Here is a 57,671-nt window from a genome sequence, read left to right as displayed (position 1 = left end):
AGCGACACCACGCTGATGATCAGCATTTTTTTGATCTCGATGTCGATCTTCTGATCGTTATAGGTCGCGCTGTATACGAGAAAGATGCTGGCCGTGAGCAATGCGAGCAGGATCAGGACAATAGAGATATCGACTTTTTTAAATTTTTGCAGCACGCTGATATCATCCTATCCCGAGAAACTTCTTCATTCGGCCAAGCAATCCCGCCTTTTCTTCCAGAGGCATGAGCGGCACCGAATCGCCCAGCATGCGCCTGGCGATATTGCGGTAGGCGACCGCCGCCCGCGAGTTCGGATTCATCACGGTCGGCTCGCCGGAGTTGGCCGCCTTGATCACATATTCGTCGTCCGGCACGACGCCGAGCAGATCGATGGCCAGCACGGAGCAAATTTCGTCGATGTCCAGCATCTCGCCTTTCTTCACCATGCCCGGGCGGATCCGATTGATGACGAGCTTGGCCGGCTCGATGTGCTGCTCCTTCTCGAGCAGGCCGATAATTCGGTCGGCGTCGCGCACCGCCGCATTCTCCGGCGTCGTGACGACGATGGCCTTGTCGGCGCCGGCCACGGCGTTCCTGAATCCTTGCTCAATGCCTGCGGGACAGTCGATAATGACGTATTCGAAATCCTGCTTGAGCTCCGTCACGATCTGCTTCACCGCATCCGGCGATATCGCGTGCTTGTCCTTCGTCTGCGCCGCCGGCAGCATATACAATTCCTCAAACCGCTTGTCCTTAACCAGTGCTTGCGGCAACCGGCAGCGGCCTTCCGCCACGTCGATCAAATCGTATATGATCCGGTTCTCCAGTCCCATCACTACGTCCAAGTTGCGAAGACCGATGTCGGTATCGACCATGACGACCTTCTTCCCCAGCAGCGCCAGCGCTGTGCCGATATTGGCCGATGTGGTCGTCTTGCCGACGCCGCCCTTGCCTGAGGTGATGACGATTGCTTCCCCCATGACGATCCCGCTCCCTTCTAGATTGCAGTGCACTGTCGGCCCTGACGGGCGCGCAACCGGCGGTCCCCCTCAACCGAGCTTGTGCAAATGATGAATTTTGTCTATTTCCATTCGTCCGTCCTTGATATAGGCGAATTCCATAAAGCTGTCCGCTGCCGCCCACTCGTCCGGCGGACGGCTGATCACGCCGGCGATGCGCAGCTGCGTCGGCCTGAGCTGAGAAGCCGCGATGATCGCTTTCTCGTCGCCGTCCACTCCGGCATGGGCCATCCCGCGCAGCGCTCCCATGACGTAGATGCTGCCCGTGCTCAGTATTGTCCCGCCCGGATTGACGTCGCCGACGAACAGCACGCTTCCCTCATGCATTAACGTCTGGCCGGAACGGAGCATGCCCTGCACGAGCTTCACATCCGAGCTGTCCGGAGTCGGCCGCTGGTGCAGCGGATCGTACGATTCGATCGATTGGATGAGCAGGTTGCCCTTCCGGCCGATAATCTCCCGGATGAGCCCCCGCTCCTCCTCCGATGCGATCCGCTTGCCCAGCTTGACGTGAACGTGAATAATCGGTCCGGTCAATATTTGCTGGTGCGTCTTCTCAAGCTTATATTTCAACTCTGCCAGCACTTCGTCAAAATCGCACGAATCGTCCAGCAGAAAGACGAGGCCGTCCTTCACCCCTTTAATCGTTACGCGATGCTGCTTTGCCACCGACATAAAAGCTCCTACCTCCTAAGCCTATACAATTCGGCTTGGACCGGGGTATTTCCTGCTGGCGGGAGGAGAAATTATTCTTCCGTCGCGGTCCGGCTGGCCTGCATCTCTTCCAGCCGCTTGCGCACGGGGACGTATACGGCGAGCGCGAACAGCAGATTGATCAGCATGCTGGGCAGCATCTGATGGACGAACAGCCAGCTTAGGTCCAGGTGCGAGACGCGAAACAGCCGGTAAAGCCCGTACATGATCGTCTCGAAAGCGAGGTTGCCGGCAGCGATGGCCAGCATGCTGACGACGATGCTCGAATAGACGCGGCCGTGCAGCAGGCCGGCCAAATAACCGGTCAGGCCCATGCTGAACGACACGGGACCGAGCATGGGCGAATAATAAATGAAATCGTGAAGCATGCCGAACGCCAGCCCGTAGACGAGCGCCGTATGGCGGTTGACGTACAAGCCGATATAAAGAACTACGACGAGGACGAAATGGGGAGCGATCATGACCCGGCTTTGCCACGATGCCGGGATGATCCATTGAAGCACGGTGCCCTCAAGCAAAAACAAGCCGAACAGCAGTGCCGTGAGCCATTTGTGATTCATGGGCTCACCTCAGCTCCGGCACTTCGACGACGAACACTTCGCGCAAATGGTTGAACGAAGCGAACGGCTCGACGGTTGCCTTGAACGTAATGCCAAATTCGCCGACTTCCTTCTCGACGACCTTGCCGATCTCGATGCCGCTCGGGAACAGCAAGCCCCTTCCCGAGGTGATGATCGTATCGCCTACAGCCATCTGATCGTTCGGGTCGATCTTCGTAACGATCAGCGCCGCTTGCTCCGGGTCGTACTTCTCGATCACTCCGAACGACTCCTCCTTGTCCTTCACCGTCACGGCAATCGCCTTGGAGCCGAGCGCGGCGGAATCGCTCATGAAGGAGGTGTCGTCGATGCCTGTGAGCAGCTGCACGGTCGAGTAGAAGGAGGACACCTGCACGACGCGCCCGACCAGCCCTTTCACGGACATGACCGCCATATTCGGCCGGATGCCGTCCTGCTCGCCCAAATTGATCTGAATCGTATGATTGAGCCGATCCGGATTGTAGGCAATCACTTCCGCGATGCGGAAGCGGTAATTGTTCATTTGCTTTTGCCGCTCCGTGAAGCCAAGCGCCTCCTGCAGCCGCTTGTTCTGCTTTTCCAGATCGTTCAGCTTCGTCGTATCCCGCGCATAGCGGGTCAGCGTCTGCTTCAGCACCTGATTTTCCTCGTACAGCGTGCGGATCGACCGCATGTCTTCAAAGAAACCCGCTATATACGCAGCGGGTTTGTACAGCAAGCCTTGCGTAAAGGCTATCGTATCCTTAACGAATTTTTCCGGCCAGGTCATATGCTGCCGGTTGCCGAACGTAAGCCCCATGACGACGATAAAGCAGATCAGGCCGGCCATCAAAATGAGCAGCCGTTTGTTCCCCAGAAATTTCACGCTTCACACCTTCCCAACCTGCACCGACGCTCAGCGTCTGGCTTTGCTGGCCGGTCCGGATTTCATTTTGAACAAATGGATGTTTTCAAGCGCCCTGCCCGTTCCGATCGCCACGCAGTCCAGCGGATTGTCAGCGACCAGCACCGGCATGCCGGTCTCGCGCGACAGGAGCTTATCTAGATTGCGCAGCAGCCCGCCTCCGCCGGTCAGCACGATGCCGCGATCCATAATATCGGCCGCGAGCTCCGGCGGACATTTCTCCAGGGTGACCTTGACGGCATCGACAATCGCGTTGACCGTATCGCCCAGCGCTTCCGTCACTTCGTCGGACGAAATTTTCATCGTTTTCGGCAGGCCAGTCACGAGATCCCGGCCGCGAATTTCGAAGGAAACGGAAGGGTCCATCGGCAGCGCGGAGCCGATCTCCATCTTGATCTGCTCGGCGGTGCGCTCTCCGATCATCAGGTTGTACGTCCGCTTGATGTACTGAATGATCGCCTCGTCCATCTCGTCGCCGGCGACCCGAATCGAGCGGCTTGTCACGATGCCGCCCAGCGAAATGACGGCGACCTCCGTCGTGCCTCCGCCGATATCCACCACCATGCTGCCCGTCGGCTCCCATACCGGAAGATCGGCGCCGATCGCCGCCGCGAACGGCTCCTCGATCGTGTAGGCGTCGCGCGCGCCGGCCTGCCGCGTCGCGTCCTCGACAGCGCGCTTCTCCACCGCCGTAATGCCGGACGGCACGCAGACCATCACGCTCGGATGGCGCTGAAACAGCCAGCGTTCCTTCTGGGCTTGCCGAATGAAATATTTGATCATCGTCGAGGTCGTATCGAAGTCGGCGATGACGCCGTCCTTCATCGGACGAATCGCCCGGATATTGCCGGGGGTCCGGCCGATCATCTTCTTGGCGGCGTCGCCTACGGCCTCGATCGTTTTCGTATCCGTACGAATTGCGACTACAGAGGGCTCGCGAACGATAATTCCTTTTCCTTTCACATAGACCAGCGTATTCGCCGTCCCCAAATCAATGCCCAGGTCTTTGGTAAACCCACCAAACATGCAAAAATTTCTCCCTTCTGTAGTTACAAAGAACTAAAAATAGTCGCATTCAAGAATAGCAAATGGTATTACATTAATCCGTGTTCCTTCAAGGAGACGAACCGCCGATCTCCGATAATGACATGATCGAGCACTTCGATCCCGACGATTTCTCCGGCCTGGACAAGCCTTTCGGTGATCTGCACGTCTTCCGGGCTCGGCGTCGGATCTCCGCTCGGATGATTATGTACGCAAATGATCGACGCGCTGCTGCGCTTGATGGCCGCCCGGAACACTTCCCGCGGATGGACGATCGAAGCGTTGAGGCTGCCCATCGACAGCGTTTCCTGCGCGATCACGTGATTCTTCGTATTCAGAAACAGACAAACGAAATGCTCTTTCTGCAAGTAGCGCAAATCCTCCGACAGCAGCGCCGCTACGTCGTGCGGCGAGCGGATGACGACGGCATCGCTCATCGCGGTGCGGGACAGCCTTCTCCCGAGCTCGATCCCCGCCTGGATTTGCAGCGCCTTGGCCTCGCCGATGCCCTTCAGCTCGGTGAGTTGGTGCAGACTCATATCGACCAGACCGCGCAGTCCGCCGCATTGCTTGAGAAGGCGGGCGGCCAAATGGACCGCCGATTCCTGGATCGTGCCGGTCCGAAGCAAAATAGCGAGCAGTTCCGCGTTGCTTAGTGCGTGAGGCCCATACTGCATCATGCGTTCTCTAGGACGTTCTTCGTGTGGGACATCGCGCAACGTTCCATTGAGCGATTCCATGCATTCCCCTCTTTCCTAGGCATACCTGAGCTTCCATTATAGCATGACGCACTCCCAGAATAAACGGCCCCGCCGTTCTGGCCGGCCCATAAAACGGAAGCGGCGCTGAACAAGATCAGCCGAGAACGCGCGAAGCCACGGCAGTATTCGACGCAATTCGGCTAAAAACGTCTACCTGCGTCGTTTCAAGGATGAGCGAGCGTTAAAAAACGTCCACGCCAAGCTCGGACAGCTGCTCCGCCAATAGCGACAGCGGGAGCCCGACGACCGTAAAATAGTCGCCTTCGATCCGTTCGACCATCGTCGCGCCGAAGCCTTGGATCGCGTAAGAGCCTGCTTTGTAGTGCTAAATGGTTCTTTTGAGGGGTGAAAACCACCATTTATTGACATTACCTAAGCAGAATGCCCCGCTTTATTCTCCATAGCTACAATTGATACGAATGATTTCGTCACAGCCCCTGCCTTGTAGGTAACGGTGGCTTTGTTGTCCCCGCCACCGGAACCATCTGGATCATCACCTCCATCGTAATTAAGTAATTGCTCAATATTGGCTTTCAAGTATATTGTAGGTTCCCCATCTTTACTGACGATTATTTTGTCAATAAGGATCTCAAGGTCTTTACGATTTAGTGTATCCTTTGCTATGATATCATCAAATACTTGAAGTGCCGTTCTTGCGCCTTCCTTGAACATACTCGACTTCTCTCTAACAGCGGTCAATTCCTCAATCTGCTTCGAAATGGTATTGATATGTTGGCGTTTTTCTGCTTCTAGCTCAGCGTAGGTTTCAGAAATAATATCCGCCATGTCTGGATTTTTGGCAATATCCTTAATTTTTTGCGACAAAGTAACTTTGAGTTCATCTGAAAGTTGCTGAAGTTCTTTATTTATCCTCTTTAAGGATACCTCAAATTTATCTTCTCGTTCAACGCGATCTTTCATTTTAGCATCAAACGCCGCGATTGCGCTTGATTGGATCGGCTACACTGAATTGGACAATTCTCTTAAGGTCTAGTAGATTGAAATCAAATCGACAAAGAACGGAGAGAATGTCATGCAGAAACGTGAGCGTCGGTCATTTACAGACGAGTTCAAGCAACAGATGGTTCAACTTTACGAGAATGGGAAACCGCGGGCAGATATTTTGAGAGAATATGATCTGAGTGCATCTGCGTTTGACCGTTGGGTCAAACAGAGTAGAACAACAGGTTCTTTCAAAGAAAAGGACAACCGGACAGAGGAACAGAATGAACTCCTTGCGCTGCGTAAGGAAATCCAACGGTTGAAGATGGAAAACGATATTTTAAAGCAAGCAGCGCTGATCTTCGGACGAAAATAACGGTAATCCAGCAAAACGCTCATAAGTATCCCATATCGGCCATGTGCAAGATTCTTCAGGTCAATAGGAGTACCTACTACTACGAGAGTAATGAGCAATCATCTGTCGATGATGAGGTGGAACAAGCAATTATCCGTATTTTTGGAGAGAATCAGCGCGTGTATGGAGCAAGGAAGATCAAAGCAAAACTTCAAGAAGAGGGAATGACGGTTTCCAGACGGCGCATTGGACGTCTGATGAAGAAAAACGGCCTGGTCTCGGTCTACACAGTGGCGCAGTATAAACCGCATATGTCGTCATGTAACGAATCGCCGATCCAGAACGAACTGAATCGCGAGTTTGCGAAAGAAGCACCATTGGAAGCCGTTGTGAGTGACTTGACATACGTTCGGGTCGCAAATAAATGGCACTATATTTGTTTGCTCGTGGACTTGTTTAATCGGGAGATCATCGGTTACAGCTGCGGAAAATTTAAAGATGCCGCACTAGTCTATCAAGCATTTGCAAGCGTAAAAGGAGATCTACGCCAAATCCAGCTTTTTCACACAGATCGTGGCAGTGAGTTTAGAAATCTCACGATTGATGAAGTGATCAGCACGTTCAAGATCAAGCGTTCATTGAGTATGAAAGGCTGTCCCTATGACAATGCAGTTACGGAGGCAACCTTTAAGCTGATCAAAGCCGAGTTCGTGAAAAATCGCAAATTTGAATCGCTATCTCAGTTAAAGCAAGAGCTAGGAACATACGTCAAATGGTTTAACGAAGCTAGGATTCATTCCACACTAGGATATCTAAGCCCATTAGCGTACAAAGAGAAGGCACTTAAGAAATCTGTCTAGTCAGGTGTTGACAATCCACTTCCTACCTTCGGAGCCATCGATGGCATTCGACTTTCCCTTCTCTTACAAGGTTACCCGACTCCGTCAGCCAATTCTTCCCACCAGTTAGTACGATGCGCTGCCAAACGCAAAAAAGTCCGGGAATGACTCCGGACTTTCCGCACTTCACTATCGTTTTTTCTCATCTCTTAATTAGATCACGTGTTTACCGTGGTCGTAGAAGTTGGAACATAATTTATTACTTCTAATACAATCGGCGAATCCGCCAAAATAGGTTCTCCTCCTGCGGGTACATTAATCACCAGTGAACCTACTGTAGTGGCTCCGGGAGTATAGGTTGAAATCCCCTGCATTTGCAACACACCGTTAATGTAAACATTATACATACTATTGTTTGTCGCCAATGCAGGAAGATCAGTTGCTGCTGCCCCGGTATCATCGAAAAAATCGGCAGTATCAATCGTCAATGTTGCACCCGCCGCGGTTTCACCAGTTGTTACATAGAAAAACTTTTGTGACGATGGAACCGTTTCAACTGTCGTTGTTGCCGTAACAAGTAACTTCATAAGTTGTAGTGCCATGATAACAAACCTCCTCATAAAATGTAATACAATAAAATCATATTCTGAATGAAGATGAACGTCAGGGCTAATCTTCAAGTGAATATACCTATTTTTTTCTCGCTATGATAAATCCGATTGATTCAAGTATAATGGGGGTTCCTTTATAAATCGTTTGACCTGTCGAAATAATAGTTAACTCATCGGAATTTACGTGATATAACTTACCCTCTTGCAATGCTCCGTTAACGTACAAATTGAAGTAACCTTCTTGACCAAAGTCAATAAACTTGGCAACGGTCTCGCCTTTATCATCAACAAACTGATTGGGAAACAAAACTATTTTTTCTCCTGATAAATTAATGTCATGGGGTGCAACAAAAAAATATCTTCTTACTTTTGGTTTAACACCAATAAAAGGTTGTTTTGGGCAAATAATATTTAAACGTTTTATTACACAATTAATTTTGTATATTACTTTTTTTCTGCCTCTTCTCTTTCTACGCTTTGTAGGTTTAAAAAATTTACACTTTAATCTATGCTTTTTCGTCAATAATCCCACCTCTACTATGCATAAGTCTTGGAATAATTTATGCTTCTTTTTAATTTATGTTTTGGACAAAAGACCTAATCAAGGAACATTGGGTTGAGCATATAAGGAAACAACAAATAAGGCGCCAATTATAGACGCCTTCGAAAGAAACGAAAAATATTCAACTCAACTATGATTGATTAAATAAGCTGATTCCAAGCATTAACAACATCTGATAAAGAAGGTTCAAGGGAAGCCCCATAATACTGTAAAAATCTCCTTCGATTTTTTCAATAAATACCGAGCCAATCCCCTGTACACCGTACGCGCCCGCCTTATCTAAAGGATCACCAGTTTTTACATACGCCCAAATCTCTTCATCGCTCATCGGTCTAAAAGTTACCTTACTGACGGTGTGACCAACAATTATTTCCGGTCGACCGTCTGGCGACTCAGATATGATACGATACTGACCAATGTCTCCAAGGTGCATTGTGGTGTCATAGCCCCCGGCCTTGTCCCGCGGCTCGCCGGTGGCGATGTAGCGCCGAATCCGCTCGTCAGGAAGCGGCTTCATGTACACCGCCGTGCGCCGGCTGCCGCGAATCGTCCGGCCGTTCTCCAGATCGATGCAGGCGACGCCGCTGTATACTTCATGAGCCCGCCCCTGCAGCGCCTTCAGCATCCGGAAGGAATCGTCCTCGTCGCGGGGCTTGCCGAGCACCAGCCCGTCCAGGACGACGATCGTATCGGAACCGATCACGATCCCCCGTCCGGGCGTCCCTTCGCTGCGCATCTTATATTGTTCGTAAACGGCCCGCGCTTTGCGGACGGATAAACTCTCCACAATATCAGACGGATGAAGCCCCGGTTCGGTTGCTTCGTCAGCGTCGCTGGGGCAAATTTCATAGGGAAGGCCAAGCGACCTGATCAATTCCTGTCTGCGCGGAGAGGAAGAAGCCAAAATAAGCCGTCGTTCCGTATTGTTCGTCATAAATCGAGCCCTCTTTCCGAATATTGTCGAGTGGAGTGTACGGCGCTGTGTCCTAGAGCTTGCGGTATACCAGGAAGGCGGCCACCAGTCCGAGCAGCGACAGCAAATTCAGGCGAATATGCAGATCGAGGCTGTAGCGGATCGCCAGCAAGTCGGCCTGCGGCCGCCAGCTGAGCTCGACGGAATTGGTCAGAAAAGACAGGGCGGGAATCGGCGCAAGCCATTGTCCGATCAGCGTCCCCGCCACCAGTCCGAGGATGAGCAGAACGATCAGCGTCAATGTATTCTTGATCACGGATATGTACCTCTTTCCATCAGTTTGCTCCAAGGAATGGTTGGATATCAATGGCAATTATCTCAATTTTTCGAATGAAGATTGGCGTTCCGCAAGTCATTATAACATACTTCTCCGCCGATGGGAGGAACGTTCGTTTCGGCCGCCGCATCCTGCGCGCGAGCCCTTCGGCTGCAAGATATTTCCCGAATACAGCGCGGAACTCAAGGCAAGTGCAACCCGATTACAATCAAGACCGGAAGGAGCGGAACGGATGCGCTACAAGCAATGGCTGGCTGCCTTCATCGCCATGGGGCTGCTGGCCTCGTCGTCGGCCGCGCAGGCGGCCAAAGTTGTCGTTGACGCCGGACACGGAGGCTACGATCCCGGGGCGATCGGCGTATACGGGCTTCGGGAGAAGGACGTCAATCTCGACATTGCCCTTAAGCTGCAGAAGATTTTGACGGAAAAAGGATACGATGTCGTCATGACGCGCGACAGCGACATCTATTTGTCGCTCAAAGAGCGCGTTGACATCGCTGGCGGGCAGCAGGCGGACCTGTTCGTATCGGTTCACGCCAACTCGTACGGCAATCCGAACACCCGCGGCGCGATGGTGCTGTATTACGATGATGCTTACCCGCAGGCGGATTATCCGGCAAGCGAGGCCATGAAGGCGCTCACGCCGGAAAGCCGCGAGCTGGCTCAAAAGGTGCTGGATAAATTCGTGCAAATCGTGGGCGTCGAGAATCGGGGATTGCTGCCAAGCTCGGTTTATGTCGTCCGAATGGGGTCGATCCCCAGCATTTTAGTCGAAACCGCCTTTCTGTCCAATCCGGAGGACTCGGCGCTGCTGGCCGACGAGGAGCAGCGAACGCTGATGGCCGAGGGGATCGCCGGCGGCATCGAGGCTTATCTGCCCCCCGGCCAAGCCGCCGCCTTGTTTCCCGACCTTCGCGGCCATTGGGCTCAAGAGGCCGTCGAGCGCCTGGGCGAGCTTGGCCTCGTCCAGGGCACCGGAGCCGGCTATGAGCCGGATCGGGCGATGACGCGGGCGGAGTGGATGGCGCTGCTGGAGAGGGCGTTCGGGTTCGCCCGGGATGAGGCGGGCTGTCCCGAACCGTCCGTCTCGCAGGCCGTGTACGAGGACGGCGTCTGCGAAGAGCCGCAAAATATCGCGGATCATGCGGAAGCCGCTCCATCCGCTGCTGACGCCATCCCCCCCGCAGGCGCGGCAGATTATACCGATGTCAGTCCGGATCATTGGGCCTTTGAGCTGCTGGATCAGGCGGCGCGCAGCGGGATGCTGGACGGCTACGAGGACGGGACGCTGAGACCCGACCAGCCTGTATCGCGGGCCGAAGCGGCGTCGCTGTTCCGGCGGCTTGCTCTGCCCGAGGCGGAGAAGCAGGAGACGGCGCCCGCGACGGACATGCGGCAGCCGTTCGCCGACGTGAGCGCGGATTATTGGGCCGCGGCGGATATCGCCCTGCTGGAGCGGGCCGGATGGATCGATGGCGTCGCCCCCTCCCGCTTCGCTCCGGACAAGCCGCTGACCCGGGCGGAAGCCGCTTCGCTGCTGGACAAATTCATAAGCCGCCGGGCCTCCGAAAGCTGAGGCGTCCGGTTTGGCGCGGCGGACGGGCAAACCGCCGATACACAGACAGCAGCCTGAGCGCCTGTGACTGCCGCTTGCCGCGGCAGCCACGTCGCCCAGGCTGCTTGACTTTGCCCAACGCAAGCTCCCTCGTCGCGCGTTCGCACGGATCACGCTAGCGCACGGCAATCGCTTGGATCAGCTCTTTCTCGGCCAGCACATACTGCATCAGCGCGCTTTGCGCCTGCCAAATGAATGAGGCCGACGGATTTTTCTTATACTCCTCAAGCGATACGACGGCGGTATTGAGGGCGCTGTTCATTCGCGGCAGCGCGCTTTTCCCGCTCTCGCCAAGCCCTTCTGCAACAGGCGAAGCGGATGACAGCCAGGACTGATGCGTCGACTTGATCGACTGCAAAGCCGAATCGTTCAGCGGTGTCGGCTTCTCCTCCGCCGCGTGCGCAATCGTCTCGGCTGCGATCAGCTGCACCATTTTCGCCCCCTCACTTAAATAGTTTTGCAGCGTGTCGGCCGCAGGGCCGCTCCACTTGACCTGCTCCGCCGACGGCACGACCAGTTCCTTGACGACGACGTCGATATTCCGCTGCTTGAACACTTGGGTCAGCCCGAGCGCCTCATCCCGGTTCAACGCCATTCCTACATAGACGGGATATTTGTCGCCGGAATCCGCGGCCGCGGCCAGCCCCTGCTTACGAAAATCGGCTTGCGCCGTCTCTGCCCCTTCCGCGGAGCTGAACACGCCGCCTTGCAGAAACACGTACGTCTTGGCCGGCAGCTTCACGCTCGCTCCGGCGGCGGGGTTCGCATCCGCGGCCGCCCCTCCGCTTCCGGCCGCCGTCTCCTGGCCGGTCGCCGCGGCTTGCCCTGCGGGCTCGGTTTGTCCCGGCTGCGGGGCGATCGCGCTGCCTGCAGGTTTGCCCGCTTCCGGTCCCGGATCGGTGAACATGCTGAGGACAAAAAAACCGAACGCAACGCCGGTGATGACCGCGCCCGCTACCGACGTCACGATTTTCAGCCACGATCCGCCCGTCGGCTTCACATAGTAACCTGTCGCCTCCGGCTCGTACCAGCGATGATCGCGCAAATGCTCCCCGCTCTCGGCATAGCCCGTCTCCGGACTGGACGTAATGCCGCCGCCGGAGCGGCGAACGAGACGCTCGATCCGTTCGGTCTCGGCGTCGAAAGGGCTTTTCCATTCGCCAAAGTCGGCGGTATATTCGTTCAAGGAAGGGCCCTCCGAATTGTGGGATTCGTGCTGACGATACGGAGATCCCGAATTGCGGGATTCGTGCTGACGATATGACGCTTCCAAATTGCGGGATTCGTGCTGACGATACGGCGCTTCCGGCTGCCGGCCCCCTGCCTGCCAGCCGTTATAGGTGCCGCTCTCACGCCACGATGGACCCGCTTCCGGCTTCTCCGGGAACGTCTCCCACCCTTCGTATCCCTCTGCATGCAGCGGGGTCACCTGCGCTTCTCTCTTCTCTTCCCGTGCGGCTTCTTTCCGTTCGCTGCGGAGGCGGTCGTCGAACCGGAATGTCATCTTAGCTTTGTTCATTGCCCCAACTCTCCTTGTCCCCTTATTGTGTTACTAGACTATGAGAGTCCACAGGAGAATAGAACAAATTTACGCGGAATCGGGATGATGCATTTTGCAAAAATGGCCGCCCCGCTTGGAAAGAACAAAAAAAACTCCGTGCGCACAAAGTCGCAGCGGAGCTAGCAATACATCGGCTCTTATCCGGCGTCGCGTTCCATCAACGCCTTGGCCAGACCATCGGCCGCCTTCCATATGTCGCCGGCGCCCATCGTCAGCACGAGATCGCCCGGCCTGACCTGCTTGTATAAATAGGACTGCACTTCTTCCTTGGTCGGAATATACTTTACGTTCCCATTGCAGTTTTGCCGGATCATATCGACCAGCTTGGCGGAGCTGACCCCTTCGATCTGCTTCTCTCCCGCCGGCGAATAGATGTCGGTGATAATGACCTCGTCCGCTTCCGGGAACGCTCTGCTGAACTGCTCGAACAGGAAAAACGTCCGCGTATAGCGCTGGGGCTGAAACACGGCGATGATTCGCTTGCCCGTCGCCTTGGCCGCCTGAATCGTCGCCTGAATCTCCGTCGGGTGGTGCGCGTAATCGTCGATGACGAGAATATCGTCGACCTCGCCAAGCACTTGAAAGCGCCGCTTGGCTCCGCGGAACTCCGTGATCGTCTCGGCGACCTGCTCGAACGCGAGGCCCGCCTCCAGACAAGTGATCAAGGTGGCCAGGGCGTTGTATACGTTATGACGGCCGGGAATGGACAAGCGGATCGTCCCCAGCGTCCGCCCTTCGTGCTCCACCTCGAACGAAACCTTGCGGTCGCCGAGCGAGATATTGCGCGCCGTATAATCTGCCTGGGCATCGATCCCGTAGGTGATCACATCGCTCTTGATGTGCGGAATCATGTGCCGCAAATGAGGGTCGTCCATGCAGACGATTGCTCTTCCGTTAGGCCTCACTTGACTTAAAAACTGCGAATATGCCTGCTTCAGTTTCTCGAAGCTGCCGTCGTAGTTTTCCAGATGATCGGCCTCGATATTGTTGACCAGCGCAATGAAAGGCTGGTACTGCAAGAAGGAGCCGTCGCTTTCGTCGGCCTCGGCGACAACCCATTCACCTTTGCCCGCCTTGGCGTTGCTTCCTACATTCATGATTTCGCCGCCGATAATAAAGGTCGGATCGTGGCCGCACCTCTCGAGCACGAGCGCGATCATCGACGACGTCGTCGTCTTGCCGTGCGCTCCCGCGACCGCGATTCCCTTTCTTTCATCCATCAATCGCGCCAGCATTTGCGAGCGGTGAAGGATCGGTATATTCAACCGTTCCGCCGCCAGCATCTCGACATTGTCTTTGGACAACGCCGTCGAATAGACGACGACATCGGCTCCCTGCACATTTTGCGCCCGATGTCCGATGTACACCTGAGCGCCTTTGGCGGCCAGCTTTTCGGTCAACTCCTGCTGCGCCAGATCCGAACCCGAAACTTGGTACCCCATCTCCAGCATCACCTTGGCGATCGCGCTCATGCCGTACCCGCCGATGCCGATAAAATGGATGTGTTCCGAAGTATTCACGCCGCTTCTCACCAGCCTTTTTCAGAATCGCGTTGATGACAGATCCAGGAACGGACATCCCCTATCAAATACAACGTGCCTGATACGACAATCAGGTCGTCCTGTGCCGTCCAACGGCTTTTGGCAAGCTCCAAAGCCCGTTTCCAGTCCGGTTCGACGACGACTTCGACGTGCGGTCGCCCCATCTCAGCCAGCAGCGTCCGGGCCAGTCCCGCCAACGCTTCGGCAGGCGCTTTCTTCAGCCAGTCCGGCTCGGTCACGATAAGCGTATCCACTAGTGGCAGTATATGCCGCAAATATCCTTCGTGATTCTTGTTGGCCAGCATCCCCATCAAAAAATGGACTTTACCCGCCTTGTACGTCTCCCGCAGAGCCCGGGCCAGCATTTCGGCTCCCTCCGGGTTGTGGGCGCCGTCGATCACCATGAACGGCTCCTTCGATATGGTCTCCAGACGGCCCGGCCAGCGCGCGCTCTTCATGGCGGCATACAGGTCGTCGTCCTCCACGATGAAGGCGTAATATTGGCGCAGCACCTCGATCGTCATCAGGGCGACGGCGGCGTTCTTCACCTGATGCGCGCCGTTCAGACCGATCGCGACATTGTCCAGCTTGCGGAAAGGCCCTTCGAAATCGAACGACTGCTCGTCGATTGCCGCCTCCTGAAGGCTGCAGCGATAATCCCGATTTAGCAAATACAGCGTGCTTTTGCGGACGCGGGCCGCCTCCGAGACGACCTGGACCACCTCCGGCTGCTCCACCGCGCTGACGACCGGCACGCCGGCCTTGATGATGGCCGCTTTCTCCGCGGCGATCTGCTCCAGCGTATCGCCCAATATATCCATATGGTCATGCCCGATATTCGTAATGACCGAGACGACCGGTGTCACGATGTTGGTGGAATCGAGACGGCCTCCGAGCCCCGTCTCCCAGACCACATAATCGGGGTAAGCCGTGCGGGCGAAATATTCGATTGCGATGACCGTCGATATTTCGAACATCGACGGCTGTCCAAGCTCTGTCGCAGCTACCTCGTCGACCAGCGGCTTGATCTTGTTCGCTACCTTGACCAGATCGTCGTCGGAAATATCATGGCCGTTCAGGCGAATCCGCTCGTTGTACCTCTCGATGTAAGGGGATGTGAACGTCCCTACATCGTAACCGCATTGCCGGATCACCTCGGACAAATAGGCGCAGACCGAGCCTTTGCCGTTCGTGCCGGCGACATGTATGAACTTCAGCCGTCGCTCGGGGTTGCCGAGAAGCTCCATGAGCTTCTCCATCCGCTCCAGCCCCGGCTTGATGCCGGCCAGCGGAATATAGCGGGTGATCCAGCCGATCGCTTCTTGAGCCGTGCGGAAGGGCGCGGCAGAAGCGGCAGCCGCCCCGCCCGCTCCGGCATCGGATGCGGCCTGCAGGGGAGCTCGGCACATCGCCCCTGCTCCGCCGACGCGTGCTTCAATTCCTCGGTTCATCGGCGCTCATCCTTTCAGTTCGGCCATCCGCGCCGTTACTTTGTCCCGCTTGTCGGCGTAGTCGGCAAGCTTCGCCTTTTCTTCCTCGACGACCTTGGCCGGCGCCTTGGCGACGAAGCCCGGGTTGGCCAGCTTCTTCTCGATCCGCTCCACTTCGGCGTGCAGCGTCTTCAGCTCCTTCTCGAGCCTGGAAATTTCCTGGGCAATATCGATCAGCCCGGCCAGCGGCAGGAACAGCTCGGCGCCCGTCACGATGCCGGTCATCGCCTTGTCCGGCGCTTCGATTGGCAGCCCGACCTCAAGCCGGGACGTGTTGCAGAAGCGCTCCAAATAATGCTCGTTGCGGCGAACAATCGCAAGCCACTCTTCGCTGGCCGGCTTCACAAGCAGTTCGATCTTTTTGCTCATCGGCACGTTCACTTCCGCCCGGATGTTGCGAACCGAGCGAATGATGTCCATCAGCAGCTCCATCTCGCGGACGGCGTCCGGCGCTTCGAACGCCGGATCGTATTCGGGCCATGCGGCAAGCGTAATCGTCTCGCCCTCATGCGGCAGATGCTGCCAAATCTCCTCGCTGATGAACGGCATGAACGGGTGAATCAGGCGCTGTGTACGGTCCAGCACGTAGGCCAGCACCGACTGCGTCGTCTTCTTCGCCTGAGCATCCGATCCGTACAAGCTCAGCTTGCTGAATTCGATATACCAGTCGCAAAGGTCGTCCCAAATGAAGTTGTACAGCAGCCTGCCGGTTTCCCCGAACTCGTAGCTGTCTGCCAGCCGGGTCACGTCGCGGACCGTCTCGTTCAGCCGGTGGAGAATCCAGCGGTCGGCCGTGCTCAGGCTGCCGCTCAGATCGATGTCGCCGGCCGTGAAGCCTTCCAGATTCATCAGGGCGAAGCGCGATGCGTTCCATATCTTGTTGGCAAAATTGCGCGCCTGCTCGACCTTCTCCCAGCGGAAGCGCAAATCCTGCCCCGGCGTCGAGCCCGTCGAGATCATGAAGCGCATGGCGTCCGCGCCGTACTTCTCGATAACCTCCAGCGGATCGACGCCGTTGCCAAGCGACTTGGACATTTTCTGGCCGTTGGCATCGCGCACCAGGCCGTGCATGAGCACGTCCTTAAACGGAATCTCCCCGGTAAATTCAAGCGCGCTGAAGATCATCCGGGCGACCCAGAAATAAATGATGTCGTAGCCGGTGACGAGCAGGTCGGTCGGATAATACCGTTTGAAGTCCTCCGTCTGCTCCGGCCAGCCAAGCGTCGAGAACGGCCACAGCGCCGAGCTGAACCATGTGTCGAGCACATCCTCGTCCTGCTTCAGGTTGCTCGAGCCGCACTTGCTGCAGGTATGCACATCGTCGCGCGAAACGTGCGTTTCGCCGCATTCGCCGCAGTGCCAAGCCGGAATGCGATGTCCCCACCAGAGCTGGCGCGAGATACACCAATCGCGCACGTTCTCGATCCATTGCAGATATGTCTTTTCGAACCGCTCCGGCACGAAGTTGACGCCTTGGCCCGACTTCTGCGCTTCGATCGCGCGTTCGGCGAGCGGCTTCATCTTGACGAACCACTGTGTCGACAAATAAGGCTCGACGACCGCCCCGCTGCGTTCGCTATGGCCGACCTGGTGGACATGCTCCTCGATTTTGACCAGCACGCCGAGTTCTTTCATATCAGCGACGATCTGCTTCCGGCACTCGAAGCGGTCGAGCCCCTGGTATTTGCCTGCGTTCTCGTTCATTTTGCCGGATTCGTCCATGACGAGCACTTGCGGCAAATGGTGGCGGCCGCCGACCTCGAAGTCGTTCGGGTCATGCGCCGGCGTAATTTTGACCGCGCCCGAGCCGAATTCCTTCTCGACATACTCATCGGCGATGATCGGGATTTCCCGGCCGATGATCGGCAGCACGAGCGTTTTGCCGATCAGGTGCCGGTAGCGCTCGTCCTCGGGGTGAACCGCGACCGCCGTATCGCCCAGCATCGTCTCCGGGCGCGTCGTCGCCACGACGATGAATTCGTCGCTGTCTTTTACCGGATACTTCAGATGATAGAGCGCGCCCTGCACTTCCTTGTATTCCACTTCGATGTCCGACAGCGCGGTGCGCGCCGCCGGGTCCCAGTTGATGATATATTTGCCGCGGTAGATCAAACCTTTTTCATAGAGTCTTACGAAAACTTCGCGCACGGCGCGGGACAATCCCTTATCGAGCGTAAAGCGCTCGCGCGAGTAGTCCAGCGAGAAGCCCATCTTGGCCCACTGCTCGCGGATCGTGCCGGCGTAGGTTTCCTTCCAGTCCCATACTTTCTCGAGAAACTTCTCCCGCCCCAGATCATGACGGGAAATGCCTTCCTCGCGCAGCCGCTGTTCGACCTTCGTCTGCGTGGCGATGCCCGCATGGTCGGTGCCCGGCAGCCACAGGGCGTCGTAGCCCTGCATCCGCTTCATCCGAATCATGATATCCTGAAGCGTAAAATCGAGCGCATGTCCGATATGCAGCATGCCGGTTACGTTCGGCGGCGGAATGACAACCGTGTACGGCTTGGCTTCAGGACGTCTGCCCGCCTTGAAATATTGGCCCTTGAGCCAGTAATCGTACCATTTTTTCTCCGCTTCCTTCGGATCGTACTGCGTCGGCATGGACGTTGCCGCCTGCGCCTTGTTCGCTTGTTCCATACACATTCAACCTCCACATTTCGACTGGCAATGACAATAAAAAAAACCTCGCGCCGCAAAGGACGAAAGGTTTAGCTTCCGTGGTACCACCTTCATTCCGCATGGAGAAGCTGCCTTCCGATCGGCAGTCTTCCAAACGGCACTCTTTGCAGATAACGGCTGCTTCCGTCCGCAGCTTAGCCGGCGGGCGATCCCGATCTATCAGGCGCCTGGCGCAAGCTTCGATGCGGCTGCTCCGGGGCGACTTCGACGGCTTGTGTCCTGCGGGACTTCTCAGCGCCTGCTTAAGGCAGTCCCGTTCTCTGAAGGGTATCCCGTCTACTACTCCCTTTCACGGCATTTGCAAAGCATTATGCATTTATGATAAACAACATCGCCTGGAGAGTCAACATGTTGGTTATTTTTCAGTATGCCCAAAAAAAGGCCGGACAAGCCTGCTTCGGCCGTCCGGTTAAGCATTCGTCGTATTTTTATGGGCATCGCCGCTTATTTCGGGATGTAGACGATCTGGCCTTCGCTCACTTCCCCGTCGCCCAATCGATTGAATAAAGCGATCTCCCGCGGATTCATTTCGTAGCGCTTGGCGATCGACTCCAGCGTTTCTTCCTTCTGTACAATGCACAGACGCAGCCGTCTGAACTCCTGCTGCTCGTTCTTCGGGTTAAGCAGCAGCTTCTTCCATTCTACGCGGCTGTCGGCGGACAGGCTTTTGTCCTCGTCAGGGGCGGAATCCTCCTCCGGTCTCGTCTCCTGCTTCGATGAGCTTTGCTGCAACAGCGACTTCAGCCCGAGCGGTTTCTCCTCCGAAGCCGCCGACTCCTGCTCCACCTCCGCTGCTTCCCAAGACTCGGTCTTCTTGCTCCCGAAAGCGATCTTCATCTCTTTCTTCTCTTCGGACGGTGCAGCCTCCTGCGGCTCCTCCGCCTCTATGAGCACCTCGGCGTTTTCCGCCTGGGGCGGCTCGGACGGTTCAACATCCGGCGCTTTGGCCGGCTCGGCCGCGACGCTCTCGACCCGCTCGGCAGGCGCCGCGCCGAACTCCGCAGCCGGCTGCGGAGATTCCGCACCGGACTGCGCTCCCCACGGAGCGGCCGGACCCGACGGCCAGCCCGCCTGAGCGGCAGGCTCCGATTGCGGTTCCCGCGGTGCGGCCGGACCCGGCGGCCAGCCCGCCTGAGCCGCTGGCTCCGATTGCGGTTCCCGCGGTGCGGCCGGCTCCGGTTGCCGTCCCGCCTGAGCCGCTGGCTCCGATTGCGGTTCCCGCGGTGCGGCCGGCTCCGGTTGCCGTCCCGCCTGAGCCGCTGGCTCTGACCTCCATCCCGCCTGTGCCGCTGGCTCCGATTGCGGTTCCCGCGGTGCGGCCGGCTCCGGTTGCCGTCCCGCCTGAGCCGCTGGCTCTGACCTCCATCCCGCCTGTGCCGCTGGCTCCGGCTCCGCGTGCCGCCGGGGCTCGGCCACGAATACCGCTTCCTCCTCCGCCTCGCTCCATACCTCTTCGCGCCCTGAAGGGGCGATCTCCAGGCCGTTCAGCGACAGTACGCCCGTCACATTCAGACTGCGGGAAGACAAGAGATCGACATCGAAATTTTCGATCTCCACCGAAATGTCCTCCATGCGATGAACCCGGTTCAGCGGCAGCGTAATTTCAACGGGGATCAGGTGCTCCAGCATCTGCGCCGGCCGCTCTTGCTCGTCCACATACGTCCCGCTTAGCAGCAGATTGCCGCGAAGAACAGCTTGGTCACCTTGTGTAAGCACTTGAATATGGGGACTGAGCTCGATCCCTTCCAGCTCCTTGATCCCCGTTACGCCCTCGGACAAATGAACCCGTTCATAAATATCGAATCGCAAACCGTTATGTTGCTTCGCCAATGCAAGTCCTCCCTCCATATTCCCTCGTAGACATGCGCACTCTAAAACGTGGGGTGCTTCTCTGTACATGTATATGGCTGCGGAGGAAGGCGCATGACTATGAATTTTTTAGCCGTTCATAGAGGGATCGGAAATCGTCCGGCCAGTCTGCCTCTGTCTCGACAATCTCCCCAGTCCAGGGATGCGGAAAAACAAGCCGCTCCCCATGCAGCGCCTGGCGGCCCATCCCGGCATCGCGCCCGCCATACAGCGCGTCCCCGAGAAGCGGATGGCCCGCATAGCTCATATGAACGCGAATTTGATGCGTCCGGCCCGTCTCCAGGCGCAGCCTCACCAACGAAGCGGAAGGCAGCAGCTCCGCCACGGCGAAGCGGGTAACGGCCGGAGAACCGCCGGGCGATACGCGGCGGCGCGACGGATGATGCCGGTCCCGGCCGATCGGAGCGTCGATCGTGCCCTCCCGCTTGGCCAGCCGTCCTTGAACGAGCGCCGCATACAGCCGTTCCACTCGCTTCTCACGCATCGCCGCGTCGAGCGCTTGCTGGGCCCAGTTGCATTTGGCGAACAGGACGGGCCCCGTCGTCTGCTCGTCCAGCCGGTGAATATGACGCGGGCGAGCCGCTTCCCCGGCTGCCTGCAGGTGGCCGGCGACGGCCTGCAGCAGCGTGCCTTTCTCCCCCTCGAACGTCGGATGCACCTTCATGCCGGCCGGCTTCGCCGCAACCAGGCAAAAGTCATCCTCGTACAGCACGTCAATCATCGTAAAATCGGGAGCAAACGGCAGCGTCTCTTCCGGGAAAAGCTTCAGCAGCAGCCGGTTCCCCTGAAGCCGAATGCCTCCGGAATGCCAGAGGCCGGACAACCATTTGCGGCTGACCGCCGCTTGCCGGGACAGCTGCTCCAGCAGTTGTCCCGGGTCCTGCTCCGCCTTCTTCTCTGCGCTGAGCAGAACTTCCCACCACTCGCCTTTGCGTCTTGCGCCCTTCATGACCGGACTCGCTTCCGCTCTTCGGTCTCATGGCCCGTCCGTTTCCACGTTCCCGCTTCCCGGTATGCATAGAGCATGACAGCCAGCCAGCCCGCCGCAAACAGCAGCATGAATAAGGCCAATTCCAGCGTCACGCCGTAAAAGTTGTATCTCTCCAGCATCGGTGTCCTCCAAGCATCCTTAGTCTTCGTACCGCCATTGTAGCAGACTGCGTGCTTGATGCCAAAAGCCATCCTGTCTTGATAATTCGACGAAGCTCATCGGCGAATTTTCAATACCGCAGGTGACGGATCCGTAGAAGCTACTAACGCCTCTCCCCTATATGGTAGAATAGTAGCGATTTGGGTTTTGGGTAAATTCTACGAATTGCAGGGGGAGTGATCGGCCTTGAACATAGCCTTTCGGCCGCAGCGCAGGCGGAGCCGCATCAAGCGAACGCTTCTCCTGATCGTTATTATCCTGTTCGTTACGTCGGGATTCCTGTATTTGACCGGACCCGGAACCGATATTCGCGTCTTTTTGGCGCAGACCGTCATTTCGACGCAGCATCGCAGCTGGGCTTGGATTTTGGTCGGAGCCGAGCGGCGCGACCGGATGGTCGAGGAGCTGCAGCAGGCGACGGAGCGGGCCGCCGCCGAAAAGCAGGATCTGCGTCTCGTACAGGTGAAGCGCCGGTCCATCGACGAGCTGATCAAGGTCGAAGACATTCAAGGCGACTATTGGGTCGGCAAAAAGATGTACGTATACGACCCGACTACGATTCGCGTAATGACACCGGCTCATGCGGGGGAGGGCGAGCGGATCACCTCCATGGTCAAGCGCACGGGGGCAATAGCGGGCGTCAACGGCGGAGGCTTTACCGATCCGGAAGGGCTCGGCAACGGCTTCGCGGCCATCGGTGCCATCCTGTCCGGCGGGGACATCGTTTTCACCGATCAGGACGGCAGCGTCAAGCAGCACATCGTTGGCTTCACCAAGGAAGGGCAGCTTGTCATCGGCAAATACGATATGTTCGAACTGAGGGAAATGGGGGTCACGGAAGCGGTCTCGTTCTATCCGCGCACGATTGCCAACGGCAAGCCGCTGATTACGAGCGGCGACGGCGGTTGGGGCCGGGCGCCGCGCACAGCCGTCGGACAGCGGGCGGACGGGACCGTCATCTTCGTCGTTATCGACGGCCGGCAGCCGCACAGCATCGGCGCTACGCTTCGGGAGGTGCAAGACCTGCTGCTGGCCGAGGGCGCAGTCAACGCAGGCTTCCTCGACGGAGGCGCATCGTCCGAAATGGTCGTTGGCGGCGAGCTGGTGACGAAGCCGTCCAGCCGGTATGGCGAACGGCGGCTTCCTTCCGCCTTCCTCGTCTATGACAACCCGGACAAGGTCAAGGCGCACCGCCCGTGGGACGGCGTCGACGAGATCGATCCGGGCGGTTCGTACGACCATCCCGAGTTTCTGCGCGAGCAGGCCGAGAAGCGGGTGCGTCGGTCAAGCAATGCGTCGTATTAGCCGGCCGCAGCCGCAGCCGCAGCCGGAAGCCGCGCCTTGCCGAACGGACCGTTCCCCCGACCGAACCGCCGCTGTAAAGGTGGGAAAACCGCGGCGTGTGAAGGCGCGGCGCCGCCTGACCTCGGTCAGGCAAGGTGGCGGCACCGGTCATGAATATTGAAGCCGTGCGATTCGCGCACAAGGAGGCCGTCCGTTCTTCGGACAGAGCCTCCTTTTTGCTGCAGGCGCATGCTCCGGCGGCGGGCCGCACAAGGGCGCGGAGCACCCAATTGCGGGGAGCTCATCGCCATATCGCATTTCCGCCAGCCCAAGCCTCATCTCTCACCAGCTATAACCAAAATTTCCCCTCCGCTCTTTTCGGAGGAACGGCATATGCTTGCGAAGGCGAATTGATGTACAATAATCATAAAGCCATCGAAAGATCGGAAATCCGTCATAGACTCGAGGTGACATCATGGACCAGATACCTCAAAGCGAAGCTTCCCCGGACGAACCGGCAGCCGGAGCGGCAGAAGCAGCGGAAACAGTGGAAGCACACAGCCGATATAAAACGTGCGCGCACTGCAAGCGCGTGCGGCCGCTGTCTGAATTTTTGCGCCGTACCGGCCGCAGATCGGGCAAAGGCTCGCGCCGCGGCGCCTGCCGCGCTTGCCGCCAGCAGAAGCGGAGCGGCCGCACCCAGCCGCCTGAAGCCGGACCTGCGGCCGCAGGACGGCAGTCAGGCCCGGGACCGGCCGACGGACAGATCGCTGCGGCTCCAAGGCCGCCGGTCCGTCCGCTCGCCCGACGCCCGCTTCCGGCTCCGCCGCCTGTGCCGAAGGGGCTCGACGTGTCAGTGCTGAGGCCTACCCGCAGCGGGCACATATGGATGCGCGGCAAAACGGACAAAGGCCGCAGATGGCAGCAGGAAACCGACCTGGAGCTGGCGATCACCCTTGTCAAGGAGCACGCGGCCATCGTCGTCAACCGGCACACGATCCGCCGATTGTACAGCAACAAGAAATTCCGCCGCTATATATTGACCCGCGATCGGTATACCTGTTTCTATTGCGGCGGATACGGCGATACGATCGATCACTTGCTGCCGCGGGCCAAGGGCGGCCATACGACCCCGGTCAATTGCGTCTGCGCCTGCAGCTTGTGCAATCAGAGCAAGGCGGACCGCAGCGTGGACGAGTTTATGTCAGATAACGCAACAAGGGGCTGAATCTCCGATCCGCCCGATCGTGCCGGAGACAGCCCCTTTTGCCGTTACAATTGTTTTAACGCCTCGTAATGCGCTTCGATCGTCTTCTCAATATCGTCATCCGTATGCGCGGTCGAGACGAACATCCCTTCAAATTGCGAAGGCGCAATCGAGATGCCAAAATTCAGCAGATTGGCGAAATAGCGGTTGAACCGCTGCAGATCCGATTGCTTGGCCGTCTCGTAATTAATGACCTTCGCCTCCGTGAAGAACGGACAGATCATCGAACCGACCCGGTTGATCGTCGAGGCAATGCCAAGCTCCTTGGCGTTGGCCGCGAAGCCTTCCTCCAGCCTCGCCGCTTTTCGCTCCAGCTCCTCGTATACGCCGGGCTCGCCGAGCAGCTTCAGCGTCGTGTAGCCTGCCGCCATCGCCAACGGATTGCCGGACAGCGTGCCGGCCTGATAGATCGGCCCGGCCGGCGCGATCTGCTCCATAATCTCCCGCTTGCCGCCGTAAGCGCCGACAGGCAGACCGCCGCCGATGACTTTGCCGAGCGTCGTCAAATCCGGAGTGACGCCGTACAGCCCCTGCGCGCAGTTCAGTCCGACGCGGAAGCCCGTCATCACCTCGTCGAATATTAACAGGCTTCCGTACTTGCTCGTCACGTCTCGCAAGCCCTGCAAATAGCCGGGAAGCGGCGGAACGACACCCATATTGCCGGCGACCGGCTCCACGATGACCGCGGCGATCTCCTCGCCGAACTTCTCGAACACGAGCTTGATCGAATCGAGATCGTTGTAAGGCACCGTAATCGTATTTGCGGCGACGCCATCCGGCACGCCGGGGCTGTCCGGCAGGCCGAGCGTCGCAACGCCAGAACCCGCCTTGATCAGCAGCGAATCGGCGTGCCCGTGATAACAGCCTTCGAACTTGACGATTTTGCTGCGCCCGGTATAGCCGCGGGCGAGCCGCAGCGCGCTCATCGTCGCCTCCGTCCCGGAGTTGACCATGCGGACGAGCTCAATCGACGGGACGCGCTCGGCCACCAGCTTGGCCATCTCCGTCTCCAGCTCCGTCGGCGCGCCAAAGCTGGTGCCTGCCTCCGCGGCCCGCTGCACCGCTTCGACTACCCGCGGATGAGCGTGGCCGACGATCAGCGGCCCCCAGGAGCCGACGTAGTCGATAAATTCGTTGCCGTCGATATCCCAGACGCGCGAGCCTTGCCCCCGGGATATGAACAAGGGAGTCAGGCCTACCGATTTGAATGCCCTGACAGGGCTGTTGACCCCTCCGGGAATGTACCGCTTCGCTTCCGCAAAGGCGGCCGCCGATTTGGCATCGGACCGGATGCGTTGTTCGTTCATCGTCTCCACCTACACCTTTTACGATATAATAACCGAAATGCAGAAAAAGCCGGCAGCAGCCAAGCCGCTGCCTCAGGCGCTGCCGACACTGGCGATATGGCGACGGCAGCACCCTTCGCCTGTTACTTCGCAGCCCACTGCTCGTATATGACTTCGCTCAATGCTTCCATATACAGCGGGTCGGTATTCAACGAACGCGTCCGTTCGAGATGAATCCCCAGCCCGCGTGCCGTCTGCTGCGCTTCGATATCGATATCGTACAGCACCTCCAGATGGTCCGAAACGAACCCGACCGGGCAGACGATCACATGCTCCACCGCTTCTTCTTTCTTGATATTGCGCAGGATGTCCAAAATATCCGGACCAAGCCAAGGTTCCTTCGTCCTGCCCGCGCTTTGCCAGCCGAATTGCCAGTTCGTGATTCCCGTTCGTTCGGCCACCGTTTTGGACGTCTCCATCAGTTGGTCCACATACGGGTCGCCCATCTCCAATATTTTCTCGGGCAGGCTGTGCGCGGTGAAAATGACCCGCACCTGCTCGCGGCCGACGTTCCCGAAGCGCGCCATGCATTCTTCCACGCGCAGGGAGAGCGCTTCGATCAGCTTCGGATGCAGGTGGTAGCTCTTCACGAAACGGATGCGCTCAAGGCCCAGCTCATCCGCCTTTTCCTTGGCCCGCTTCATATAGCCGCCTACGCTCATGACCGAATAGTGGGGAGCCAGCACAACGCCGACCGCCTCTTTGATGCCGTCGCGCACCATTTGCTCGACGCCGTCCTCGATGAACGGCGGCGCATGCTTCAGCCCCTGATAACAGGAAAAAGCGATCTGAGGATATTTCTCGTTCAGTCTGGCTTCAAGCGCTTGCACCTGCTTATTCGTATTCTCCCTGAGCGGAAAGACGCCTCCGACGATCGCCTCGTACCGTTCCGTCAGCTCGCGCAGCTGTTCCGGCGTCGGAGGATGTCCCCTGCGGATATGCGTATAATAAGCCTCTATTTGATCAAGACTTTCGGGAGTTCCGTACGACATCACAAGGATGCCGATTTTTTCTTTATTCGTCATGACGATGCACCGCTTTTCTGTACGGCGGCGGCCGGCTCTCCCGCCTGGCCGACCATTCCGCCGGAATATTCGTGAATGAACTCGGTCAGCCGCTGCAGCTTGTCGATCGAAGCTTCCGGGAACAGGCCGTGGCCGAGGTTGAAAATGTAGCCGGGCTCCTTGATGCCTTCGTCGATAATCGCCCGGGCTTGCGACTCGATCAGCTCCATCGGTGCCGTCAGCACGTAAGGATCGAGATTGCCCTGCACGGCAAAGCCGCCGCCTGTCCGGCGCCGCCCTTCCTCAATGCTCACGCGCCAGTCGAGTCCGATCACATCAGCCTTCACGTTGCGCAGAGCAGGCAGCAGCTCGCCCGAGCTGACGCCGGGGAAATAAATTTTGGGCTCCGTCAAATCGCTCAGCCCTGCGAAAATGCGTTCGATCGTCGGCAGCACGTACGTCTTGAAATCAGCCGGCGACAGCGCCCCGACCCAGCTGTCGAACAGCTGCACCGCCTTGGCCCCGGCAGCGATATGCGAGCGCAAATAAGCAATGACCATGTCTCCGAGCTTCTCCATCAGCTCGAACCAGACGGCCGGCTCGCCGTACATCAGCTCTTTGGTGCGAATGTAGCTCTTCGACGGCTTCCCTTCGATCAGATAGCTGGCCAGCGTAAACGGCGCTCCGGCGAATGAGATCAGCGGCACCTTGAGCTCGGCCGCCAAAATCTCGATCGTGCGCAAAATATGCGGCAAATCGCCTTCGACGTCGATCGGCTTCAGCCGGCGCACGTCCTCCGCGCTGCGGATCGGGTTATGAATGACCGGACCGATGTTCTTCACGATATCGAAATCGATGCCGATCGAGGCCACCGGATTCATGATATCGGAATACAGGATCGCCGCATCGACGCCGAGCTTGCGAACCGGCATCATGGTCACTTCGGCCGCAAGCTCCGGCTGCTTGCAAATGTCCAGCAAACTGTATTTCTCCTTGATCTTGCGATAGTCCGGATCGTACCGCCCCGCCTGCCGCATATACCATACCGGCACATGATCGACAGGCTGTTTTCTGCATGCGCGTATAAACGTATCGTTGTAGCTCATGACCGCTTCCTCTTTTCCGGCAACTTCCATTAGTATAACTAACATTATGCCCTATTTGTCAGGGAGTAACAACATATGCGCCGCCGGGTTTTCCGACAAATGTTTGACAACCAATTGCTGGCTCTCTCTCGCCATTTTTATCTTCTGGTGGTGCCGTGCCAGCGGCATGGGCGTCTCTCTTGAAAATTTGGCGGTAACACTGGGCCGAAAATCGCACTTCGCTTTAACGCTTCAGCGAAATTCAACTTCCTGCCACGTTACGAAAAACGCCCCGTATCCCTGGGGAATACGGGGGCGCTTGCACCTCGATACGGGCTGGAGTTACTTGATTTTCAGATCCTCAATGGAGTTCAGCGGAACGTAGCTCGGCACGACGAGGCCGATCTTCGTACCGTTCAGGTTCGGACCGAGATCCTCGACCTGATCCTTGAACTTCTCGTAGTAATCCTTGTGCGTCGTCGGCAGCCAAGCAGCCACGATCGCATCGGCGTCGCCGCCGGCGACACCGGCCCACATCGGGCCCGCTTCAACCTGCATCAGCTGCACCTTATATCCGATGCGAGACTCCAGCACTTCCTTGACCACGTTCGTGCTGGCAATCTCCGAATCCCAGGCGACATAAGCGAGCTTAAGCGACTTGCCCTCGGCCTTCGGAACGTCCTTCACCCATTCGTCCACCTTGGCCGCATTCTCCTCCACCCACTTTTTGGCTGCTGCTTCAGGCTTCTCGCCATCTTGAATGCTGACCATCACCTTCGCCATATCATCCGGCGTCCATTCGAAACGGTCAAGCACGTCGTAAGCGGACGGATGCTCGTCCTTCAGCCCTTTGCGCACGATCGTATGGATCTGCTCGTCGCCGCCGTACACATTTTTCGGGTCTTCCAAGTACTTCAGATCATATTTGGCGAATTTCCAGTGGGGCGTCCAGCCGGTCACGATAATCGGCTTTTTATCTTTATACGCTTTATCCAGAGCCGCAGCCATGGCCGTGCCGGAGCTTTCAACCAGCTTCCAATCCGACAGTCCGTATTCCTCAAGCGCCTTGGCCGTCGACTGCATGATGCCGGCGCCAGGGTCGATGCCGATGATTTCGTATTTCAACTCTTTGTTGACGGCAGCGATGGACGCGTTCTCCCCGCCGCCGGCTTGCGGCGTTTCTCCACCTGCTGGCTCCGACTGCTTAGTCCCGCAACCGGCAATGACCAGGCATCCTGTCAACATGAGCGAAAGTGCCGTTTTTCCAAATACGTTCAGTTTCATTTCGAAGATTTCCCCCTTGTTTTAATCGCTTTTTGCGTCAAACGGTCCAGCAAAATCGCAACGATAACGACAGCCAGTCCCGCTTCAAAGCCTTCACCTATTTTGAGCTGGGTAACGGCGCGGTATACTTCCGTTCCGAGCCCCTGGGCGCCGATCATCGCCGCGATAACGACCATCGACAGCGACAGCATGATCGTCTGGTTGATACCGGCCATAATCGTCGGCATAGCCAGCGGCAGCTGCACCTTGAACAGCTTCTGTCCGGCGGTAGAGCCGAAGCTGTCGGCCGCCTCGGTCAGCTCGGCCGGAACTTGGCGGATGCCGAGGTTCGTCAGCCGGATCGTCGGCGGTACCGAGAAAATGACCGATGCGATAACGCCCGGCACGACGCCGAGTCCGAAAAAGGCCACCGCCGGGATAAGATAGACGAACGCCGGCATCGTCTGCATGAAATCCAGCATCGGTGTCATCACGTTGCTGACGGAAGGCCGCTTGGCGCACAATATCCCGACAGGCAATCCGAACACGATGGAAAGGACGGCGGAAGTCATGACGAGCGCCAGCGTATCGATCATGCCGTCCCACAGCTCGAGGTTCTGAATCAGCAGCAGTCCGGCCAAAGCGAACACGCCGAGCGGCCAGCGCCCGAGCCGGTAAGCCAGCGCCGCCAGCAGGACAGCGAGCAGCAGCGGCGGGATGAAATGAAACACCGCCGAGAACACGTCGACCGTCCCTTCAATAATAAGAGCAAGAAAATCGAACAGGAACGCGCAGTACTCCTCCAGCCAATCGACAACACTCTCGACAATCGAAGCGATAGGAAGCTTGCTCATCGTATGTCAGCCCCCCCTTCGTCGTTCGAGCGGAGACTGCCGGCCAAGGCGCCGAGCACCGCGCCGCGGACGATGACCCCCTTGAGCCGCCGCTCCTCGTTCACCACTGCAACGGGCACGCGGGTCGTGCCGACCAGCTCGAACAGATCGTTCAGCAACGTATCCGGCGTGACGCACGGAACGTCGCGGATCATGATTTCCTCCAGTCTTTTGCCTTCCTTGACTGCCTGCGACGCGTCGTCGGCCGTGAGTACGCCGAGCAGCGTCCGCGCCTTGTCCACGACGAACAGGTTGGAGATCCCGTTGTCCCTCATCAGCTGCAAAGCTACGCGCGGGCCGCCGCGATCAAGCGTGATCGCCTCCGGCCGGCGCATAATATGCGCTGCCGTCAGCACCCGGGAAAGATCGACGTCTTCGACGAACTTCTCGACGTACTCGTCGGCGGGACGGATCATGATCTCCTCAGGCGTCCCGATCTGAACGATCGAGCCGTCCTTCATCAGCGCGATCCTGTCCCCGATGCGCAGCGCCTCGTTCAAATCGTGGGTAATGAAAATAATCGTCTTCTTGAGCTTTTCCTGCAGCTCCCTCAGCTCTTCCTGCAAATCTTTGCGAATGAGCGGGTCCAGCGCGCTGAACGCTTCGTCCATCAGCAGCACGTCCGGATCGTTGGCCAGCGCCCTGGCCAGTCCGACCCGCTGCTGCATGCCGCCGCTGAGCTGATCGGGATAACTGTCTTCCCAATCGGCAAGACCTACGAGCTGCAGCGACTCCCGCGCTTTATTGCGCCGGACCGATTTGGGCACGCCCTGAATTTCCAGGCCAAATTCCACATTCTCTGCCACCGTCTTGTGAGGAAGCAAAGCGAACTTCTGGAAAACCATGCTCATCTGCTTGCGGCGCAGCTGCCTGAGACGTTCGTCGTTCATGGCGACGATATCTTCACCCCGGATCAAAATATGTCCCGACGTCGGCTCGATCAGCCGGTTGAGCATGCGGATCAGCGTCGACTTGCCGCTCCCCGACAGCCCCATGATGACGAAGATTTCCCCTTCGTTCACCGTAAAGCTTGCCCGATTGACGCCGACTGTCAGCTTCGTTTCTTTAAAAATTTGCTGCTTGGACATTCCTTTGCGAAGCAGCGGTACCCCCCTTTCGGGATTCGTTCCGAATATTTTCGTCAGTTCCTTGACTTCGATCATGTAACCCCCTGCACCTCTTTTCCTTCAAAACGAAAATAGCGATTCGCCGCAAAGCCGTGAGGCTCGCAGCCACCGAATTCCGTCCTTATGGACGCCAAGCGGATGGAGAGGAATTTCCGCGGAGCGCCATTTTAGCAATCATAGTACAAAGTTTACTTGCATGTTTATTCCAAGTCAAAAGTTATATTCGTTCATATCGTTTATTCAGTAAAAACTTTACGTACTTTACGTACAATATACTCCGATATACTCCCTTTTCCTAACCGATCACCATCTTTACTTTCCGCAACTTGTTTCATAAAATAAAGTGTACGACTTGCCGACTATTGTCGGTCGAGCACAGCTCCAGGAGGCAGAGAACAATGACGGAGTGGACGGGCTTGTCCCGCGAGCAATCCGACGCCATTCAGAAAGCCCGCAAGCGGGTCATCGAATCGATCGGTAAAAACATGGACTTATACGGCGTTACGTTATCTACGGGCCATCTGTACGGCATGATGTTCTTTCAAGATAAACCGATGACGCTCGACGATATGGGCGAGGGCATGGGCATGAGCAAGACGAGCATGAGCACGGGCGTCCGTACGCTGCTCGACCTGAAGATGGTTCACAAGGTGTGGGAGAAAGGAAGCCGCAAAGACCTGTATGAAGTTGAGTCGGACTGGCATCAGACGTTCGCGGACTATTTCGTCATCAAGTGGCGCAAATCGGTGGAAATGAATCTTCAGGCGGTTCGCAAATCGCTCGCGGAGCTGGAACGGCTGGCCGCAAGCGATCCGGACAATGCGGAACTGCAAGAGGTAATCGCCAAAGATCAGGCCAAAATGAAGGAGGCCGTCAAGTATTATCTTTGGCTTGAGCGGCTGATCGATACGTTCGAGAACGGGGACATCTATCAGCTCGTTCCCAAGGAAGAATAGGCGACAAGCGAAGCCGCGCCGCAGCGCAAAAAACGCGCCCGAAGGGAAAGTTCCTTCGGGCGCGTTTTTTTTGGAACGCTGCAGAACGTTTAACTTTGCTGAAGCGATAAAGCGAAGTGCGACTTTCTGTACCAAGAAAAACAACCGCGAAAGCCGCGGTCGCTCCTCCTTGAATGGGGCTTCGGTATATGTTTTCTTAGCGCTTAGGATCGAAGCCAGCGGGCGATATCTTTGGCAAAATACGTAATGATGAGATCGGCTCCGGCCCGTTTGAAGCCGGTCATCGTCTCCAGCACGATCGCCTTCTCGTCGATCCAGCCGCTTGCCGCCGCAGCCTTGATCATCGAAAACTCGCCGCTGACGTTGTAGGCGACGATCGGGTGAAGATAGCGGTCGCGCAGCGCGCGGATCATGTCCATGTACGCCAGCGCCGGCTTCACCATCAGCATGTCGGCCCCTTCGGCCGCGTCGGAATCCGCCTCGCGCAGCGCCTCGCGCGCGTTGGCCGGGTCCATCTGATATGTCTTGCGGTCGCCGAACTGCGGCGCCGAATTGGCCGCGTCACGGAACGGGCCGTAGAAGGAAGAGGCGTATTTGACGGCGTAGGACATGATCGGCACGTTCTCGTAGCCTGCTTCGTCCAGCCCCCGGCGAATCGCCTGCACGAAGCCGTCCATCATGTTCGACGGCGCGATGATATCCGCTCCCGCCTCGGCCTGGGAGACGGCCGCCTTGACCAGCAGCTCGAGCGACGGATCATTCAGGACGTCCGCTTGCCCCTTGCGCTCGTCGTAATGAACGACGCCGCAGTGGCCGTGATCGGTAAATTCGCAGAGACACGTATCCGCAACGACGAGCAGCTCCGGATTCAGCTCCTTGATGCGGCGCGTCGCCTGCTGCACGATGCCGTTCGCATCGTATGCGCCGCTGCCGTGCGCGTCCTTGGCGCCGTGATCCTCGACGCCGAACAGCAGCACGGCCTGGATGCCGAGTTCGGATACTTCCCGAATCTCTTCTTCCAGGCGGTCGAGCGACCATTGATAGACGCCGGGCATGGAAGGAATTTCGTTCTTGATCCCTTCGCCCCGCACGATAAAAATCGGATATATGAGATCGTTCACCGTCACCGCATGCTCGCGCACCAAATTGCGCATGGCCGCCGAGCTGCGAAGACGGCGGTGTCTTACGATCGGATAGGACATTGCCGCATCCTCCTTTATCTTGGGAGTAACGTCGTTTTCAAATACCTACTGCCCGCCGCCGGGGTACGGCCTGCACAGACTGGCGACGAGCGAATCGATCGTCGCCTCCTCCGCCACGTCGGAGGCAGGCAGCCCCGCCTGAGCCAGCGTCTCGGCCGTCTTGTGGCCGATGCTGGCGATTCTACAGCTGCGCAGCAGCTCCCGGGGATTGCCTGCCCCGGCCAGCTCCAGCGCCTTCAGCAGATTCGTCACCGTGGAGGAGCTGGTAAACGTCACCGTGTCGATCTTCCCTTCGCGCAGCAGCTCCAGCACTTCTTCGCCGCCCTCGCCGTCCAGCACCGTCTCGTACATATCGATCTTCGTCACATCGAGCCCGAGGGCATTTAAGCCCTGCTGCAGCGTATCTCTGGCGATATTGGCCGTCGGCAGCAGCACTTTCTGTCCGGGAACGAGCAGCCCCTGCACCGCTTCAAGCAGCGCTTCCGCCTGGAACACGGCCGGCAGCAGCTCGCAGAGCAGTCCCCGCTTAAGCAGCGCTTCTTCGGTTTTCGGGCCGACTGCGGCGATCCGGGCGCCAGCGAGCGCCCGAATATCGATGCGAAGCTCGCGTAGCCGGGCGAAAAAATGCTCCACGCCGTTCACGCTCGTGAACATGACCCAGTCGTACTCGGCCAAACGGCGCAACGCCTCGTCCCTGCGGTCGGCAGCTTGCGGGTCGGAAGCAGGCTGCGTGCGGATAACCGGAAATTCGACGGGCTCGCCGCCGAGCTCTTCGATCTGCGCAGAGAGGTCGCTCGCCTGAGAACGGGCGCGGGTGACGAGAATCCGCCTCCCGAACAGCGGCTTTTTCTCGAACCAGGCCAGCTTCTCCCTCAGCTTGACCACTTCGCCTACGATCGTCACGGCCGGCGATTGGAAGTTCGCCGACCGCACCTTCTCCACGATGTCCGCCAGCGTGCCGGTCAGCGTCTGCTGCTCCATCCACGTCCCCCAACGGATCAGGGCGACCGGCGTGTCCGGCGACTTGCCGCACTGCATCAGCTGAGAGCAAATATGCTCCAGATTCGCCACACCCATCAGGAAAATGAGCGTGCCTGAAGCCTGGGCCAAATTTTCCCAATTAACGTTAGTATACGTTTTGTTCTTGTATTCATGTCCTGTTACGATCGAGAAGGAGGACGTGAAATCGCGGTGCGTCACCGGAATGCCCGCGTATGCCGGAACGGCGATCGCCGATGTGATGCCAGGCACGATCTCGAACGGAATGCCGCGCTCCCACAGCGCTTCCGCTTCTTCCCCAACGCGCCCGAACACGCTGGGATCGCCGCCCTTCAGCCTGGTGACGACCCGGCCCTGAAGCGCCAATTCGACCAGCAGCCGGTTGATATCCTCCTGCTTCATCGAATGCTTGTCGGGCAGCTTGCCGACAAATATTTTTTCCGCTCCAGGCTTCATATGCTTCAGGAGACGCGGGCTGGCCAGACGATCGTAGACTACGACATCAGCCCGCCGGATCGCCTCCAGCCCGCGAATAGTAATCAGCTTCGGATCCCCGGGGCCGGCTCCGACCAAATAAACGATCCCTTTACTCATAGGCCGTTCTCCTCCACTCGTCTTTCGCTAGTTGGCGAGAAGGCGCGCAGCCCCCCGCTCGATCAGCGCCTCTGCTACCGCCAGTCCCAATTGATCCGGATCGGTTCCGGTCAGCGTCTCCTTAAGCATCTGCGTCCCGTCCGGCGAGCCAACCATGCCGCACAGCTCGATCGTCCGGGCTCCGTTCTCTTCCTTCCACTGGGCGTAGGCTCCAATCGGCACTTGGCATCCGCCGTTGAGCCTGCCAAGGAAGCGCCGCTCGGCGGCGACCGCCGTTTCGGTCGGCTCATGCCGCAGCGCGCTCAGCACCTGCCGCACGAATTCGTCGTCCTCCCGGCATTCGATGCACAGCGCCCCCTGCCCGACAGCGGGAAGGCAAAGCGCCGGGTCGATATATTCGGTGATGCGCTCCTGCCAGCCGACGCGGTGAAGCCCGGCCGCCGCCAGCACGATGGCGTCGAAACCTTCCGTCTCCAGCTTGCGCAGCCGCGAATCGATGTTGCCCCGGATCGGCTCCAGCTGCAGGTCCGGCCGCGCATGCAGCAGCTGGCTGGAGCGACGCAGGCTGCTCGTGCCGATCTTGGCTCCTGCCCGCAAGTCCAGAAACGTCGTCGCTTCTCTTGCGATCAGACAATCGCGCGGATCCTCCCGCTGCGGAACCGCTCCGACGATCAAGCCGTCCGGCAGCTCGAACGGCATATCTTTCATGCTGTGAACGGCGATATCGATCTCCCCGTCCAGCATCGCCTGCTCGATTTCCTTGACGAACAGCCCTTTGCCGCCGACCTTGGACAGCGTTACGTCAAGAATCCGGTCCCCCTTCGTCACGATCTTCTTCAGCTCGAATTCGGCTTCGATGCCCCGCTCCCGGCACAGCTTGTTCAGCTGCTCCACGGTTTGGCCTGTTTGCGTAAGGGCGAGCGCGCTTTGGCGCGTGCCCACGATAATTTTGCGCATGAACTCCCTCCAGAGTGGCTATTGATTGTCCGGCAGCAGGCTGTTCAGCCAGCGGGCGATGCGCCCCATGCCTTCCGCGGTCGGCTCCGCTGCCGCCATGTCCACGAGCTGCGCGCGCCGCTCCGGCGTCAGCCGGCCGGCGCGCAGCAGCTCCGGCAGCGGCCAGTCGAGCATCGCGCGGAAAATGTCCGCCCGCGCTGCGCCGCGCGCGCCGTGTGAGGCGTCTGCGGCAGGCGCAGGGACCGCGCCGTGTGCGCCATCTGCGGCAGGCGCAGGGACCGCGCCGTGCGCGCCATCCGCACTGCGCGCGGCGCCTGCGGCACGCTGCTGCACGACGCCGCGCAGCTCGTGCAGCAGCTCCAGGTACGGCGCGTATTCCTCGCCGTACGCCGCCTCCAGTTGCCGCTTCAGCTTCGCGGCAACCGCCGGGCTCGCTCCCGCCGTCGCGACCGCAAGCGTCAGCCGGCCCCGCCGCACGACGGCCGGCACATGAAACCCGCTCGCCTCCGGCGCGTCGGCGGCGTTCGCCAGCTTGCCGAGCTTCCGCGCCTCGGCAAGCACAGCCTTGTTCACCGCCGCGTCGTCGGTCGCGGCGAAGACGAGCCGCGCCTCAGCGAGCGCGGCCAACCCGGGCGCATACGGGCGCAGCAGAGCCCGTATGCGCCCCTCCGCGGCCAAGGCGCTGAGCCGCGGCGTCAGGCGGGGGCTGACAACCGTGACGTCCGCCCCCGCGGCCAGCAGCCCCGCCGCCTTGCGCTCGCCGACGCGGCCGCCGCCGATGACGACGCATGGCTCGCCGGTCAAATCCAGCATCACCGGATACAGCGGCCGAACTTCGGCCCGATGGCTTCGCTCGCTCATGCCGATCTCCTCCCTATGGCCTCAAGACCATTGATGAAACGAAGAATATACATTCGAGAAGGCGATATTCAGCACCATAATGACGAACGCAGCCAAATTCCACAAAGCCAGCCGGTTGCCGGGCATTTTCAGCAGCCCGCGCTGAAATATGTAGAACAGGTAGGCCAGCAGCACGAACCAGGAGTTGATCACCTTCGGATCGAAGAACATGGACGGCTCGCCCTGCAGCGAAATCCAGACGAAGCCGAGCGTCATGGCGGTCAGCAGCAGCGGCGTTCCCGCCGCGACCGCTACCATGGCATAGCGCGACATTTTCTCCAGGCTGGGCAGCCGCTTCATCTGAGCGGACCACTGCTTGTCTTTCAGCTTGCGGTGCAAAAACAGGTACATGCCCGAGAAGACGGCCGAGACGACGAAAGCGGCATAGCTGGCCACCGACAGCGACACGTGAACGAACAGCAGCTCGTCGTTAATATTCCAATGTGCCAATGTCGGAGAGACGTTCGGATTGCTGAAAAAATTCAAAGCAAGAATCGCAAAGCCGAACAGGTTCACCAGAAAGACGAACAGCTCGATCCGAAAGAAACGGTTTACGACAAGCGATATGGCAACGAGCAGCCACGAAAGCAAAAACAGCGTTTCGAATCGCGATAGCGTCGCCAGCCCGCCGCGGACGAACAGGCTGTATATCAAATAGACCGTCTGCAGCACCCATACAAACGAAAGCAACCCTGTCCCCATCCGTTTCGCGCTTCGGTTCGGACCGACGAAGTCCGAGAAGTAAAACAGGAGGCTCAGGGCGTAGATATAAATAATGGAATCATAGAACCAGCCTTGCGTGACCATCGGCGAATCACTCCCGCTCAGGCTTTGACCAATGAGTCGGCCACGGCAGCCTTGATCACTTTGGACAGCAGTTCCTCCGCGGGCTCCTGCCGCGCTCCCGCTGCCGTGCGGCGGTCCGTCTGTTCCGCCCGTTCAAGCTCGGCCAGCTGCTCTTCCAGAGCAAATATTTTCGTGAAAATTTCCAGCGCTTCGTCGCCGTGGCGACCTGCGGCCATCTCTTTAATGCGGATAATCGGGTCGCGAAGCATCTGGTTGACGATGCTCTTCGTCAGCTTGCGGATGACCTTCAGCTCCCGCTCGTCCAGATCGGGCAGCTTCTTGATCAGACTGTCCATCGTCTCCTCATGAATGGCGGATGCCTTGGTCTGCAGCGCTTGAATGACGGGGCTGACGCCCAGCGTCTTCTTCCACAGCTCGAAGGCGGCGATCTCTTCATCGATCATCCGCTCGATCTCGACCGCGGCGCGACGCCTTTCCTCAAGGTGAGCGTTCACGATCGTCTGCAGATTGTCGATATCGTAGAGATAAACATTCGGCAGCTCGCTTAATGCCGGATCGAGATCCCGCGGCACGGCGATGTCGATCATGAACAGCGGGCGCGAACGGCGCTTGCTCATCATCCGGGCAACGTCGTCCTTGGTCAGCACCAAGCCGGAGGCGCCGGTCGAGCTGATGACGATATCCGCTTCCTCAAGATGCCGGAGCAGCCGATCCATCGTATCCGCCACGCCGCCGAATTTGTCCGCCAGCTCGCGGGCTCTTGGCAAGGTGCGGTTAACGACGACGACGCGGTCCGCTCCGTTCGCGTACAGATGCTTCACGGTCAGCTCGCTCATCTTGCCCGCGCCGATGATCAGCACCTTCTTGCGATCGTAGCTGCCGAAGATGCGCTTGCCCAGTTCCACGGCGGCATAGCTGACCGACACCGCATTTTCACCGATCCCGGTCTCGCTGTGCGCCCGCTTGGCCATCGTAATCGCCTGCTTGAACAGCGTATTGAACATAATGCCGGTCGTTTTATCGCTTTGCGCCAGCATGAACGCATCGCGCACTTGCCCCAAAATTTGCGTTTCCCCGATCACCATCGAATCCAGTCCGCTCGCAACGCGGAACAGGTGGCGGATCGCCTGCTCGTTCTCGTAGACGTACAAATGCTTGTTGAATTCTTGTCTCGGTATCCCGAACCAGCTTTCCAGGAAAGTGCGCAGATGATGCGCGCACAGCTGCTGGCGGTCGTCGACAACGTACAGCTCCGTCCGGTTGCAGGTTCCCACAATGACGCATTCCATGATGCTCTTCGTCTCTTGGAGCTTCTTCAGCGCCCTTGGCAAATCCTCTTGCGCGAACGTGAATTTCTCGCGGATGGACACGGGTGCCGTTCTGTAATTCAGTCCCGCTACGACGATATGCATGGGGTTCACCTGCCTCCTCCTTGTGATGATTGTCAATTTATTATAGCACAGCTTTGCGAGCTTTTCCGACACGAATTTATGAAAACTTTGAAACAAGAAGCCGCTATCCTGACCATTCGGCTGTTCGTTCAGCGAAGTTTGTCGGCGGAGCTTCAGTACCGCAGGTGACGACCGATGATGAAGGATTGGCTTGTCCCATGCGTTCAATTCCTATTTTCATCCAAAAAAACGTCCGCTATACGCACGGAATGCTGCGCCAAGCAATCACCAGGCCAAAAAGAAATAACCACGGAATGCTCCGTGGTTACGGTAACCGCCGTGACAGGCGTCGTTATTTCGCTGTTTGCAATTGCTTCATAGCGGGCGTCTCTACCTTCAGTTCGCCCAGACCGCGAATCAGCTTCTTCGCATGCGCCGTCTCGGGCCTCAGCGCAGCCAGCATGTAGTCGATAGCCAATTGCGGATCCACCGTTTCGCCACAGGTATAACAGTCGAGCGCCGCGAAACCTTTCTCAGGATACGTATGGATGGAGAGATGGCTTTCCGAAAGCATTACCAGCACAGTTGCGCCTTGGGGTTCAAATTGTTTGGCTTGCACCGACAATACAGTCGCTCCACAAACCTCAGCAGCTTCTACCATTTGAGCTTGCAGCCATTCCGCATTGTTGAGAAGTTCAAAATCGACTCCCCATGCATCTACGGCAACGTGTCGTCCGAAAGTTGAGTATTCCATCTTCCGGTTCCCCCTTCCTAGGAATAAAATGTTTTGAAAATTTCATCCGCTAGGACCTACGTCATTCACTTCTCGAGGGAATAATCTCTCGCAACATTACATGTCCTGAGTGAATCCTGGTTCCTATTTTGTTTTCAACGAGAATAAAAATAACATCTATCAGGCAAAAATGCAATACCTTTTTTAGGCCGAAAAAAATAATTCCTTGTGCGCTCGCCCTTTGCCGTCCATCCATTGAATACAATATGTGCCACGCTTGGACGATGTGTGCCTTTCTACCGAAATACCGCAGCCCGACATGAACGAACCCCGGCATCCGTCGAGCGGACGTCCGGGGTTTTGCCGGTGCAATGAAAATAGCAGGAATTGTTCGTCATAGGCATCTATTTGTAATAGCCCAGGGTGCGCAGCCCGTGTTTCATCATCCGATGGTACCGCGCAAGCAGCAGGCGTCTATCTCCACAGGCTGGATGTTCAACAATGAAGGTGACGGGCGATGATGCAGGGATCGCACGTCGCAAACGTCTATATATTACGCTTCGAGTACGAACAACCGATGCGTCAGCCTGGCCAGCCGTTCATCGATATGCTCGCGGATCGCGGCTTCTCCCATGTCGTTGCGCAGATCGAGCAAAGCGTTGACTTGCGTGCGGATGGAGGCAATTTCCTGCTCCACTTCATTTTTGCGGAACAAGCGTTCCAGTTGACCGACGGTGTCCTTGTATTCGAAAACGACATTCTCCACCCCGTTCTTGCTCTCGACAATCTTGATGACATTGCCGTGCTTGTAGGTGTAGATCATCGTGTATGTTGGATAAATTCGGTGCACGACGGCGTCGCCCTTAAATGCAGCAACCGCCTTGCGCATGGCGTTGACCAAATTCCTGTTCTTGATCCGACAGCTTCCTTGGCAAATATATACGTTCGCATTCCGTTCGAACGACAGGGTAACTTCCGCTCCCGCATCGTCCTGCAATACCACCTCTTGGTTACCGTTTTCCAGCACCTTCACTTGGAGGGATGCCTGATGGTCAGCGAAAATCTGGATGAACGCGGCCATCTCGGCTTCCGTCAGTTGCATGTAGGCTTTGACATATTCAGTCGCTAACCTCATTGCCATAAAAATCCCTCGATTCATAGTTTTCAAACCTTTGAAGCCTGCACGTGCTCTATTGTCTATATACATTATACTACATAATTATTTAATATTCCTGCTTTCCCGGTTTTGAATTTGGCCCTAAAATCAGAAAATTTCGCTTTCTCACCGAAGATTGCCGGGGGAATTCGCTGTATCCTCCCGCTCGCTTGCTAAGTTCCGTTGTTTCCTTGGGGCATCGGCAAAAAAACAACCAGTGCCCCGACCAGCTTAGCCCGCTGCAGGCCGCTGCCGGCTCATTCGGCATATGCTCCCGAGCCGCCGCCGTTTCACGCCCTGGAGCTTCCTTGAGCCGCGGCGATCTTCGTCGAAGCGGCGCTCGTTCCGCATCGTCCCTGACAAGATTGCCGGCTTGATGCCTTTTGTCGCCCTGGGTCCGCAACCAAATGTCTGCAAATCTCGTCCACTTGTATATAATTGTATATTATAGACGACGATGACAAGCGAATCGTTCGTCATCGTTCGTCACCTGAGATAGCAGGAGGGGGTTCCATGAAAATGAGGAGCCGAAGGCGGCTTGCCGCTTTCCTCGGATTGCTGCTGACCGTTGGGGCGGCATGTGCCGGATGGCCGGAACGGCAGGCGCTGGCGGCAGGCGAAGCGATCGAGGCGCAAGCGCCGGGCTTTCCTGTGACGGTCAACGGCGTCAGCGTTCGTCCGGGGAGCGGCGTCTCCCCGCTTTTGTATAGAGAGATGACCTATCTTCCGCTAACGCCGGAGTACAGCCAGGCGCTGGGCATTACAGTGACCCGCGGCGCCGACGGAAGCTTGTCTGTCGAACAAGGGAGCCCGCAAGGCCGCAGACTGGAGCTGAATGAGGAAGTGGCGAAGCGGGCTGAAGCCGGCGCGCAGGAGCCGCAAAAAGGGATCAGGCCGACTTACCCGATCCGGTTGAACGGGCAATCGATTCATAACGATACCGAGCCTTACCCGCTGCTGGAATTCGGGGGCGTGCCCTATATGCCGATGACTTGGCGGTTTGCCCGAACGGAGCTTGGCCTCCTGATCGACTGGAGCCCGGAGGCCGGATTCAGCATCGTATCCCCGCAGAAAAAGGTGCTGCACAAGATCGTGTACGACGACGAGCAGTACTATTATGCGGAGACAGTCCCCAGCGGCCTGGTCCAAATCGACAAGAAGCTGACGGGGAATCCGGACCGTACGGACGGGCAGAAGGAGGCTGCTGTCCGGCAGCAGGCTCAGGCGCTGGCCTGGGGACAGCCTTTCGCAGCCGATCCGCAGGCCGCCGTGACGGTTGACGGCGATTCGGTTCGCTACGCAGGGAACGAGCTGCTCAGCTTGAAGCCGTACAAGGAGAAGGCCGCTGATTTCTTTGCCCAACGGCCAGAGTACGAATATCAGGGGATCGACGTGCAGGGCCGGGTGATGAAGCTGGACGAGCATCTGCAGCTTGCCGCCGTATCGGTCTCCTATTTGAAGCATATACCGGCTCCATATACGCCGTACGAGCACCGCCTGTTCGTCCTGCGAGATCAGGCGGCGACGGAAGTGCCGGGTATGCAGCAGCTGCCGACGAGGGTGCTGGGCAATCCGGATGGCTCGTGGTGGATCGTCAGCGAAGCCGCGGAGCCCTTGACGTCCCGCACGCCGAACGTGAACGGCGAAGCGCTGCTACTGAAGGCGGATGGCACAATGATCGACTGGAACGGCGAATGGGGCGTCAAGGATATCGATGTAATCCGGGCGGAGTCCGGGGGCTCGCTTATTGTCAAAGCGTACAACGACCGTTACAAAACATATTACGACAGCCACGTGCCCCTGTTATCGGAGCAGAAGGAATGGTACGGCCGGATTCATCCTGACGGCACATCGGAGCCGCTGGCGGTATATGATGGAACGGGCAAAGGCTATGTCGATCAAGAAGGCCGGCTGATTGTGGTCGATCGCAAAATGAACCGCATCGTCGATCTGACGAAGGGCCGTTCCCGGCTGTGGTGGGATTACGAGCTAGAGGAGCTGCTGCCGTAAACAACGTCTATCGACGCGGCATCAAGGATGGCGTGGCGGCCGCGCTTTTAGCGGCCGTTTTTCTTGGTACAGACCATGCGCGAAAAAAAACGCTCCATGACTTGGTTCAAGTTGCGAGCGGTTTTCGCGTTTGCAAGCCGTGATCAGAACTCAAGCCCGCAGGGCAGCGCTTAGGCGGCGTAAACCGGGGCAGCGCACTACGGAGAAGCTGACCACCGGGGCAACGCGCTACGGAGAAGCTGACCAAGAGCGAAAAGCGGACCTTCTGAAAGCTTCCGGCCCGCAATCATATCTCTAGCGCTGGTGAAAAACGCTATTTCGCCGAATCATGCCCTGTTAAAAATGTAACGAAACCGTGCAGCGCTAGTTTGTCAAAAACGCTGATTCTGGTAGCCAACCATGCGAAATAAGGCCGCTCACCAACGTTAGAATCTCAAATCGAGCGTTGCGAGTAAAATAAGCTCTGTGGCTAGCGTTGGCGCTGCCCCTCCCCGAGCGCGCCCAGGCGCATGAGGGGACAAACGCGCTTGCTGCAGATGTCGGGTCAGCGCAATTGGCACACCTGAGCACATAAGGCAACAAATCCTGCAAATAATGCAACATTTTCCGGCCTCTTCGCATCAGAGGAAGGATAATGTTGCACTTTGTACAACAATTTAGGTGCGAATGGCTTCAAACCCGGGAACATCGCCCAAAATATTGCACAAAGTGCAACATTGAGCCGCAAATAGGGCCTAACCCCCCGTTTTTGTTGTACAAAATACAACATTATACAACATTTGCTGGCCCTATTGAAAATTTGGGGTTGATCCACGGGCCAAAATTTCAGGTACCGCAGGCGACGTCCGATTAAACTGCTTAAACTGCCTGAACGCCGCCAGAGCTCCGTGCAAGCACGGAGCTCTGGCGGTAAAACTATGATTGCTGCGGAGCGCGGCCATCGGCGGAAGCCGTTTCCTCTGTGCCGGCGGATGCGCCGCGCGCGCCCCCCGGCGCGCGGTTGGCCGCATGGTGGCGGTCGGCGGGCGCATCGGCTCCTCCATCGTCTGCCGCAGTCTCTTCTCCCGTGTCTCCCGCGGCGGCGGAGCCAGAAGCATCCGCAGCCTCTTTCTGGCCACCGTCCGCCGCGGCAGCGAGGCCGGCATACCGCTCGATAACGCTCCACAGCTCGTCTTTGCCGTGGCCCGTCTCGGAGGAGAAGAGAATGACCGGCACCGCCGGGTCAGCCTGCAGCTCCTCTTTGATGATTTTCGTATGCTTTGCCCATTTGCCTCTAGGTACCTTGTCCGCTTTCGTCAGGACGAGGCAGACCGGCACTTTATGGTACATGAGCCACTCATGCATCGCGATGTCATCCTTGGAAGGAGGATGGCGCAAATCGATGACATGCAGCACAAGGCGTAAAAATTCCCGCTTCAGCAAATATTGCTCGATGAATTTGCCCCATTTGGCCCGCTCCGTTTTGGAGACTTTCGCATAGCCGTAGCCCGGCAAATCGACGAAATACAGATCCTGATTGATGCGGTAATAATTCAACTGCTGCGTCTTGCCCGGCTTGGAGCTTGTCCGGGCCAAATTGCGGCGGTTAATCAGGCGATTGATGAGCGACGACTTGCCGACATTGGAGCGCCCTGCCAGAGCGATCTCCGGCAGGGCGCCTCCCGGGTATTGGCTGGGGCCAACCGCGCTGATCACGAATTCAGCCTGATTGACTTTCATACCCTCTCCCTCTTTCAACCAAAAATGTTACACTTCGACCGGTTTGACGAGCGCATGCTCCAGCACTTCGTCCATATGGGATACCGGAATAAAGCTCAAATCCTGCCTTACGCTCTCCGGGATTTCCTCCAAATCTTTAACGTTGTCCTTCGGAATAATGACGGTGCGGATGCCTGCCCGATGGGCGGCCAAGCTTTTCTCCTTCAAGCCGCCGATCGGCAGCACGCGGCCGCGCAGCGTAATCTCGCCCGTCATCGCCACATGCCGCGATACCGGAATGTTGGTCAGCGCGGAAATGAGCGCCGTGCCCATCGTAATGCCCGCAGAAGGTCCGTCCTTCGGAATCGCCCCTTCGGGGATATGGATATGAATGTCGAATTTCTCGTGGAAATCCGGCTGCATCCGGAACTGCTCCACCTTGGAACGCGTATAGCTGAACGCCGCCTGGGCGGATTCCTTCATCACGTCGCCCAATTTGCCGGTCAAGGTCAGCTTGCCGTTGCCCGGCATAACCGTCACCTCGATCACGAGCGTGTCGCCGCCGACCTCGGTCCAGGCAAGCCCCGTCACCGCCCCGATTTGATCCTGCTCCTCGGCCATACCGTAGCGGAATTTGGGCGGGCCGAGATATTCCTTCAGATTATCCGCTGTCACTTCCACCGCGGACGAGCCGGCGACAATCTGCTTCGCCGCCTTGCGGCAGATGGAGGAAACTTGCTGCTCCAGGTTGCGGACGCCCGCTTCGCGCGTATATTCGCGCACCACCTTCATCAGCGCCGCTTCCTCCAGCTTCAGCTGGCCTTCCTCGAGCCCGTGATCCCGCTGCTGCTTCGGCAGCAAATAGCGGCTGGCGATATGCAGCTTCTCAAGCTCGGTATAGCCCGGAATATAGAGCACCTCCATTCGATCGAGCAGCGGCCGCGGAATCGAATGAATCGCATTGGCCGTCGTGATGAACATGACGTTGGAGAGGTCGAACGGGATCTCGACATAATGGTCGCTGAACGTATTGTTCTGCTCCGGATCGAGCACCTCAAGCAGCGCCGAAGCCGGGTCGCCGCGAAAATCCATCGCCATCTTGTCGATCTCGTCGAGCAGAAATACGGGATTGGCGGTGCCTGCCGTTTTCAGCCCCTGGATAATGCGCCCCGGCATCGCGCCGACGTACGTTCTTCGGTGTCCGCGGATTTCCGCCTCGTCGCGCACGCCGCCCAGCGAAATGCGGACGAATTCCCGTCCGAGCGAGCGGGCGATCGAGCGGGCGATCGACGTTTTGCCGACACCGGGCGGCCCGACCAGGCACAGAATCGGCCCTTTCAGCTTCTTCACCAGCTTCTGCACAGCCAAATATTCGAGCACCCGTTCCTTCGGCTTCTCCAGGCCGTAATGATCCTCGTTCAAGATTTGCTCGGCTTTTTGAATGTCGAGATCGTCTTCCGTCATCTCGCTCCACGGCAATGCCAGCAGCCAATCGATGTAATTGCGCACGACCGAGCCTTCCGCGGAGGTAGCGGGCATTTTCTCCAGCCGTTCGATTTCCTTCTCGATCTTCTCCCGAACTTTGTCCGGCACATGCTTCTCCGCCAGCTGGGAGCGCAGCTCCTCGGCCTCGCCCGCCCGGCCTTCTTTCTCGCCGAGCTCCTTCTGAATCGCCTTCATCTGCTCGCGCAAATAATATTCCTTCTGCGTCTTCTCCATCTGCTTCTTGACGCGCTGGCTTATTTTGCGTTCGAGCTCCAGCACCTCGCGCTCGTTGTTCAGGATGCCGAGCATTTTCTCCAGCCGCTCCCGCACATCGATCGTCTCCAAAATTTCCTGCTTATCTTTGATCTTTAAGGATAAATGACTGCAGATGACGTCCGCCAGCCGGCCGGGTTCGTCGATATCCGATACTGCGGCAAGCGTCTCCGGCGTCACTTTCTTGGACAAGTTGATATAATGCTCGAATTGGCTGAGTACCGTGCGCATCAGCGCGTCAATCTCCGGGTCGGAATGCTCCTGCTCCGGAAGCTCGCGAACCTGCACCTCGTAGAACTCGTCGTTCGTCAAATATTCCGTAATCTCGGCGCGTACGACGCCTTCCACGAGCACGCGGATCGTCCCGTTCGGAAGCTTGAGCATTTGCCGCACCCGGGAGATCGTGCCAACCCGGTAGATGTCTTCTTTCTTCGGCTCTTCGATATTGACTTCGGATTGCGAACAAAGGAGTATCATGCTGTCCTCAACCATTGCTTTCTCGAGGGCCCGCACCGACTTTTCCCTGCCCACGTCCAGATGCAGCACCATGCTCGGGTATACGAGCAGCCCCCGCAGCGGCAGAAGCGGAAGACGGCGCACCTTATGTTTGTTAGGTCCCATCCTCGAGCACCTCCAGACCATTATCAAGCTGTGATTTACATTGTAACAAAATTGTTATGAAAACACCAATGGAGCCCGTCCTGCAGACGATCTTGGCAAAAAGAGACGCCAATGGGCTCTATTCGAGCGCATCGGCGTGCAGTACCGTCACCGAAGGGGCAGGCATCGTCTCTTGCGCCGGCGTCATATTGTTCGTCTGATCCGACAGCTGAAGTCCCAGCGCGTGGCTCAGCACTTCCTCCACCGTATCGACCGGTATGACCTGAAGCCCGTTTAAACCTGCGAATATTTCCTGCCAGTTCTCCTTCGGAATAATCACTTTTTCCGCTCCGGCCTGGAAAGCGGCCTCTACCTTGGCGATGACGCCGCCGACCGGCTTGACCTTGCCGTGAATGCTGACTTCGCCGGTCATCGCGATCCGGTTGTCGACCGGAATGCGCTTGATGGCCGAGGCGATCGCCGTCGCCATGGCGACGCCGGCCGAAGGACCGTCGATCGGTATCCCTCCGGGGAAGTTGATATGCAAATCGTAATTGTAAGGGTCGAGACCAAGCCGCCGCAATATCGTCAGCACATTCTCCACCGAGCCGCGGGCCATGCTCTTGCGGCGCAGCGTCCGCGAGCCGCCTCCCATCTCTTCCTCATCGACGACGCCGGTAATCGTAAAGCGGCCGCTTCCCGGCGGAACGACGGGGATGGCGCTGACTTCAATATCGAGCAAGGTGCCAAGGTTCGGCCCGTACACGGCCAGCCCGTTGACGAAACCGACCTCCGGCTTGGCGGGAATTTTCCGCTCCGGCCGGGGCGCCATTTGCGAGCTGTTGACGACCCACTCCACATCCGCCGCCGTCACTTCCTTGCGCTGGTCGGTCAGCGCGAGTCCCGCGGCCAGCTGAACGATATTGACCGCTTCCCGGCCGTTCGTCGCGTATTTTTTGATGACCTCGACGGCCTGGTCGTTCGCGGGAAAGCCGATCTTCTTGATCGCCCGCGCGGCGATTTGCCCGATTTCGTCCGGGAGCAGCGGCCGGAAATAAATCTCCATGCAGCGGGAACGGATCGCCGGAGGCAACTCCTGCGGGTTGCGCGTCGTAGCGCCCACCAGCCGAAAATCGGCGGGCAGACCGTTCTGGAACACCTCGTGAATATATCCGGGAATATTGGTATCCTCCGAATTGTAATAGGCGCTTTCCAGAAACACCTTTCGATCTTCAAGCACCTTTAATAATTTATTCATTTGGTGCGGATGCAATTCGCCGATCTCATCGATGAACAGGATGCCGCCATGCGCCTTCGTCACCGCGCCCGGCTTCGGCTGCGGAATGCCGGCGACGCCCATCGCCCCGGCCCCTTGGTAAATCGGGTCGTGCACCGAGCCGATGAGCGGATCTGCAATGCCGCGCTCGTCGAAGCGGGCCGTCGTCGCGTCGATCTCCGTAAAGACGGCGTCCGAGCGGAACGGCGATTCCGGGTTTTTCTTCGCTTCCTCCAGCACGACCCGGGCCGCCGCCGTTTTGCCGACGCCGGGCGGGCCGTAGATGATGACATGCTGCGGATTGGCGCCGCACAGCGCGGCCTTGAGCGCCCGCAAGCCTTCCTTCTGGCCGACGATATCGTCCATGTCGGAAGGACGCGTCTTCTCCGCGAGCGGCTTATTGAGCGAGATGGAGCGCAGCTTGCGGAGCTTTTCCAGCTCTTTCTTGGATTCTTTATCTACCGCTGCCCGATTGGTTTGCTGATTGCGCAGCAAATTCCAGAAGTACATGCCTATAACAACGGCAAAAAACAGCTGAATGATCATCAAGATCAAGCTTAGGTTCATTCCGAAAAACCTCCCGCGAATTCGTATAATGGTCAGTATTTCCTCCCTTTGCCGGCAATAACCCCTTTTTCTCCAGAAACTTTTCTTCCAACACAGTGCATGAGACGGCGCGAAGCATCGAACGATAACGAATATCGACTTGCAAAAAGGAGGCTCCACTTTTGCTGCGGCTCATCATCATCGTCACCGCTGCTTTCCTTGCTGCTGCCAGCTTCGCGCCGAAGCCGGCCCTAACCGCCGTGCCGGCGAATGCGTTCGGTGAGCAGGCGGCAATCCGCTGCGCCCAAACTATCCATGCGGCGGCTCCGGCCATCGCCAATGTCGATGTGCTCATCGATGCGGGACACGGCGGCATCGACGGCGGAACGTCATACGGAAGCATTTTGGAAAAAGATATCAATCTGGCGGTCGCCAAGAAAACATACGTTCAGCTGCACGCAATGGGCCTGACGACAGTCTTGGACCGCACGGGCGATTACGCCCTAAGCAGCGACAACACGTGGCTGAAAAGCTCTTCGCGGCATCGAAAGGATCTCGCCCAGCGCTGCCATCTGGCCAACGAGCTCAAGCCGAAGGCGCTGATCAGCCTGCATGTAAATGCCGCCAAGCGAGCGGCCAAAAGCGGCCCGCTCGTTCTGCATCAAAAGACGCCGGAGAGCAAAGAGCTGGCCAAGCAGCTGCAGCAGTCGCTCAACCGGCTCTACGGCGCCGAGGGGACGCCGCGGTACGGCAAGAGCTATTATTTGCTCAAGCATGCGAAGGTTCCGGCGGTTATCGTGGAAATGGGATTTTTGACCAATGAATCCGACCGCAGGCGGCTTACGGACCCGGCCGGGCAGGAGGAAATCGCCCGCTGCATCGCGGCGGGGCTTAAGGCGTATCTGGAGCAGTGCGCCGCGGAATAGCGGTAATCTCGCTGGGCCCTAAAGCTCTCCGGCATCTGCCAAACAGCGGCTCGCCTGATTGCCGCAGCGCCAAAAAAAAGCAACCGCCGGCCACTGCCGGCGATTGCTTGCATGATCATTATTGCACTAATTGCATTGCACTAACTGCGAAACCGGAACGAAATGCCCGCCCTGCGGCATCCAAAGAGGAGCGGGTCCGCTTCAGTACCTCGGCCGTATGCTTTTCGGGCGTGCCGACATCCCCGAATCACTACAGTCTGCCTCTACCGCTTCGGGGGAGTCGTCGTTTCTCTGACGGTCACCGTATAATCGAGCCAGGTGAGCTTGTCCCGCTTGTCCTCTTCGCCGCTGCGGATTCGGGAGATCAGAAGGCGCGCCGCAAGCGAGCCGGATTCGAACACCGGCATGCGCATGGAAGTCATGCGCGGCACCGCCATCTCTCCATACAGGTCGTCAAATCCGGCCAGCGAAACGTCATCCGGTACCGAAATTCCCCTATTTTTAAAATAATGGAGCGCCCCCAGCGCAAAAGCGTCATTGGCCCCGATCACGGCCGTCGGCGACGGCAGCGACTCCCAGGCGTTCGCCAGCAGCCGGTAAGCCAGCTGCACCTCTTCGCCGCATGTCGAGGCATAATGCTGATTCTCAAAAACGGTAATCGGCGCAAGCCCCGCCTCCTTCATCGCCTCCAGGTAGCCTTCGAATCGTCCTTTGGGGGTCATATGTCTATGCATGCGAGGACTGTAAGTGACGAAAGCGATTCGGCGGTGGCCAAGGCCGAGCAAATAGCGCGTCAGCTCAAGCCCCGCTCCCTTATGGTCGAAGCGAATATGCCCCGGGCCTTCGATCAAGCTGCGGCTCTCCACGATATTGAAGGGAATGCCTTCCGCCAGGAGCTCGTCGTAATAATGCTCCGGAATGCGGGCCGTCCCGTTCGACACGAACGTGATGCCGGATACTCGCTGCTGCCGCAGCAGCTCCAGCTGCATGATCGCGCCGGCCTGGCCGTCCGCCGACTTCTCCAGATTGCATAACAGCACGCCATAGTCCTCCTGACGGGCTGTCTCCTGATAGCTGTTTACGAACGGGGCGAACAGCCCGCGGGTCAGATCGGTCAGCACCAGACCGAGAATATTGTTTTTGCCGGTCATGAGCGAGCTGGCGAAAGCATCCTTCTTGTAGCCCATCTGGCGGGCGGTTTCCAGGATGAGCCGCCGCGTTTTGGCGGCCAAGCCCGGCTTGCCCGCCAACGCTTTGGATACGGTCGTCCGATCGAGCTGCAGCGCTTCGGCGATATCCTTCATCGTTGTGCGTCTCGTCTGTTTTTTGTTGGAATCGGTCATCATCTGCTCCTTATCGATTCAAGACCGGACAGCGCCAGTCCGCCTTCCGTCGCGGTGTTAGCTTAAGCCCATTATAAATGCAGCAAGCTCGCTTTGTCTTGCCCCATGCCAAAAAAAGCACCATAACCCAGGCCGATGGCAGCCGGGAACGATGCTCTTGTTAGTCCGATATGCTAGCTGGCGGATCATGAGGCGTTATTTGACGCCCGCATGATGCTTCCTTCCGGGAATTTCGCCCGTCTTCTCGTAATGGGCAACAATGTTGTCGATTTCTTTCTTCAGCTCGCTGACCAGATCGGCTTCCGGCACCTTGCGCACCATTTCGCCATAGCGGAACAGCAGCCCTTCGCCGCGCGCTCCGGCGATGCCGATATCGGCCTCCCGCGCCTCTCCGGGCCCGTTGACGGCGCAGCCGAGCACCGATACCTTGATCGGCACCTTCAAACGGGAAATATACTCCTCCACTTCATTGGCGATGGAGAACAGATCGATGTCGAGCCGGCCGCAGGTTGGGCATGACACGAGTGTGGCCGCGTTCGAAATCAAGCCGAACGACTTCAGCAGCTCGCGGCATACCTTCACTTCCTCGACCGGATCGGCGCTCAGGCTGATCCGGATCGTCGAGCCAAGCCCCATGCTGAGCAGAGCGCCAAGTCCCGCCGCGCTTTTGACCGTTCCCGAGAACAGCGTGCCGGCTTCCGTAATTCCGAGATGAAGCGGATAGCGAAACGACTCGGCCGCTTTCGTATAGGCAGCGATCGCCATTGGCACATCGGACGCCTTGAGCGAGACGATAATATCGCGAAAATCAAGCTCCTCCAGAATGCCGATATGATACAGCGCGCTTTCCACCATCGCCTCCGGCGTCGGATAGCCGTATTTTTCGAGCAAATGGTTTTCCAGCGAGCCGGCATTGACGCCGATGCGAATCGGAATGCCCTTCTCCTTGCACGCTTTGACGACCGCCTCCACCTTCTCGCGGCGGCCGATATTGCCCGGATTGATCCGCACCTTGTCGATGCCGTTCTCGATGGCCAGCAGCGCCAGGCGATAGTCGAAGTGAATGTCGGCAACGAGCGGAACCGAGATTTGCCGCTTGATCTCCTTGATCGCTTCCGCCGCTTCCTTGTTATTGACCGTTACCCGCACCAGCTGGCAGCCGGCTTCCTCCAAACGGTGAATTTCCGCTACCGTGGCCTTGACGTCCGCCGTCTTCGTCGTGCACATGCTCTGGATGATCACGTCATTGCTTCCGCCTATCGTCAGGCCGCCTACTTTGACAGCTATCGTATCCTTGCGGTGGTACATAAGTTAATTCACTCTCTCCCATGATACCAAACATCCTCCGCTCCGCTCACGGCGTAGCTCCGGCCCCTGAGAGGGTCGGACGCCGAAAGCGAATTGGAGGTGTCCGGTTTAGTTATGGCTGGCTTAGGCGCTTTCTTCCTTCTTCTCGCTCGACTGCCCGTCATGAGCCGTAATGGGAGGCACGATCTTGGCCGTGACGGCTTCCTTGTTCACGACGCAGCGGGACGATTCCGTGCGGGAAGGCGCTTCGTACATCACATCAAGCATGATGCCCTCAATGATGGCCCGCAGCCCCCGCGCGCCGGTGTTCCGCTTGATCGCTTCCTTGGCGATCTCCTCGAGCGCTTCCTGTTCAAACTCGAGAACGACGTTATCCATTTCCAGCATTTTCTGATACTGCTTGACGAGCGCGTTCTTCGGCTCGGTCAAGATCCGGATGAGCGCCGTTTCGTCCAGCGGCTCCAGCGTGGAAATGACCGGCAAACGGCCGACGAATTCAGGTATGAGCCCGAACTTCAGCAAATCCTCCGGCAGCACAAGCGACAAATACTCGCCGGGCTTCAGATCCGCTTTCGCGCCGTCTGCGCCGAAGCCGATCACCTTTTTGCCGATGCGGCGCTTGATGATTTGCTCCAAACCGTCGAAGGCCCCGCCGCAAATAAACAAAATGTTCGTCGTATCGATCTGGATAAATTCCTGGTGCGGATGCTTTCTTCCGCCCTGCGGCGGGACGGATGCAACCGTGCCTTCCAAAATTTTCAGCAGCGCTTGCTGAACGCCTTCCCCCGACACGTCGCGGGTAATGGAAGGATTCTCCGATTTGCGCGCCACTTTGTCGATTTCATCGATGTATATGATGCCGCGCTCCGCTTTCTCCACGTCGTAGTCCGCGGCTTGAATCAGCTTCAGCAAAATATTCTCGACGTCTTCGCCGACATAGCCCGCTTCGGTCAGCGAAGTGGCATCGGCAATGGCAAACGGCACGTTCAATATTTTGGCCAGCGTCTGAGCGAGCAGCGTCTTCCCGCTGCCGGTCGGCCCGACGAGCATAATGTTCGATTTTTGCAGCTCGACGTCCTCCGACTTGCCCTGCTGCGAGTTGATGCGCTTGTAATGATTGTATACGGCCACGGAAAGCGACTTTTTCGCCTGATCTTGACCGATGACATACTGGTCCAGAATCGCCCGGATTTCCTTCGGCTTCGGAATATCCTTCAGATCGAGCTCTTCCTCGTGTCCGAGCTCCTCTTCCACGATTTCCGTGCACAGCTCAATGCATTCATCGCATATATATACGCCGGGACCGGCAACCAGCTTGCGCACCTGCTCCTGCGATTTGCCGCAGAAGGAGCACTTCAGCTGGCCTTTTTCATCGTTGAATTTAAACATGGGATCACTCCTTTATCCATAAAATCACGCACGAGTGATGACCGCATCGATGAGCCCGTATTCCTTGGCTTCTTCCGCGCTCATGAAATTGTCGCGATCCGTGTCGCGTTCGATCTTCTCGAGCGGCTGTCCTGTACGTTCCACATAAATTTGATTCAGCTTCTGCTTCGTCTTGAGAATCCAGTCGGCGTGAATCTTGATGTCGGACGCTTGCCCGCGCACCCCGCCGAGCGGCTGGTGAATCATAATCTCGCTGTTCGGCAGCGCGAACCGCTTGCCCGGCGCTCCGGCCGTCAGCAGCAACGAACCCATGCTCGCCGCCATGCCGACGCAAATCGTCGATACATCCGGCTTGATATATTGCATCGTATCGTATATACCCATTCCCGCCGTAACCGAACCGCCAGGGGAATTAATGTACAGATGGATGTCTTTATCCGGATCCGTAGCAGCCAAAAACAGCATTTGAGCTATGACCAGGTTGGCAACATCGTCGTCAATCGCACTGCCAATGAAAATAATGCGATCCTTCAAAAGACGCGAATATATATCGTAGGATCTTTCACCGCGGCCTTCCTGTTCGACCACGATCGGTACCAGACTCATCGTTTCCAACCCCTTTGCTTCAATATGCCATCCATAACATTAACATTGTAGCACGTTTGTCAAGGAAAATCGAACCCCGCCCCCGAGCCCTTTTTTCCCTGGCTTGCCGGAAGAAAACGGCAATTCCGATCCGACCGACCGGCCTGGCTTGCAATATGTATTTCGACACGATTCGTGCCGTTTGATGGGTAAAACAAAGGCACGCATATTATTGTACGTGCCCTTGCTTCATATGTTGCGGCGATTATGCCGTTTTGCTGTTATCTACCAGGAAAGCGATCGTCTTGCGGACGACGATATCCTGCACCAGGCTGTTCATATTGCCGTTGCCCGCGAAGATAGCGCGGATTTCCTCCACCGGACGGTTGTACATTTTGGACAGGTCTTCCAGCTCGGCGTTGATCTCTTCTTCCGAAGCCGAGATTCCTTCCGCTTTCGCAATCGCATCGAGCACGAGACTGTTGCGAACGCGCTTCTCGGCGTCGCTGCGCATTTGCGCTTTCAGGTCCTCTTGCGTCTGGCCGGAGAACTGATAGTACATTTGGGGATTCATGCCTTGCATGCGGAGACGGTTCTCGAATTCTCTCACCATCTGCTCGGTCTCGTCGTCGATCATGACGGCCGGAATCTCGACCTGCGCATTGGCGGCAGCTTTCTCCACGGCGTCGTTCTCGCGCTTGCGCTTAGCTTCGTTTTCCTTGCGCTCCTTCAGATTTTTCTCCAGGTCCGCCTTGAACTCGTCCAACGTCTCGAACTCGCTGACGTCCTTGGCGAATTCATCGTCCAGCTCCGGCAAATTTTTGCGCTTGATATCGTGAAGCTTGACCTTGAACACGGCTTCCTTGCCTTTCAACTGCTCGGCATGATAATCCTCCGGGAAGGTTACGGTGATGTCCTTTTCCTCTTCCTTGCTCATGCCGACGAGCTGATCCTCGAAGCCGGGAATGAAGCTGCCGCTGCCAAGCTCCAGCGAATATCTTTCGGATTTGCCGCCTTCGAACGCTTCCCCGTCCACGAACCCTTCGAAGTCAATCACGACCACATCGCCGTTCTGCGCCGCGCCTTCCTCGACCGGCACCAGCTCGGCATGACGCTGCTGCAGCTTCTCCAGCTCCGCATTCACTTCTTCCGCCGTCACCTCGACAGACGCCTGCTCAAGCTCCAGGCCTTTGTATTCGCCCAGCTCCACTTCGGGACGGACGGTTACTTTCGCTTTGAATTTGAGCGTTTGACCTTTGCCGAATTGCTCTACGTCGACTTCCGGACGGTCAACCGGCTGAATGCCGGTCTCCTGCACGGCCGACATGTAAGCCTCGGGGAGAATGATATCGAGCGCCTCTTGGTACAGGCTCTCTACGCCGAATTTCGCCTCGAAGATTTGGCGCGGCACTTTGCCTTTGCGGAAACCCGGAACGAGCACCTTTTTGGAAATTTTCTTAAAGGCTTGGTCCAGAGCGGAGGCGACTTTCTCTTCTTCGACTTCAATATCAAGAACGGCTACGTTCTTCTCTATCTTTTCCCAGGTTGCTTTCATTTTATGCTTTCCCCTCCAAAAATAATCCATAGCTAATTTTCACGATCGGGGGTGGCCAAAAAAAATGCAGACTTGTCCCGCCCCGCCGATATAACCACTCTAGTATAACCGTTAGCCCGCACTTTTTCAAGGCATAGCCCACCAGCAAAAACGAGTCCGGCATGGAACGCGCATGATCAATCGCGTCTGAACGTGACCGCGGCGAACTGCTGCATCACCCGGTACGCTTGCTCCCATTGAAATTCAAGCTCGGAAGTAATGCCGTACATTTCCAGAAGCTCCTCCTTGTTCCCCCCGCCAAACAGCTTATCCAGCAGCATCAGATGCAGCGCCGAAGCCCATACGTCCACGCAGCCCGGCTCCTGCCGCAGCAGCTGCGCATAGGTGGAGGTGCCGTAAATAAACGCGAGAAATTCGTTCCACGTTTCCTGCGCGAAATAAGATAAGGCCGGGTGCGTCGTCTCGCTGATTTCTTGAACGCGCGCGATCATCTCGCGGATTTGCCACGGGAACTCATCCGGCCCGGACGGCGTATCCTCGATATCCAGAACGACCTCCTCGCCGCCGCGCATCAGCTTAACCTGCTCCTTCACGCCGCGAAGCTTTAACACCTGCAGCGCCTTGAACTGGACGAGCGGATGCAGCGTCTCGCGCGCGAGCCATCCGAGCAGAGCCTCGTCAATGCGGGGGTGATCCAAATAAGCGAGCTGGTCGAGCGCCAGCTGCAGCTTGTCGCTTCGCTCTCCGGCGTCCAGCATGGCCAGCAGCTTCTCGGCGTAATCGCTTTGCTGCTTCGCCTTGTTCTGAACCGATCGCCGGAGCAGGCCGCTTTCCGAAACTTCTTCCTCGCCCTCCAAGCCGGCGGGCATCGATGCCAGCCCCATGCTCGTCAGCTCCGGAAACATCATCTCCAGCCACTGCAGAAGCGACTGCCATTCCTCTCTCGACCGGTCGTCATCCACGCGGCAAGCGAGCAGGAAGCGGAGAAGCCGAATCGCTTCGCCGTACCGTTCCCCTTCCAGAAGCTTCGTCAGCTCGTACTGATAATACTCGATCGTTTTCGGGAAAAGAACGACGTTGTCTCTGGGGACGTCCGCTCCGTTCGTACCGCGATCCACGTTTAGCACCACCTTTCCGTGCGTTCCTATGATTGCCAGTGTACCCGAAATGGCAGGCGAAAGCAAAACGCATCCAAACGGAAAACGGCAGCGGACTCGCCGCCGAGGCGAAACCGCTGCCGCCAAATAACGGCCGGAAGTATCCCTCCGAAGATCGGCTTCGGCAAATGTCCATTCGCCGAAGCTGACCGGCCGCTGATGCAGGATTATTCGTCATAGGTGTCTATAATTCCATTTTCATCGCTGCCTGAATCAACTGGGCCTTGATTTGCGGATTTTCGTCAATGTAGGCGTACATCCGGTCAACGGCTTCCTTGTTGTTCAAATACTCTTTCTCCTTGCTGATCATTTCCTTCGACCACTTGAGCAAGGCGGCCTCCGCGCGGCCCAGGCGATTGAGCGCAGTATGCAGGCCGGTTTGCTCGATCAGCGCTTCCATCGTCTCCTGGTTCACCTTGCCGATCAGCTTGGTCGCCGCCAGCTTTTGCTCAAACTCCTTGTTCGCTTTCTCGAACTGCTCTTTCGCTTCTTTATATTCGCTTTGCTGTTTGGACAATTTTCTCATTGCGTCAAGCCACCTTTTTCATGTTGATGGGTCAACCGACCATTCTTCGCCATCGGTTGTCACCTGCGGTGCTGATAATCGCCGAAGGGCTTCGTCGAATTATCCACATAGGCGTTGCGCGCCCCCGCGCCTGTTTGCCCTCCCGTGCTCCGCAGCCGGCGCCGGCAATCCTCCAGCCCGCAGCTTGCAGGATTAGGTTAGGGCAAAGCAACTGCATTCTATTCACAAGTTTAACTTCTCTTCGACAATTTGTCCATGTTTTCGCCTTTTTTGTCAGTGTCAAGCTAGCGTGGGCAGTCATTTAAGATGCCTGGAACGCGAACCCCGAAGGAACCTCTTCCTTGTAAGCGCTTTGCTTCGTTCTTTCATCAAACACAAGTGATTTGTCAGAATTTTTTGCCGTTATCCGCGAAGTGCTTTGAGTGCCATACCCGTTGTGCTGCTTTGCTTCGGTCCTTGCAGCATGCGAATCATTCCAGCGATACAACCCTTGACCGGTTGCGTCACGTTCTTGAGCAATTGCCGCATGTTTATCGACTGCTGCGGCGTTGCCTGCTTACTCGCTT

49 protein-coding genes and 3 pseudogenes (1 of these 52 running past the window's edge) are annotated in these 57,671 nt (G+C 57.5%); 7 read left to right on the top strand and 45 right to left on the bottom strand.

What is annotated here, in order from left to right; translation table 11 throughout:
• From F591_RS0104995 to F591_RS0104955, 9 genes and pseudogenes are all read right to left on the bottom strand, one after another.
• Positions 1-155 carry the 5' end (the start) of an FtsW/RodA/SpoVE family cell cycle protein gene (locus F591_RS0104995; protein ID WP_019533490.1) on the bottom strand. 1,000 nt of this gene lie to the left of the window's left edge, so the window shows 155 of its 1,155 coding nt (coding positions 1-155); the start codon lies at positions 153-155; the stop codon falls past the left edge of the window.
• A 7-nt stretch (positions 156-162) separates the two neighbouring features.
• The gene (gene minD, locus F591_RS0104990) at positions 163-960 is read right to left on the bottom strand and encodes a septum site-determining protein MinD (RefSeq protein ID WP_019533489.1); all 798 of its coding nucleotides are present in this window, start codon (positions 958-960) and stop codon (positions 163-165) included.
• Between the two features lie 69 nt (positions 961-1,029).
• The gene (locus F591_RS0104985; RefSeq protein ID WP_019533488.1) at positions 1,030-1,674 is read right to left on the bottom strand and encodes a septum site-determining protein MinC; all 645 of its coding nucleotides are present in this window, start codon (positions 1,672-1,674) and stop codon (positions 1,030-1,032) included.
• Positions 1,675-1,745: 71 nt separating this feature from the next.
• On the bottom strand, positions 1,746-2,273 hold the full coding sequence (gene mreD / locus F591_RS0104980; protein WP_019533487.1) for a rod shape-determining protein MreD: 528 nt from the start codon (positions 2,271-2,273) through the stop codon (positions 1,746-1,748).
• A gap of 4 nt (positions 2,274-2,277) precedes the next feature.
• Complete coding sequence (gene mreC / locus F591_RS0104975; RefSeq protein ID WP_019533486.1) at positions 2,278-3,156, bottom strand: rod shape-determining protein MreC; 879 nt, start codon at positions 3,154-3,156, stop codon at positions 2,278-2,280.
• A 30-nt stretch (positions 3,157-3,186) separates the two neighbouring features.
• On the bottom strand, positions 3,187-4,221 hold the full coding sequence (locus tag F591_RS0104970; protein ID WP_019533485.1) for a rod shape-determining protein: 1,035 nt from the start codon (positions 4,219-4,221) through the stop codon (positions 3,187-3,189).
• A 68-nt stretch (positions 4,222-4,289) separates the two neighbouring features.
• The gene (radC, locus tag F591_RS0104965) at positions 4,290-4,979 is read right to left on the bottom strand and encodes a RadC family protein (protein ID WP_026326379.1); all 690 of its coding nucleotides are present in this window, start codon (positions 4,977-4,979) and stop codon (positions 4,290-4,292) included.
• 202 nt (positions 4,980-5,181) lie between these two features.
• Positions 5,182-5,319: pseudogene (locus F591_RS31245) on the bottom strand (Maf family protein); the annotation flags it as partial.
• 53 nt (positions 5,320-5,372) lie between these two features.
• The gene (locus F591_RS0104955; RefSeq protein ID WP_019533482.1) at positions 5,373-5,921 is read right to left on the bottom strand and encodes a hypothetical protein; all 549 of its coding nucleotides are present in this window, start codon (positions 5,919-5,921) and stop codon (positions 5,373-5,375) included.
• Between the two features lie 112 nt (positions 5,922-6,033).
• On the opposite strand from F591_RS0104955, the gene F591_RS0104945 reads away from it, so the two are divergent.
• Positions 6,034-7,157 (top strand): IS3 family transposase gene (locus tag F591_RS0104945; RefSeq protein ID WP_156829459.1). Its coding sequence is split into 2 segments (ribosomal slippage): positions 6,034-6,283 and positions 6,283-7,157, totalling 1,125 coding nucleotides; the frame shifts between segments, so codons are not numbered across the junction.
• Positions 7,158-7,354: 197 nt separating this feature from the next.
• On the opposite strand, the gene F591_RS0104940 is transcribed toward F591_RS0104945, so the two are convergent.
• From F591_RS0104940 to F591_RS0104925, 4 genes are all read right to left on the bottom strand, one after another.
• Positions 7,355-7,738 carry a DUF4183 domain-containing protein gene (locus F591_RS0104940; RefSeq protein ID WP_019533480.1) on the bottom strand — a complete coding sequence of 128 codons (384 nt, stop codon included), beginning with the start codon at positions 7,736-7,738 and terminating at the stop codon, positions 7,355-7,357.
• Positions 7,739-7,826: 88 nt separating this feature from the next.
• Positions 7,827-8,270, bottom strand: coding sequence for a DUF4183 domain-containing protein (locus tag F591_RS30015; protein ID WP_169445835.1), 444 nt, complete (start codon positions 8,268-8,270; stop codon positions 7,827-7,829).
• Between the two features lie 169 nt (positions 8,271-8,439).
• Positions 8,440-9,243, bottom strand: coding sequence for a Maf family protein (locus F591_RS0104930; RefSeq protein WP_019533478.1), 804 nt, complete (start codon positions 9,241-9,243; stop codon positions 8,440-8,442).
• Between the two features lie 52 nt (positions 9,244-9,295).
• Positions 9,296-9,538: a DUF4321 domain-containing protein gene (locus F591_RS0104925; RefSeq protein WP_019533477.1), complete on the bottom strand. Its 243-nt coding sequence runs from the start codon at positions 9,536-9,538 to the stop codon at positions 9,296-9,298.
• A 253-nt stretch (positions 9,539-9,791) separates the two neighbouring features.
• Here F591_RS0104925 and F591_RS0104920 point away from each other — a divergent pair, with 253 nt between their 5' ends.
• The gene (locus tag F591_RS0104920) at positions 9,792-11,135 is read left to right on the top strand and encodes an N-acetylmuramoyl-L-alanine amidase (RefSeq protein ID WP_019533476.1); all 1,344 of its coding nucleotides are present in this window, start codon (positions 9,792-9,794) and stop codon (positions 11,133-11,135) included.
• Between the two features lie 154 nt (positions 11,136-11,289).
• On the opposite strand, the gene F591_RS0104915 is transcribed toward F591_RS0104920, so the two are convergent.
• The 7 genes from F591_RS0104915 to F591_RS31240 form a co-directional block, all read right to left on the bottom strand.
• Positions 11,290-12,693 carry an SPOR domain-containing protein gene (locus F591_RS0104915; protein ID WP_019533475.1) on the bottom strand — a complete coding sequence of 468 codons (1,404 nt, stop codon included), beginning with the start codon at positions 12,691-12,693 and terminating at the stop codon, positions 11,290-11,292.
• A 179-nt stretch (positions 12,694-12,872) separates the two neighbouring features.
• Complete coding sequence (gene murC, locus F591_RS0104910; protein ID WP_019533474.1) at positions 12,873-14,255, bottom strand: UDP-N-acetylmuramate--L-alanine ligase; 1,383 nt, start codon at positions 14,253-14,255, stop codon at positions 12,873-12,875.
• 8 nt (positions 14,256-14,263) lie between these two features.
• Entirely contained in the window at positions 14,264-15,685 is a 1,422-nt protein-coding gene (locus F591_RS0104905; RefSeq protein WP_051109106.1) for a bifunctional folylpolyglutamate synthase/dihydrofolate synthase, read from the bottom strand.
• A gap of 48 nt (positions 15,686-15,733) precedes the next feature.
• A complete protein-coding gene (locus F591_RS0104900) occupies positions 15,734-18,403 on the bottom strand; it encodes a valine--tRNA ligase (RefSeq protein ID WP_019533472.1) in 2,670 nt (889 codons plus the stop codon).
• Positions 18,404-18,889: 486 nt separating this feature from the next.
• Positions 18,890-20,275: a LysM peptidoglycan-binding domain-containing protein gene (locus tag F591_RS0104895; RefSeq protein WP_019533471.1), complete on the bottom strand. Its 1,386-nt coding sequence runs from the start codon at positions 20,273-20,275 to the stop codon at positions 18,890-18,892.
• Between the two features lie 97 nt (positions 20,276-20,372).
• Positions 20,373-21,263 (bottom strand): RluA family pseudouridine synthase, encoded by an 891-nt coding sequence (locus F591_RS0104890; RefSeq protein ID WP_019533470.1) that lies wholly within the window; start codon positions 21,261-21,263, stop codon positions 20,373-20,375.
• Positions 21,260-21,424, bottom strand: coding sequence for a hypothetical protein (locus tag F591_RS31240; RefSeq protein WP_019533469.1), 165 nt, complete (start codon positions 21,422-21,424; stop codon positions 21,260-21,262). Before F591_RS31240 ends, F591_RS0104890 begins: the two co-directional genes overlap by 4 nt.
• A gap of 226 nt (positions 21,425-21,650) precedes the next feature.
• Between F591_RS31240 and F591_RS27410 the strand changes: the two genes are divergently transcribed.
• Positions 21,651-22,769 (top strand): phosphodiester glycosidase family protein, encoded by a 1,119-nt coding sequence (locus tag F591_RS27410; protein ID WP_019533468.1) that lies wholly within the window; start codon positions 21,651-21,653, stop codon positions 22,767-22,769.
• A 454-nt stretch (positions 22,770-23,223) separates the two neighbouring features.
• The gene (locus F591_RS30010) at positions 23,224-23,976 is read left to right on the top strand and encodes an HNH endonuclease (protein ID WP_083935316.1); all 753 of its coding nucleotides are present in this window, start codon (positions 23,224-23,226) and stop codon (positions 23,974-23,976) included.
• A 44-nt stretch (positions 23,977-24,020) separates the two neighbouring features.
• Here the strand turns inward: F591_RS30010 and hemL are convergent, their stop codons facing one another.
• The 6 genes from hemL to F591_RS0104835 all read right to left on the bottom strand — a co-directional run bounded on the left by hemL (position 24,021) and on the right by F591_RS0104835 (position 30,769).
• On the bottom strand, positions 24,021-25,322 hold the full coding sequence (gene hemL, locus F591_RS0104865) for a glutamate-1-semialdehyde 2,1-aminomutase (protein ID WP_019533467.1): 1,302 nt from the start codon (positions 25,320-25,322) through the stop codon (positions 24,021-24,023).
• A 122-nt stretch (positions 25,323-25,444) separates the two neighbouring features.
• Positions 25,445-26,386, bottom strand: coding sequence for a ferrochelatase (gene hemH / locus F591_RS0104860; RefSeq protein ID WP_019533466.1), 942 nt, complete (start codon positions 26,384-26,386; stop codon positions 25,445-25,447).
• Positions 26,383-27,471, bottom strand: a complete 1,089-nt coding sequence (gene hemE / locus F591_RS0104855; protein WP_019533465.1) for a uroporphyrinogen decarboxylase — start codon at positions 27,469-27,471, stop codon at positions 26,383-26,385. The genes hemH and hemE overlap by 4 nt, the downstream gene beginning before the upstream one ends.
• A 321-nt stretch (positions 27,472-27,792) precedes the next feature.
• On the bottom strand, positions 27,793-28,734 hold the full coding sequence (locus F591_RS0104845) for a glycine betaine ABC transporter substrate-binding protein (RefSeq protein ID WP_019533464.1): 942 nt from the start codon (positions 28,732-28,734) through the stop codon (positions 27,793-27,795).
• Positions 28,731-29,567 carry an ABC transporter permease gene (locus F591_RS0104840; protein WP_019533463.1) on the bottom strand — a complete coding sequence of 279 codons (837 nt, stop codon included), beginning with the start codon at positions 29,565-29,567 and terminating at the stop codon, positions 28,731-28,733. Before F591_RS0104840 ends, F591_RS0104845 begins: the two co-directional genes overlap by 4 nt.
• The gene (locus F591_RS0104835) at positions 29,564-30,769 is read right to left on the bottom strand and encodes a quaternary amine ABC transporter ATP-binding protein (RefSeq protein ID WP_019533462.1); all 1,206 of its coding nucleotides are present in this window, start codon (positions 30,767-30,769) and stop codon (positions 29,564-29,566) included. The genes F591_RS0104840 and F591_RS0104835 overlap by 4 nt, the downstream gene beginning before the upstream one ends.
• Before the next feature lie 362 nt (positions 30,770-31,131).
• Between F591_RS0104835 and F591_RS0104830 the strand changes: the two genes are divergently transcribed.
• Entirely contained in the window at positions 31,132-31,689 is a 558-nt protein-coding gene (locus F591_RS0104830; protein ID WP_019533461.1) for a GbsR/MarR family transcriptional regulator, read from the top strand.
• Between the two features lie 203 nt (positions 31,690-31,892).
• Here F591_RS0104830 and hemB read toward each other — a convergent pair whose 3' ends face one another.
• The 8 genes from hemB to F591_RS0104790 form a co-directional block, all read right to left on the bottom strand.
• Positions 31,893-32,891 (bottom strand): porphobilinogen synthase, encoded by a 999-nt coding sequence (hemB, locus tag F591_RS0104825; protein WP_019533460.1) that lies wholly within the window; start codon positions 32,889-32,891, stop codon positions 31,893-31,895.
• Positions 32,892-32,936: 45 nt separating this feature from the next.
• On the bottom strand, positions 32,937-34,484 hold the full coding sequence (cobA, locus tag F591_RS0104820) for a uroporphyrinogen-III C-methyltransferase (protein ID WP_019533459.1): 1,548 nt from the start codon (positions 34,482-34,484) through the stop codon (positions 32,937-32,939).
• Between the two features lie 27 nt (positions 34,485-34,511).
• Complete coding sequence (gene hemC, locus F591_RS0104815) at positions 34,512-35,441, bottom strand: hydroxymethylbilane synthase (RefSeq protein WP_019533458.1); 930 nt, start codon at positions 35,439-35,441, stop codon at positions 34,512-34,514.
• Between the two features lie 18 nt (positions 35,442-35,459).
• Complete coding sequence (locus tag F591_RS29440; RefSeq protein WP_019533457.1) at positions 35,460-36,302, bottom strand: precorrin-2 dehydrogenase/sirohydrochlorin ferrochelatase family protein; 843 nt, start codon at positions 36,300-36,302, stop codon at positions 35,460-35,462.
• 21 nt (positions 36,303-36,323) lie between these two features.
• Entirely contained in the window at positions 36,324-37,148 is an 825-nt protein-coding gene (gene ccsA / locus F591_RS0104805) for a cytochrome c biogenesis protein CcsA (RefSeq protein WP_019533456.1), read from the bottom strand.
• Between the two features lie 17 nt (positions 37,149-37,165).
• Positions 37,166-38,560, bottom strand: coding sequence for a glutamyl-tRNA reductase (gene hemA / locus F591_RS0104800; RefSeq protein WP_019533455.1), 1,395 nt, complete (start codon positions 38,558-38,560; stop codon positions 37,166-37,168).
• Positions 38,561-38,891: 331 nt separating this feature from the next.
• Complete coding sequence (gene speD, locus F591_RS0104795; protein ID WP_019533454.1) at positions 38,892-39,293, bottom strand: adenosylmethionine decarboxylase; 402 nt, start codon at positions 39,291-39,293, stop codon at positions 38,892-38,894.
• 532 nt (positions 39,294-39,825) lie between these two features.
• Positions 39,826-40,413, bottom strand: a complete 588-nt coding sequence (locus F591_RS0104790; protein ID WP_026326376.1) for a hypothetical protein — start codon at positions 40,411-40,413, stop codon at positions 39,826-39,828.
• 528 nt (positions 40,414-40,941) lie between these two features.
• On the opposite strand from F591_RS0104790, the gene F591_RS0104785 reads away from it, so the two are divergent.
• Positions 40,942-42,438, top strand: a complete 1,497-nt coding sequence (locus F591_RS0104785; protein ID WP_019533452.1) for a hypothetical protein — start codon at positions 40,942-40,944, stop codon at positions 42,436-42,438.
• Positions 42,439-43,575: 1,137 nt separating this feature from the next.
• On the opposite strand, the pseudogene yihA reads toward F591_RS0104785, so the two are convergent.
• The 3 genes and pseudogenes from yihA to lonB form a co-directional block, all read right to left on the bottom strand.
• A pseudogene (gene yihA / locus F591_RS27400) lies at positions 43,576-44,157 on the bottom strand (ribosome biogenesis GTP-binding protein YihA/YsxC); the annotation flags it as partial.
• 27 nt (positions 44,158-44,184) lie between these two features.
• The gene (lon, locus tag F591_RS0104775) at positions 44,185-46,515 is read right to left on the bottom strand and encodes an endopeptidase La (protein ID WP_019533450.1); all 2,331 of its coding nucleotides are present in this window, start codon (positions 46,513-46,515) and stop codon (positions 44,185-44,187) included.
• 118 nt (positions 46,516-46,633) lie between these two features.
• Positions 46,634-48,337, bottom strand: a complete 1,704-nt coding sequence (lonB, locus tag F591_RS0104770) for an ATP-dependent protease LonB (RefSeq protein WP_019533449.1) — start codon at positions 48,335-48,337, stop codon at positions 46,634-46,636.
• A gap of 161 nt (positions 48,338-48,498) precedes the next feature.
• Here lonB and F591_RS0104765 point away from each other — a divergent pair, with 161 nt between their 5' ends.
• The gene (locus F591_RS0104765; protein ID WP_019533448.1) at positions 48,499-49,242 is read left to right on the top strand and encodes an N-acetylmuramoyl-L-alanine amidase family protein; all 744 of its coding nucleotides are present in this window, start codon (positions 48,499-48,501) and stop codon (positions 49,240-49,242) included.
• 263 nt (positions 49,243-49,505) lie between these two features.
• Here the strand turns inward: F591_RS0104765 and F591_RS0104760 are convergent, their stop codons facing one another.
• From F591_RS0104760 to F591_RS31235, 8 genes and pseudogenes are all read right to left on the bottom strand, one after another.
• Complete coding sequence (locus F591_RS0104760) at positions 49,506-50,588, bottom strand: LacI family DNA-binding transcriptional regulator (protein WP_083935312.1); 1,083 nt, start codon at positions 50,586-50,588, stop codon at positions 49,506-49,508.
• Between the two features lie 192 nt (positions 50,589-50,780).
• The gene (gene ispG, locus F591_RS0104755; RefSeq protein ID WP_019533446.1) at positions 50,781-51,893 is read right to left on the bottom strand and encodes a flavodoxin-dependent (E)-4-hydroxy-3-methylbut-2-enyl-diphosphate synthase; all 1,113 of its coding nucleotides are present in this window, start codon (positions 51,891-51,893) and stop codon (positions 50,781-50,783) included.
• A 123-nt stretch (positions 51,894-52,016) separates the two neighbouring features.
• Positions 52,017-53,282, bottom strand: coding sequence for an ATP-dependent protease ATP-binding subunit ClpX (gene clpX / locus F591_RS0104750; protein WP_019533445.1), 1,266 nt, complete (start codon positions 53,280-53,282; stop codon positions 52,017-52,019).
• A gap of 24 nt (positions 53,283-53,306) precedes the next feature.
• The gene (gene clpP, locus F591_RS0104745) at positions 53,307-53,888 is read right to left on the bottom strand and encodes an ATP-dependent Clp endopeptidase proteolytic subunit ClpP (protein WP_019533444.1); all 582 of its coding nucleotides are present in this window, start codon (positions 53,886-53,888) and stop codon (positions 53,307-53,309) included.
• A 244-nt stretch (positions 53,889-54,132) separates the two neighbouring features.
• Positions 54,133-55,422 (bottom strand): trigger factor, encoded by a 1,290-nt coding sequence (tig, locus tag F591_RS0104740; protein WP_019533443.1) that lies wholly within the window; start codon positions 55,420-55,422, stop codon positions 54,133-54,135.
• 176 nt (positions 55,423-55,598) lie between these two features.
• Positions 55,599-56,540, bottom strand: a complete 942-nt coding sequence (locus F591_RS0104735) for a hypothetical protein (protein ID WP_019533442.1) — start codon at positions 56,538-56,540, stop codon at positions 55,599-55,601.
• A gap of 223 nt (positions 56,541-56,763) precedes the next feature.
• Entirely contained in the window at positions 56,764-57,105 is a 342-nt protein-coding gene (locus F591_RS0104730) for a hypothetical protein (RefSeq protein ID WP_019533441.1), read from the bottom strand.
• A 402-nt stretch (positions 57,106-57,507) separates the two neighbouring features.
• Positions 57,508-57,671, bottom strand: a pseudogene (locus F591_RS31235) (ISLre2 family transposase); the annotation flags it as partial.

It is taken from the genome of Paenibacillus ginsengihumi DSM 21568, from assembly GCF_000380965.1.
GTDB lineage: Bacteria > Bacillota > Bacilli > Paenibacillales > NBRC-103111 > Paenibacillus_G > Paenibacillus_G ginsengihumi.
The sequence above is the reverse complement of the archived record's forward strand: the minus strand, read 5'-3'. Positions and strand labels throughout refer to the sequence as shown.

Bases quoted from the DNA above. Each gene is read 5' to 3' on its own strand.
- minD (WP_019533489.1), bottom strand. From the start codon at position 960: ATGGGGGAAGCAATCGTCATCACCTCAGGCAAGGGCGGCGTCGGCAAG.
- F591_RS0104985 (WP_019533488.1), bottom strand. From the start codon at position 1,674: ATGTCGGTGGCAAAGCAGCATCGCGTAACGATTAAAGGGGTGAAGGAC.
- mreD (WP_019533487.1), bottom strand. From the start codon at position 2,273: ATGAATCACAAATGGCTCACGGCACTGCTGTTCGGCTTGTTTTTGCTT.
- F591_RS0104970 (WP_019533485.1), bottom strand. From the start codon at position 4,221: ATGTTTGGTGGGTTTACCAAAGACCTGGGCATTGATTTGGGGACGGCG.
- radC (WP_026326379.1), bottom strand. From the start codon at position 4,979: ATGGAATCGCTCAATGGAACGTTGCGCGATGTCCCACACGAAGAACGT.
- F591_RS0104955 (WP_019533482.1), bottom strand. From the start codon at position 5,921: ATGAAAGATCGCGTTGAACGAGAAGATAAATTTGAGGTATCCTTAAAG.
- F591_RS0104940 (WP_019533480.1), bottom strand. From the start codon at position 7,738: ATGGCACTACAACTTATGAAGTTACTTGTTACGGCAACAACGACAGTT.
- F591_RS0104930 (WP_019533478.1), bottom strand. From the start codon at position 9,243: ATGACGAACAATACGGAACGACGGCTTATTTTGGCTTCTTCCTCTCCG.
- F591_RS0104920 (WP_019533476.1), top strand. From the start codon at position 9,792: ATGCGCTACAAGCAATGGCTGGCTGCCTTCATCGCCATGGGGCTGCTG.
- F591_RS0104915 (WP_019533475.1), bottom strand. From the start codon at position 12,693: ATGAACAAAGCTAAGATGACATTCCGGTTCGACGACCGCCTCCGCAGC.
- F591_RS0104905 (WP_051109106.1), bottom strand. From the start codon at position 15,685: ATGTGCCGAGCTCCCCTGCAGGCCGCATCCGATGCCGGAGCGGGCGGG.
- F591_RS0104900 (WP_019533472.1), bottom strand. From the start codon at position 18,403: ATGGAACAAGCGAACAAGGCGCAGGCGGCAACGTCCATGCCGACGCAG.
- F591_RS0104890 (WP_019533470.1), bottom strand. From the start codon at position 21,263: ATGAAGGGCGCAAGACGCAAAGGCGAGTGGTGGGAAGTTCTGCTCAGC.
- F591_RS31240 (WP_019533469.1), bottom strand. From the start codon at position 21,424: ATGCTGGAGAGATACAACTTTTACGGCGTGACGCTGGAATTGGCCTTA.
- F591_RS30010 (WP_083935316.1), top strand. From the start codon at position 23,224: ATGGACCAGATACCTCAAAGCGAAGCTTCCCCGGACGAACCGGCAGCC.
- hemL (WP_019533467.1), bottom strand. From the start codon at position 25,322: ATGAACGAACAACGCATCCGGTCCGATGCCAAATCGGCGGCCGCCTTT.
- hemH (WP_019533466.1), bottom strand. From the start codon at position 26,386: ATGACGAATAAAGAAAAAATCGGCATCCTTGTGATGTCGTACGGAACT.
- hemE (WP_019533465.1), bottom strand. From the start codon at position 27,471: ATGAGCTACAACGATACGTTTATACGCGCATGCAGAAAACAGCCTGTC.
- F591_RS0104845 (WP_019533464.1), bottom strand. From the start codon at position 28,734: ATGAAACTGAACGTATTTGGAAAAACGGCACTTTCGCTCATGTTGACA.
- F591_RS0104840 (WP_019533463.1), bottom strand. From the start codon at position 29,567: ATGAGCAAGCTTCCTATCGCTTCGATTGTCGAGAGTGTTGTCGATTGG.
- F591_RS0104835 (WP_019533462.1), bottom strand. From the start codon at position 30,769: ATGATCGAAGTCAAGGAACTGACGAAAATATTCGGAACGAATCCCGAA.
- F591_RS0104830 (WP_019533461.1), top strand. From the start codon at position 31,132: ATGACGGAGTGGACGGGCTTGTCCCGCGAGCAATCCGACGCCATTCAG.
- hemB (WP_019533460.1), bottom strand. From the start codon at position 32,891: ATGTCCTATCCGATCGTAAGACACCGCCGTCTTCGCAGCTCGGCGGCC.
- cobA (WP_019533459.1), bottom strand. From the start codon at position 34,484: ATGAGTAAAGGGATCGTTTATTTGGTCGGAGCCGGCCCCGGGGATCCG.
- hemC (WP_019533458.1), bottom strand. From the start codon at position 35,441: ATGCGCAAAATTATCGTGGGCACGCGCCAAAGCGCGCTCGCCCTTACG.
- F591_RS29440 (WP_019533457.1), bottom strand. From the start codon at position 36,302: ATGAGCGAGCGAAGCCATCGGGCCGAAGTTCGGCCGCTGTATCCGGTG.
- ccsA (WP_019533456.1), bottom strand. From the start codon at position 37,148: ATGGTCACGCAAGGCTGGTTCTATGATTCCATTATTTATATCTACGCC.
- hemA (WP_019533455.1), bottom strand. From the start codon at position 38,560: ATGCATATCGTCGTAGCGGGACTGAATTACAGAACGGCACCCGTGTCC.
- speD (WP_019533454.1), bottom strand. From the start codon at position 39,293: ATGGAATACTCAACTTTCGGACGACACGTTGCCGTAGATGCATGGGGA.
- F591_RS0104790 (WP_026326376.1), bottom strand. From the start codon at position 40,413: ATGGCAATGAGGTTAGCGACTGAATATGTCAAAGCCTACATGCAACTG.
- F591_RS0104785 (WP_019533452.1), top strand. From the start codon at position 40,942: ATGAAAATGAGGAGCCGAAGGCGGCTTGCCGCTTTCCTCGGATTGCTG.
- lon (WP_019533450.1), bottom strand. From the start codon at position 46,515: ATGGGACCTAACAAACATAAGGTGCGCCGTCTTCCGCTTCTGCCGCTG.
- lonB (WP_019533449.1), bottom strand. From the start codon at position 48,337: ATGAACCTAAGCTTGATCTTGATGATCATTCAGCTGTTTTTTGCCGTT.
- F591_RS0104760 (WP_083935312.1), bottom strand. From the start codon at position 50,588: ATGATGACCGATTCCAACAAAAAACAGACGAGACGCACAACGATGAAG.
- ispG (WP_019533446.1), bottom strand. From the start codon at position 51,893: ATGTACCACCGCAAGGATACGATAGCTGTCAAAGTAGGCGGCCTGACG.
- clpX (WP_019533445.1), bottom strand. From the start codon at position 53,282: ATGTTTAAATTCAACGATGAAAAAGGCCAGCTGAAGTGCTCCTTCTGC.
- clpP (WP_019533444.1), bottom strand. From the start codon at position 53,888: ATGAGTCTGGTACCGATCGTGGTCGAACAGGAAGGCCGCGGTGAAAGA.
- tig (WP_019533443.1), bottom strand. From the start codon at position 55,422: ATGAAAGCAACCTGGGAAAAGATAGAGAAGAACGTAGCCGTTCTTGAT.
- F591_RS0104730 (WP_019533441.1), bottom strand. From the start codon at position 57,105: ATGAGAAAATTGTCCAAACAGCAAAGCGAATATAAAGAAGCGAAAGAG.